The sequence below is a fragment of the Pseudomonas sp. LBUM1649 genome (assembly GCF_059716155.1).
This window is the reverse complement of the sequence record NZ_CP166807.1, coordinates 4,617,347-4,674,310: the sequence shown is the minus strand read 5'-3', so window position 1 is coordinate 4,674,310 and position 56,964 is coordinate 4,617,347. Positions and strand designations below refer to the sequence as shown.

Annotated in this window: 50 protein-coding genes and 5 pseudogenes (2 of these 55 only partly in view); 31 read left to right on the top strand and 24 right to left on the bottom strand. The window is 58.5% G+C overall.

Going from position 1 to position 56,964, the window contains the following annotated elements; all coding sequences use genetic code 11:
* Window positions 1–561 carry the 5' portion of a LysR substrate-binding domain-containing protein gene (locus ACA058_RS21685; protein WP_497635833.1) on the bottom strand. 348 nt of this gene lie to the left of the window's left edge, so 561 of the gene's 909 nt are visible here — the first part of the coding sequence; it begins with the start codon at window positions 559–561; the stop codon falls past the left edge of the window.
* 104 nt (window positions 562–665) lie between these two features.
* Between ACA058_RS21685 and ACA058_RS21680 the strand changes: the two genes are divergently transcribed.
* The 6 genes and pseudogenes from ACA058_RS21680 (at window position 666) to ACA058_RS21655 (ending at window position 6,524) form a co-directional block, all read left to right on the top strand.
* Complete coding sequence (locus tag ACA058_RS21680) at window positions 666–1,532, top strand: pirin family protein (RefSeq protein WP_497635832.1); 867 nt, start codon at window positions 666–668, stop codon at window positions 1,530–1,532.
* Window positions 1,533–1,636: 104 nt separating this feature from the next.
* The gene (gene ycaC / locus ACA058_RS21675) at window positions 1,637–2,257 is read left to right on the top strand and encodes an isochorismate family cysteine hydrolase YcaC (protein ID WP_497635831.1); all 621 of its coding nucleotides are present in this window, start codon (window positions 1,637–1,639) and stop codon (window positions 2,255–2,257) included.
* A 31-nt stretch (window positions 2,258–2,288) separates the two neighbouring features.
* Window positions 2,289–2,381, top strand: a pseudogene (locus ACA058_RS21670) (outer membrane lipoprotein carrier protein LolA); the annotation flags it as partial.
* Between the two features lie 76 nt (window positions 2,382–2,457).
* Entirely contained in the window at window positions 2,458–3,900 is a 1,443-nt protein-coding gene (locus ACA058_RS21665; protein ID WP_497635830.1) for a mechanosensitive ion channel domain-containing protein, read from the top strand.
* Between the two features lie 117 nt (window positions 3,901–4,017).
* The gene (locus ACA058_RS21660) at window positions 4,018–4,458 is read left to right on the top strand and encodes a carboxymuconolactone decarboxylase family protein (RefSeq protein WP_497635829.1); all 441 of its coding nucleotides are present in this window, start codon (window positions 4,018–4,020) and stop codon (window positions 4,456–4,458) included.
* Window positions 4,459–4,658: 200 nt separating this feature from the next.
* Window positions 4,659–6,524: a DUF3857 domain-containing protein gene (locus ACA058_RS21655; protein ID WP_497635828.1), complete on the top strand. Its 1,866-nt coding sequence runs from the start codon at window positions 4,659–4,661 to the stop codon at window positions 6,522–6,524.
* Between the two features lie 44 nt (window positions 6,525–6,568).
* Here ACA058_RS21655 and ACA058_RS21650 read toward each other — a convergent pair whose 3' ends face one another.
* The 3 genes from ACA058_RS21650 to ACA058_RS21640 form a co-directional block, all read right to left on the bottom strand.
* A complete protein-coding gene (locus tag ACA058_RS21650; RefSeq protein ID WP_497635827.1) occupies window positions 6,569–8,161 on the bottom strand; it encodes a DHA2 family efflux MFS transporter permease subunit in 1,593 nt (530 codons plus the stop codon).
* Window positions 8,158–9,276 (bottom strand): HlyD family secretion protein, encoded by a 1,119-nt coding sequence (locus ACA058_RS21645; protein WP_497635826.1) that lies wholly within the window; start codon window positions 9,274–9,276, stop codon window positions 8,158–8,160. Before ACA058_RS21645 ends, ACA058_RS21650 begins: the two co-directional genes overlap by 4 nt.
* A 96-nt stretch (window positions 9,277–9,372) precedes the next feature.
* Window positions 9,373–10,137 carry an AraC family transcriptional regulator gene (locus ACA058_RS21640; RefSeq protein WP_497635825.1) on the bottom strand — a complete coding sequence of 255 codons (765 nt, stop codon included), beginning with the start codon at window positions 10,135–10,137 and terminating at the stop codon, window positions 9,373–9,375.
* Window positions 10,138–10,236: 99 nt separating this feature from the next.
* Here ACA058_RS21640 and ACA058_RS21635 point away from each other — a divergent pair, with 99 nt between their 5' ends.
* Window positions 10,237–11,415, top strand: coding sequence for an MFS transporter (locus ACA058_RS21635; protein WP_497635824.1), 1,179 nt, complete (start codon window positions 10,237–10,239; stop codon window positions 11,413–11,415).
* 77 nt (window positions 11,416–11,492) lie between these two features.
* Here ACA058_RS21635 and ACA058_RS21630 read toward each other — a convergent pair whose 3' ends face one another.
* Entirely contained in the window at window positions 11,493–11,747 is a 255-nt protein-coding gene (locus tag ACA058_RS21630; protein ID WP_497635823.1) for a hypothetical protein, read from the bottom strand.
* Window positions 11,748–11,788: 41 nt separating this feature from the next.
* Entirely contained in the window at window positions 11,789–12,166 is a 378-nt protein-coding gene (locus tag ACA058_RS21625; RefSeq protein ID WP_497635822.1) for a DUF6124 family protein, read from the bottom strand.
* A gap of 420 nt (window positions 12,167–12,586) precedes the next feature.
* On the opposite strand from ACA058_RS21625, the gene ACA058_RS21620 reads away from it, so the two are divergent.
* Both ACA058_RS21620 and ACA058_RS21615 read left to right on the top strand, forming a co-directional pair.
* Window positions 12,587–13,183: a helix-turn-helix domain-containing protein gene (locus ACA058_RS21620; protein ID WP_497635821.1), complete on the top strand. Its 597-nt coding sequence runs from the start codon at window positions 12,587–12,589 to the stop codon at window positions 13,181–13,183.
* Window positions 13,176–14,048 (top strand): queuosine precursor transporter, encoded by an 873-nt coding sequence (locus tag ACA058_RS21615; protein ID WP_497635820.1) that lies wholly within the window; start codon window positions 13,176–13,178, stop codon window positions 14,046–14,048. Before ACA058_RS21620 ends, ACA058_RS21615 begins: the two co-directional genes overlap by 8 nt.
* 54 nt (window positions 14,049–14,102) lie before the next feature.
* Here the strand turns inward: ACA058_RS21615 and queC are convergent, their stop codons facing one another.
* The 3 genes from queC to ACA058_RS21600 form a co-directional block, all read right to left on the bottom strand.
* Window positions 14,103–14,801, bottom strand: coding sequence for a 7-cyano-7-deazaguanine synthase QueC (gene queC / locus ACA058_RS21610; protein WP_497635819.1), 699 nt, complete (start codon window positions 14,799–14,801; stop codon window positions 14,103–14,105).
* A gap of 325 nt (window positions 14,802–15,126) precedes the next feature.
* The gene (locus ACA058_RS21605) at window positions 15,127–16,308 is read right to left on the bottom strand and encodes an acetyl-CoA C-acyltransferase family protein (RefSeq protein ID WP_497635818.1); all 1,182 of its coding nucleotides are present in this window, start codon (window positions 16,306–16,308) and stop codon (window positions 15,127–15,129) included.
* Window positions 16,305–17,087 (bottom strand): enoyl-CoA hydratase-related protein, encoded by a 783-nt coding sequence (locus ACA058_RS21600; RefSeq protein WP_497635817.1) that lies wholly within the window; start codon window positions 17,085–17,087, stop codon window positions 16,305–16,307. The genes ACA058_RS21605 and ACA058_RS21600 overlap by 4 nt, the downstream gene beginning before the upstream one ends.
* A 217-nt stretch (window positions 17,088–17,304) precedes the next feature.
* On the opposite strand from ACA058_RS21600, the gene ACA058_RS21595 reads away from it, so the two are divergent.
* The 3 genes from ACA058_RS21595 to ACA058_RS21585 are packed head-to-tail and all read left to right on the top strand — an operon-like array spanning window position 17,305 to window position 20,774.
* Window positions 17,305–18,411 carry a polyamine ABC transporter substrate-binding protein gene (locus ACA058_RS21595; protein WP_497635816.1) on the top strand — a complete coding sequence of 369 codons (1,107 nt, stop codon included), beginning with the start codon at window positions 17,305–17,307 and terminating at the stop codon, window positions 18,409–18,411.
* Between the two features lie 39 nt (window positions 18,412–18,450).
* Window positions 18,451–19,869: an aminotransferase gene (locus ACA058_RS21590; protein WP_497635815.1), complete on the top strand. Its 1,419-nt coding sequence runs from the start codon at window positions 18,451–18,453 to the stop codon at window positions 19,867–19,869.
* Entirely contained in the window at window positions 19,866–20,774 is a 909-nt protein-coding gene (locus tag ACA058_RS21585) for a helix-turn-helix domain-containing protein (protein WP_497635814.1), read from the top strand. Before ACA058_RS21590 ends, ACA058_RS21585 begins: the two co-directional genes overlap by 4 nt.
* A gap of 132 nt (window positions 20,775–20,906) precedes the next feature.
* On the opposite strand, the gene ACA058_RS21580 is transcribed toward ACA058_RS21585, so the two are convergent.
* Window positions 20,907–21,221, bottom strand: a complete 315-nt coding sequence (locus tag ACA058_RS21580; protein WP_497635813.1) for a hypothetical protein — start codon at window positions 21,219–21,221, stop codon at window positions 20,907–20,909.
* 680 nt (window positions 21,222–21,901) lie between these two features.
* Window positions 21,902–22,042, bottom strand: a pseudogene (locus ACA058_RS21575) (helix-turn-helix domain-containing transcriptional regulator); the annotation flags it as partial.
* 211 nt (window positions 22,043–22,253) lie between these two features.
* Here ACA058_RS21575 and ACA058_RS21570 point away from each other — a divergent pair.
* A pseudogene (locus tag ACA058_RS21570) lies at window positions 22,254–22,835 on the top strand (PaaX family transcriptional regulator); the annotation flags it as partial.
* An 85-nt stretch (window positions 22,836–22,920) separates the two neighbouring features.
* Window positions 22,921–23,836: pseudogene (gene feaR / locus ACA058_RS21565) on the top strand (transcriptional regulator FeaR).
* Window positions 23,837–23,987: 151 nt separating this feature from the next.
* Here feaR and tynA read toward each other — a convergent pair.
* Window positions 23,988–26,276, bottom strand: a complete 2,289-nt coding sequence (gene tynA, locus ACA058_RS21560) for a primary-amine oxidase (RefSeq protein WP_497635812.1) — start codon at window positions 26,274–26,276, stop codon at window positions 23,988–23,990.
* Window positions 26,277–26,504: 228 nt separating this feature from the next.
* Between tynA and ACA058_RS21555 the strand changes: the two genes are divergently transcribed.
* The 3 genes from ACA058_RS21555 (at window position 26,505) to ACA058_RS21545 (ending at window position 30,551) form a co-directional block, all read left to right on the top strand.
* Window positions 26,505–27,005 carry a sigma-70 family RNA polymerase sigma factor gene (locus tag ACA058_RS21555; protein ID WP_497635811.1) on the top strand — a complete coding sequence of 167 codons (501 nt, stop codon included), beginning with the start codon at window positions 26,505–26,507 and terminating at the stop codon, window positions 27,003–27,005.
* A 40-nt stretch (window positions 27,006–27,045) separates the two neighbouring features.
* Window positions 27,046–28,029, top strand: coding sequence for a FecR family protein (locus ACA058_RS21550; protein WP_497635810.1), 984 nt, complete (start codon window positions 27,046–27,048; stop codon window positions 28,027–28,029).
* A 98-nt stretch (window positions 28,030–28,127) separates the two neighbouring features.
* Window positions 28,128–30,551: a TonB-dependent siderophore receptor gene (locus ACA058_RS21545; protein WP_497635809.1), complete on the top strand. Its 2,424-nt coding sequence runs from the start codon at window positions 28,128–28,130 to the stop codon at window positions 30,549–30,551.
* A 68-nt stretch (window positions 30,552–30,619) separates the two neighbouring features.
* On the opposite strand, the gene ACA058_RS21540 is transcribed toward ACA058_RS21545, so the two are convergent.
* Window positions 30,620–31,771, bottom strand: coding sequence for an MFS transporter (locus ACA058_RS21540; protein ID WP_497635808.1), 1,152 nt, complete (start codon window positions 31,769–31,771; stop codon window positions 30,620–30,622).
* 169 nt (window positions 31,772–31,940) lie between these two features.
* Here ACA058_RS21540 and ACA058_RS21535 point away from each other — a divergent pair, with 169 nt between their 5' ends.
* On the top strand, window positions 31,941–32,933 hold the full coding sequence (locus ACA058_RS21535) for a diaminopimelate epimerase (RefSeq protein ID WP_497635807.1): 993 nt from the start codon (window positions 31,941–31,943) through the stop codon (window positions 32,931–32,933).
* A gap of 95 nt (window positions 32,934–33,028) precedes the next feature.
* On the opposite strand, the gene codA is transcribed toward ACA058_RS21535, so the two are convergent.
* From codA to ACA058_RS21510, 5 genes and pseudogenes are all read right to left on the bottom strand, one after another.
* Complete coding sequence (codA, locus tag ACA058_RS21530) at window positions 33,029–34,276, bottom strand: cytosine deaminase (RefSeq protein WP_497635806.1); 1,248 nt, start codon at window positions 34,274–34,276, stop codon at window positions 33,029–33,031.
* 482 nt (window positions 34,277–34,758) lie between these two features.
* A pseudogene (locus ACA058_RS21525) lies at window positions 34,759–34,977 on the bottom strand (alpha/beta fold hydrolase); the annotation flags it as partial.
* 104 nt (window positions 34,978–35,081) lie between these two features.
* The gene (gene queD, locus ACA058_RS21520; RefSeq protein ID WP_008056290.1) at window positions 35,082–35,438 is read right to left on the bottom strand and encodes a 6-carboxytetrahydropterin synthase QueD; all 357 of its coding nucleotides are present in this window, start codon (window positions 35,436–35,438) and stop codon (window positions 35,082–35,084) included.
* 75 nt (window positions 35,439–35,513) lie between these two features.
* Complete coding sequence (locus ACA058_RS21515) at window positions 35,514–36,593, bottom strand: patatin-like phospholipase family protein (protein ID WP_497635805.1); 1,080 nt, start codon at window positions 36,591–36,593, stop codon at window positions 35,514–35,516.
* 104 nt (window positions 36,594–36,697) lie between these two features.
* Complete coding sequence (locus ACA058_RS21510) at window positions 36,698–37,399, bottom strand: murein L,D-transpeptidase catalytic domain family protein (RefSeq protein WP_497635804.1); 702 nt, start codon at window positions 37,397–37,399, stop codon at window positions 36,698–36,700.
* A gap of 82 nt (window positions 37,400–37,481) precedes the next feature.
* Between ACA058_RS21510 and ACA058_RS21505 the strand changes: the two genes are divergently transcribed.
* Complete coding sequence (locus tag ACA058_RS21505; RefSeq protein WP_497635803.1) at window positions 37,482–39,236, top strand: L,D-transpeptidase family protein; 1,755 nt, start codon at window positions 37,482–37,484, stop codon at window positions 39,234–39,236.
* A gap of 294 nt (window positions 39,237–39,530) precedes the next feature.
* Window positions 39,531–40,190, top strand: coding sequence for a ribonuclease T2 family protein (locus ACA058_RS21500; RefSeq protein WP_497635802.1), 660 nt, complete (start codon window positions 39,531–39,533; stop codon window positions 40,188–40,190).
* A gap of 38 nt (window positions 40,191–40,228) precedes the next feature.
* Here the strand turns inward: ACA058_RS21500 and ACA058_RS21495 are convergent, their stop codons facing one another.
* Window positions 40,229–40,702: a hypothetical protein gene (locus ACA058_RS21495; RefSeq protein ID WP_497635801.1), complete on the bottom strand. Its 474-nt coding sequence runs from the start codon at window positions 40,700–40,702 to the stop codon at window positions 40,229–40,231.
* Between the two features lie 211 nt (window positions 40,703–40,913).
* On the opposite strand from ACA058_RS21495, the gene ACA058_RS21490 reads away from it, so the two are divergent.
* On the top strand, window positions 40,914–42,485 hold the full coding sequence (locus ACA058_RS21490; protein WP_497635800.1) for a sensor domain-containing diguanylate cyclase: 1,572 nt from the start codon (window positions 40,914–40,916) through the stop codon (window positions 42,483–42,485).
* A 311-nt stretch (window positions 42,486–42,796) separates the two neighbouring features.
* Window positions 42,797–43,129 (top strand): hypothetical protein, encoded by a 333-nt coding sequence (locus ACA058_RS21485; protein WP_497635799.1) that lies wholly within the window; start codon window positions 42,797–42,799, stop codon window positions 43,127–43,129.
* Here the strand turns inward: ACA058_RS21485 and ACA058_RS21480 are convergent.
* Complete coding sequence (locus tag ACA058_RS21480; protein WP_497635798.1) at window positions 43,113–44,372, bottom strand: IS256 family transposase; 1,260 nt, start codon at window positions 44,370–44,372, stop codon at window positions 43,113–43,115. The two genes, ACA058_RS21485 and ACA058_RS21480, sit on opposite strands and share 17 nt — an antisense overlap.
* A gap of 188 nt (window positions 44,373–44,560) precedes the next feature.
* Window positions 44,561–44,863, bottom strand: a complete 303-nt coding sequence (locus ACA058_RS21475) for a hypothetical protein (RefSeq protein WP_497635797.1) — start codon at window positions 44,861–44,863, stop codon at window positions 44,561–44,563.
* A gap of 160 nt (window positions 44,864–45,023) precedes the next feature.
* On the opposite strand from ACA058_RS21475, the gene ACA058_RS21470 reads away from it, so the two are divergent.
* Window positions 45,024–45,818 carry an exodeoxyribonuclease III gene (locus ACA058_RS21470; protein ID WP_497635796.1) on the top strand — a complete coding sequence of 265 codons (795 nt, stop codon included), beginning with the start codon at window positions 45,024–45,026 and terminating at the stop codon, window positions 45,816–45,818.
* 96 nt (window positions 45,819–45,914) lie between these two features.
* Entirely contained in the window at window positions 45,915–46,742 is an 828-nt protein-coding gene (locus ACA058_RS21465; protein ID WP_497635795.1) for an arylamine N-acetyltransferase family protein, read from the top strand.
* Between the two features lie 63 nt (window positions 46,743–46,805).
* Here the strand turns inward: ACA058_RS21465 and ACA058_RS21460 are convergent, their stop codons facing one another.
* Both ACA058_RS21460 and ACA058_RS21455 read right to left on the bottom strand, forming a co-directional pair.
* A complete protein-coding gene (locus ACA058_RS21460) occupies window positions 46,806–47,129 on the bottom strand; it encodes a BrnA antitoxin family protein (protein ID WP_497635794.1) in 324 nt (107 codons plus the stop codon).
* Between the two features lie 3 nt (window positions 47,130–47,132).
* Entirely contained in the window at window positions 47,133–47,414 is a 282-nt protein-coding gene (locus tag ACA058_RS21455; RefSeq protein ID WP_497635793.1) for a BrnT family toxin, read from the bottom strand.
* A 255-nt stretch (window positions 47,415–47,669) separates the two neighbouring features.
* Here ACA058_RS21455 and ACA058_RS21450 point away from each other — a divergent pair, with 255 nt between their 5' ends.
* On the top strand, window positions 47,670–49,187 hold the full coding sequence (locus tag ACA058_RS21450) for a nucleobase:cation symporter-2 family protein (RefSeq protein WP_497635792.1): 1,518 nt from the start codon (window positions 47,670–47,672) through the stop codon (window positions 49,185–49,187).
* 131 nt (window positions 49,188–49,318) lie between these two features.
* On the opposite strand, the gene ACA058_RS21445 is transcribed toward ACA058_RS21450, so the two are convergent.
* Window positions 49,319–50,068, bottom strand: a complete 750-nt coding sequence (locus ACA058_RS21445) for an NADPH-dependent F420 reductase (RefSeq protein WP_497635791.1) — start codon at window positions 50,066–50,068, stop codon at window positions 49,319–49,321.
* A 101-nt stretch (window positions 50,069–50,169) separates the two neighbouring features.
* Here ACA058_RS21445 and ACA058_RS21440 point away from each other — a divergent pair, with 101 nt between their 5' ends.
* The 6 genes from ACA058_RS21440 to ACA058_RS21415 all read left to right on the top strand — a co-directional run.
* Complete coding sequence (locus ACA058_RS21440) at window positions 50,170–50,547, top strand: winged helix-turn-helix transcriptional regulator (protein ID WP_497635790.1); 378 nt, start codon at window positions 50,170–50,172, stop codon at window positions 50,545–50,547.
* Window positions 50,548–50,786: 239 nt separating this feature from the next.
* Window positions 50,787–51,407: a TetR/AcrR family transcriptional regulator gene (locus tag ACA058_RS21435; protein WP_497635789.1), complete on the top strand. Its 621-nt coding sequence runs from the start codon at window positions 50,787–50,789 to the stop codon at window positions 51,405–51,407.
* 178 nt (window positions 51,408–51,585) lie between these two features.
* A complete protein-coding gene (locus ACA058_RS21430) occupies window positions 51,586–52,707 on the top strand; it encodes an efflux RND transporter periplasmic adaptor subunit (RefSeq protein WP_497635788.1) in 1,122 nt (373 codons plus the stop codon).
* Window positions 52,704–55,790 carry an efflux RND transporter permease subunit gene (locus tag ACA058_RS21425; RefSeq protein ID WP_497635787.1) on the top strand — a complete coding sequence of 1,029 codons (3,087 nt, stop codon included), beginning with the start codon at window positions 52,704–52,706 and terminating at the stop codon, window positions 55,788–55,790. The genes ACA058_RS21430 and ACA058_RS21425 overlap by 4 nt, the downstream gene beginning before the upstream one ends.
* Before the next feature lie 151 nt (window positions 55,791–55,941).
* A complete protein-coding gene (locus ACA058_RS21420) occupies window positions 55,942–56,517 on the top strand; it encodes a TetR/AcrR family transcriptional regulator (protein ID WP_497635786.1) in 576 nt (191 codons plus the stop codon).
* Between the two features lie 230 nt (window positions 56,518–56,747).
* Window positions 56,748–56,964: the start of an OsmC family protein gene (locus ACA058_RS21415; RefSeq protein ID WP_497635785.1), read on the top strand. It continues 338 nt past the right edge of the window; 217 of the gene's 555 nt are visible here — the first part of the coding sequence; its start codon is at window positions 56,748–56,750; its stop codon lies beyond the right edge, outside the window.

Here is a 56,964-nt window from a genome sequence, read left to right as displayed (position 1 = left end):
CAGATCAGCGGGAGAGGGCGGTGAAGACAGACGTTCGGCGAACGCCGGGCTACCCACCACGCACTGGGTACTGTTACCCAGCACCTTCATCACCATGTCGGTGTTTTCCAGCGGCGGAAAACGCACGCGCAGGGCGATGTCGAAACCCTCGTGGATCAAGTCGACTCGGCGGTTGGTGCTCTCGATGAACAACTCCACCAGCGGATATTTGAGCATGTAGCGGGTCAGCATCGGCCCGACCCAGGAGTTCAGTAACGCCGTCGGGCAACTGATACGCACCAGGCCCTGGGGTTCGGAGCGGTTACGTTCGATCAGTTCGGCGGCGCTTTCCGCCTCTACCCGCATCGCCAGGCAGCGCTGGTAATAAGCCTGGCCGATTTCAGTCAGCGAACAATGGCGACTGCTGCGATGCAGCAATCGTACACCGAGGCGTTCTTCAAGTTCGGCAATACGTCGGCTTAACTTGGACTTGGGCATGTCCAGGGCCCGCCCGGCGGCTGCGAAACCCTGATGTTCCACCACTTGGGTGAAGTAGTAGAGGGTGTTGAGGTCTTCCACCATCGTTCTCCAGATAGAACGCTAAAGCTGATTTTTGCAGTCTAGCGCAGTAAAGGTCGCGGTTTTAAGCTCTGTCCATGGCTTCACCCACCTCATCAGGAGACACCATGAAAAACATCATCGGTATCTACACCAGCCCACGGACCCATTGGGTCGGCGACGGGTTCCCGGTGCGCACACTGTTTTCCTACGACAACCTGGGCAAACACATCAGCCCGTTTTTGCTGCTGGATCACGCCGGCCCCGCTGAATTCACCCCGACCACCGAGCGACGGGGTGTGGGTCAGCATCCGCACCGTGGGTTCGAAACCGTGACTATTGTTTACAAGGGCGAACTGGAACACCGCGACTCCACCGGCAGTGGCGGAAAGATCGGCCCCGGCGACGTGCAATGGATGACCGCGGCTTCGGGGATTCTCCATGAAGAGTTTCACTCCGAAGGCTTCGCCAAAAGCGGCGGCACTCTGGAAATGGTCCAGTTGTGGGTCAACTTGCCGGCCAAGGACAAAATGGCCGACGCCGGTTACCAGACCATTCTCGACAGCGACATCCCCAGCATCGCCTTGAAGAACGACGCGGGCAGCCTGCGCTTGATCGCCGGTGAATTCGATGGTCACAGCGGACCGGCGCGCACCTTTACCCCGGTTGATGTCTGGGACATCCGCCTGAAGGCCGGCAAGTTGCTCACGCTTGATCTGCATGAAGGGCGCAACACTGCGCTGGTGGTGTTGCGTGGCTCGGTTCAAGTCAATGGCCTGGAGCCGGTGCGCGAAGGGCAGTTGGCCCTGTTCGAACGCAATGGCAACCAGCTGAGCCTGGAAGCCAGCAACGACGCGGTGGTGCTGTTGCTTAGCGGCGAGCCGATTGACGAACCGATCGTTGGGCACGGTCCGTTCGTGATGAACACCGAGCAAGAAATTCACCAGGCGTTCACCGACTTCCAGTCCGGCCACTTCGGCCAGATGCACGGCTGACTTAATCGTTGTAACGCTGTGGCGTGCCAGGCTTGGGTGACTACGCTTGTCTGGCCGCGTATTGGCGACACCCAGTTTTACCCCAACCCCCGAGGACTACTGCAATGACTACTTCTTACAAGCGTCTCGACAAGGACAACGCCGCCGTTCTGTTGGTGGATCATCAGGCAGGCCTGCTGTCACTGGTGCGCGACATCGACCCGGACCGGTTCAAGAACAACGTGCTGGCCCTGGCCGACCTGGCCAAGTACTTCAAGCTGCCGACCATTCTCACCACCAGTTTCGAAACAGGCCCCAACGGCCCACTGGTGCCCGAGCTCAAGGCGATGTTTGCGGATGCTCCGTACATCGCTCGCCCTGGTCAGATCAACGCCTGGGACAACGAAGATTTCGTCAAGGCGATCAAGGCCACCGGCAAGAAGCAATTGATCATTGCCGGCGTGGTCACTGAAGTGTGCGTGGCGTTCCCGGCGCTGTCGGCCCTGGCCGAAGGCTTTGACGTATTCGTGGTGACTGACGCATCCGGCACCTTCAACGAACTGACCCGTCAATCCGCCTGGGATCGCATGTCATCTTCCGGTGCGCAATTGATGACCTGGTTCGGCCTGGCCTGTGAGCTGCACCGCGACTGGCGCAACGACGTCGAAGGCCTGGGCACGCTGTTTTCCAACCACATCCCGGACTACCGCAACCTGATGACCAGCTACAGCACCCTGACCAAGTAACCAGGAAGAATCGCCCCCTGTAGGAGCGAGCATGCTCGCGATGGAGGTCAACGATGACGCGGGGAGCCTGACGCCCCGTGGTGCTCTCAGGTTTTTCGCGAGCATGCTCGCTCCTACAGTGTTCTGAAAGCATCAATTGCTCCTACACTCTGGCCAATGTGTGCGATCTTCTGCACATTGTCCCGCGCCGGAGCTGCTCGATGCTGTCCCTACTTGCCGAACACCCGCTGATTTGCGCCTTGGTCCTGATCCTGACCGATCTGGTGTTGTGGCGCTTGATCGGTACCCGGGGCCACAACGTGAAACTGCTGGTGCGGGTGGTGATTTTCTCGCTGTTCAGCCTGGTGCTGTTCAACGAAGGCATGAACCCGCTGGAACCTGCGCCCTGGGTCGACAACGTGCCGTTGCATCTGGCGGCCACCGGGTTGCAGATCGGCTGGTGGCTGTTCGCTGCGCGCACCCTGACCGTGCTGATCGGTGCGGGAATGATGCAGCGGGTGGGACACACCGGGCGACTGCTGCAGGACCTGCTGGGTGCCGTGATTTTCCTGGTCGCGGTCATCGCAGCCCTGGCTTACGTGCTCAATCTGCCGGTCAAAGGCGTACTGGCCACGTCCGGCGCCTTGGCGATCATCGTCGGCCTGGCCTTGCAAAGCACCCTCAGCGACGTATTTTCCGGGATCGTCCTGAACACCACCAAACCCTATCAACTGGATGACTGGATCGCCATCGACGGCACCGAAGGCCGGGTCATCGATATCGATTGGCGGGCCACGCGGTTGCAGACCTCCCAGGGCAGCATGATCGTGATTCCCAACTCGCTGGCGGGCAAGGCCAAGATCACCAACTTCAGCCGACCCAGCGATATGTTCGGCGTTTCGATCAGCCTGCAGGTCAGCCCCCATGTCCGTCCGCAGGCCGTGATCGATGCCCTTGAGCGAGCGATGCAGGGCTGCCGAACCTTGTTGACTTCACCTGGCGCCAAAGTAGCGCTCAAAAGCTCCAGCGCTGCCGGCAACGAATATGAAATCAGCGGGTTTGTCGCCTCGATGAGCGAAAAGCGCTCGGTACGCAATCAACTGTTTGACCTGGCGTACCGGCATTTGCGGGCATCCGGGGTGAATTTGCTGTCGAGCGTCGAACCTAACCCGTCGAGCGACCTCACACGGCCACGGGCGCTGCTCGATAGCTCGCCGCTGTTCTCCACCCTGCGCCACGATGAGAAAGAAACCTTCAGCCAGAACATGTCCCTGCAAACCTTCCGCACCGGCGAGACGATACTGGATGCGGGGGAGGTCAGCGATCACTTGTTCATCATCGAGTCCGGGGTGGTTTCGGTCACGCTGAACCGTCACGGTACGCCAATCGAATCCGGACGCATGGGGCCGGGGGAGGTGATCGGCGAGGCCGGTATCCTGACCGAGAGCTCGTTGCCCGCCCAATTCGCCGCGAAAACCCCTTGCACGCTTTATCGCATCGAAAAGCAGTACCTCAAGCCCTGCCTGGATGCCCGCCAGGACATCAACGATGCGATGAAAACCCTGTTGGATTTCCGCCTGAACAAGGCACAGTCGTTGATCGCGGATGTACCCGTCGTTGTGCAGAAGAAAGGGTTTTTGCAGTGGTTGCGCAGTCGGGTGTGAGGGGGGATGGCCGCTGCGCAGGTCATTGGCCTCCTGGACTTCTGCCGGATTGGCTATTTGTGTGCGCCGCCCCGGGGGCTAACTTAGTGACACACCCACTTGCCCAGAAGCATGCCAATGCAACCGCGTATCGATTTCTACACCGCTTCCCCTGACGCCCTCAAAGCCATGATTGCCCTGGAAACCGCCGTTTCCAAACTGCCGCTGGAAAAGACCCTGATCGAACTGGTCAAGCTGCGCTCTTCGCAAATCAACGGCTGCGCCTTCTGCATCGACATGCACACCGCCGACGCGATCAAGGGCGGCGAAACCCCGCGTCGCCTGTTCGCCTTGACGGCCTGGCGCGAGGCGCCATTCTTCACCGAGCGCGAACGCGCTGCACTGCTCTGGACCGAATCGCTGACCCAACTCAGCCTGACCCACGCCCCGGACGAAGACTACGAAGTGGTCAGCGCCCAGTTCACGCCCAAGGAAATGGTCGACCTGACCGTTGCGATCAACACCATCAACGGCTGGAACCGTCTGGCGGTGGGCTTTCGCAAGACGCCACAGGCCTGATCTTGAGCACGGGTGCCGAGCGTCAATGCGCATCGGCACTCGGCGCAGTGATGCTGAAGCAATTGGCGATCATCTGAGGACGTTTCTGTAGGACGTTGTAAGAGTGTTCTGAATCTTCTTTTAGCGCCGGACAGGCGCACTAAATGATGTAATGCCGCTGTATATTGCGAACACATCTCACTTATACGGTGTGTTCATGTATGCGAATCCCAGTATTCCTTTCTTTGCGAGTATTTCGCTTCATTGTCTGCTGTCTCATGGTGGTATTGAATACAGCATTCGCCACCGTAGATGGCAATGACACCTCGATCACAATCGAAAAAGATATTCGACATCATGTCATCAACGCAGACGGTAGCTTTATAGCCACCAACGACCTCGTGATATTGATTAACGAAGAACGTGCCGTTAACGTTTATGCACAACGTTACTTGAGCTATAACCGCACGCTTGAAAGTCTGGAGGTCGTTGAGGCCTTCACGCAAAAGCCGGATGGTCGAAAAGTGTTGGTCAGGCCAGACCAGATCAAAGAGCAACAAGAGCGCGAATCATCGGACGCGCCAATGTTCCAGGACAGTCTCGTCAAGGTTGTCATCTTTCCTGAAGTCGCTGTTGGCGATCGCCTGATTATCCAATTCAAAACGTACCGCAACACTGCGTTGTTCCCGCAGCACTTCGAATCCTTATCACATCCGGCGTTTCATCCTACCGAGCAATACACGCTTGTTTATGACTTGCCGCAAAGCATACCGTTGTATGCCGATGCCCGTGGATTCAAGGCTAGCGACACTGTGGTTGCGGCGGGGCGAAAAATTTATCGTTGGGACAATATCCCGGATAAAAAAGATCGTATTGAAAATGGCTCTGTCTCCTATCAGGACTATGGCCAGTATCTGGCAGTTTCAACATTTCCTGACTTCAAGGCTTTTGCCCAGGCTTACGATGCTCGTGCGAGGGTTCATGTAACAACTGAAGTGAGCCAGTTGGCAAAAACGATAACCGCCAACCTGATTTCCCCTCGGGACAAAGCGATCGCGCTGAATGACTGGGTACGAAAAAACATCCGCTATGTGGCTGTATACGTGGGGGCGGGGGGCGTCGTTCCTCATCCTGTGGAAACGATTCTGGCCAATCGTTATGGAGATTGTAAGGATCACGTGGCGCTTTTGGAGGCATTGCTCGCTGCTGTGGGTATAGAAAGCACGCCGGCGCTGATCAACTCGGATAATGCCTATACCTTGCCCAAGGTTCCTACTCTTGGTGTGCTCAATCATCTAATCACGTATATCCCAAGCCTGGACCTGTTTCTGGATGCGACAGCAGAAGGCATTGCGGGCGGCTATTTGCCGATTTTTGACCTCGATAAGCCCGTAGTATTCATCAAGTCAGGCACATTTGGACGTACACCTGCCACACAAGAGGGAACGGTTCAGAGTCATACAGTGTTTCAGGTTGATGCGAGCGGTGACATAGACTTTACTCACTCATCCCGAATCATTGGTTGGGCCGCAGAGTTCAATCGTTACGCCGTTAACGCCATGAGCCCTGTTGATCGAAATCAGTTTGTGCAGAACGTTCTGGCCAGCTACGGACAGACGGGTAAAGGAAAGTTCAGTGTGGCCGATCTTGAGGCTACCGATAACGAATTATCATTGAAAATGGTCGGTCGTTCGCAGAAGCAGGTCAGCTTTCCTGGGCCTACGGGCGTTTCCACTATAAGCAGCATCGTTGGAGGTATTGCACAAAACGTTTTTTCTTTCGCAGCGGAGAGCGATCGTGTGCAGGTCTTTACCTGCATTTCGGGAGTGACTGAAGAACAGGCGCGTTTTGAGTTTTCAAAAGAGGTCAGTGTTATCGCTGTGCCTAAGTCAGTAACGTTGCGCGATGATAAATTTGAATACACCTCTAGCTATTCAACAGAGCCTGGTGCAGTCGTAGTTCGTCGCCATTTAAAGTTTTACAACCCAAGTGCATTGTGTACTCCTGATGATTTCAAAGGCATGAGTTCAGTGATTGGCTCAATGGTCAGTGATTTGAAGTCACAGATCGTCGTTCAACTTCTTTAGCTGATAAAAAGTTGAAGGGCTATCGCCTAGGCCCCGAGCATTTCTCAATGCGCATCCGCACTCGGCGCAGCCGGTGGTTGCACCTTGCGCATTAAGGGTACCATCGCTGTGGCGATGATGAAGCAGACCATGATCATCAGGAACGCGTCGCCGTAGGTTTGTGTCTGCGCTTCGCGGTAGGTCAGCAGCCAGAGCTGACGCAGGCTGGCGGTGACACCCATGTCGCCGCTCTGGCCGAGGGCGGCGAAGTTGTTGCCGACCTGGGACAGCCACTGGTTGAGCGCTTCGTTGGTGCTGTTGAGGTTCTCCGCCAACCTTGTGAAATGCAGGTTGGTGCGGTCATTGAGGATGGTCGCGCACGCGGCGATGCCGATGGCGCCGCCCAGGTTGCGCATCAGGTTGAACAACCCCGAAGCATGTTTCAGTCGTGCCGGCGCCAGGCCGCCGAGGGTCAATGTCACCGCAGGCGGCACCGCCAGTTGCTGGGCAATCCCGCGCAGTGCTTGTGGCAGCATCAATTCCTTGGCCCCCCAGTCATGGGTGATCGGGCTGAAATCCCACATCGACAAGGCAAACAGACCCAGGCCGGTCATCATGATCCAGCGCAGGTCGACGCGGTTGGCCAGAAAGGCGTACAGCGGAATCGCCATGATCTGGAACACGCCGGTGGAGAAAACCGCCAGACCAATGTCCAGCGCGCCATAGCCACGTACCCTGCCGAGGAACAGCGGTGTCAGGTAAATGGTCGCGAACAGGCCGATGCCCGTGACGAAGGAGAAGAAACAGCCGAGGGCGAAGTTGCGGTCTTTCAAGGCACGCAGGTCGACGATCGGGTTGGCCACGTGCAGGGTGCGGCCAATAAATGCCAGGCCGGCCAGGCCGCTGATCCACGCCGTGGTCAGGATCGTGCTGTCGCTGAACCAGTTCCAGCGCGGACCTTCTTCGAGGGTGTATTCCAGGCAGCCGAGGAACAGCGCCAGAAACACCATGCTTATATAGTCGGCGCCCTTGAGCAGCGACAGTTCCGGCTGGTCGATCTTCACCAGCATCGGCACGGCCACGGCCACAAAAATCCCCGGCACCAGGTTGATGTAGAACAGCCAGTGCCAGGACGAAATGTCGGTGATCCAGCCACCGATCACCGGCCCCAGGGTAGGGGCCAGGGACGCCACCGCGCCGATGGTTGCAGCGGCGATCACCCGTTGCTTGCCGGTGAAGAAAACGAAGGCCGTAGTGAATACCAGCGGGATCATCGAGCCGCCGAGAAACCCTTGCAGGGCGCGGAAGGCGATCATGCTCTGGATGTTCCAGGCCGCGCCGCAGAGCAGGCTGGTCAAGGTAAATCCCACGGCGGATGCGCAGAACAGCCAGCGTGTGGAAAACACCCGGGACAACCAGCCGGAGAGGGGGATCACGATGATTTCGGCTATCAGGTAACTGGTTTGCACCCAGGCGGTTTCATCGGTGCCGGCGGAGAGCCCGCCGCCGATGTCACGCAGCGACGCTGAGACGATCTGGATATCCAGCAGCGCGATGAACATGCCGATGCACATGCTGGCGAAGGCGAAGACCTTGGTCGCCGTGGCCATGTTCGCGGCATTGAACGGTAGTGCCGGGGCGGCGAGGGCGCGGCTCATGGCGCGCTGGCCACGGCTGGCGTTTCAGGCTCCTTGCGCGTGTCCACTTCGGCGGTGACCGACAGGCCGGGGCGCAGGTGGCCAAGCACGCTGTCAGCCGGGTCGAGATGGATGCGCACCGGTACCCGCTGGACGATCTTGGTGAAGTTGCCGGTGGCGTTTTCCGGTGGCAGCACGCTGAACTGTGAACCGCTGGCCGGTGCGAGGCTGTCGAGATGACCGTGGAACACCTGCCCCGAGAGCACGTCGGCGTGAATGATTACCCGCTGCCCCGGCACCATGCGTGCTAGTTGATCCTCTTTGAAATTGGCATCGACCCACAAGCCGCTGGACGGTACGACCGACAGCAGTTGCGAGCCGGCCTGGGCGTAAGCGCCAACCCGTGCCCGTCGATTACCGATCACCCCATCCACCGGCGCGCGAAGTTCGGTGTAGCCGACGTTCAACTGCGCCAGATCGCGCTCGGCACGAGCCTGAATCAGGGCAGCGCGGGCTTGTTGTTTCTGCGTGGCGATCACGTTCAACTGCCGTTGCGCCGCCAACAGCTCAGCCTGCGCGCGGTTACTTTGGGCCTGGGCGGTCTTGAAGGTGGCGTTGGCCCGTTGCGCGCTTTCCACCGAGACGGCGTTGCTGCTTACCAGTTTTTTGTAGCGTGCATCGTCATCGCGCGAACGGGCGGTTTCGGCACCGGCGGCATCGATGCCGGCGCGGGCCTGGCCGATAACGGCCTGTTGCAGTTGTTCGGTGGCGTCGAGGTTGGCGAGCAGGGCTTCTTCAGCCGCCACCGCACCGTCGGCCTTGGCCAGATTGGCGCGATAGTCGCGCGAATCGAGGCGGATAAGCACAGCGCCGGCCTTGACCTTCTGATTGTCGGTCACCAGCACTTCATCGATGTAACCCGCCACCTTCGGCCCGATCACTGTCACGTCGCCACCGATATAAGCGTCGTCGGTTTCCTCGATGAACCGGCCGCTGGTCCACCAGTGCGCAGCGTACACACCGGCCAGTACCAACGCGGCGATGCCCAGTGTCGGCAGGAGCAGGCGTTTGAGCAGAGGCTTGGGAGTGTTCACCGGGACAGCAAGGTCGGGCTCAACGGTGGGCATGCTGGTCATGGAGGATACCTGTGGGGGAAATCATTTAATTACGCACGTAATATGACGTATGTCATATTTAGTCGCAAATGATTTTTGCTGCCGGCTGTCCGCTGCTCATTTCAACCACGCCCCAGGGGTGATGCCGGTCATGTCCTTGAAGAACGCGATAAACGCACTGTCACTGGCAAAGCCGAGTTCGAACGCGCTGTAGCCGATGTTGCGACCGGTCGAAAGCAGTTCGATGGCGCGCATCAACCGCCATTGTTGGCGCCATTGCTGATAGCTCATGCCGGTTTCCCGCTGGAAGATCCGCCCGATGGTGCGGCCACTGGCGCCGATCTGTTGCTGCAGCATCTGCAGGGGCGGCGGCAGTTGCTCGACAGTGGCGAGCAGCGGCGCCAGGCGTTTGTCCCAAGGTAGCGGCAACAGCATGGGGTGCTGCACGGCGTCGCGAATTTCGCTCAGGCACAGCCCCAGCAAATGCTCGAATTTGCCCTGCCGCCAGTCGGTGTCGAAGTCGGCGTGGGCTATCGACTCCAGCACCGCCCGCAACAACGGGCTGACATCAATCACGCAGACCTGTTGCGGCAGGTCCGCACATAACGCGGGTATCAGGTAAACCGAACGGTAGTCGACGCTCTGTTGCATCACGGCGCGGTGGGCAACGCCCGGCGGAATCCATGCGGCGCGGGAGGGCGGCAGCAGGCACAACTGCTGCGCGAGGGTAATTCGGGTGCAGCCCTGTCGGGTGAACAACAGTTGCCCGCGCTGATGTCGATGAATGCCCGAATCGTGATCGCCAAGGTTCGCGGCGATACCTATGACCGGTGCCGGGTAGCTGTCGGGATTGAATCGCGCGTGGGCATCGAGCCAGGCCATGTTTGTCCGATTTCATCGATTAGTTGTCCTGGTTTCGATAATACGTCAATCACGGTTTTTTAAGCTGTTCACTGGTTTTTCCTGAAGAGTGAAGTCGTGATGAATACCAGAAACCTGTTGGTGTTGGCCGTCGCCTTGTTGATGTTTCCGCAAATCGCCCAAACCCTCTACAGCCCGGCGCTGGCGGACATCGGCCGGGTGTTTGCCGTCGGACCGCAGCAAGTGGCGCAAACCTTGTCGGTGTATTTCCTGGCCTTCGCGTTCGGTGTGGTGGTGTGGGGCCGGATGTGCGACCGGATCGGTCGTCGACCTTCGATGCTTGCCGGAATGGCGTTGTACGCCGGGGCTTCGGTGCTGGCGCTCAGTGTCAGCAGCTTCAATGCCCTGTTGATGGCCCAGGCGCTGGCTGCATTGGGGGCGGCGGTGGGCTCGGTCGTGACGCAAACTGTACTGCGTGACCGTTTCAAGGGCGCAGAGTTGGCGCAGGTGTTTTCGGTGATGGGCATCGCGCTGGCGGCCAGCCCGGCAATTGGCTTGTTCACCGGGGCGAGTCTGGTGCAAGTCTTCGGTTATCGGGGCGTGTTGGGATGCCTGTTGCTGTTGTCCCTGGGCCTGTTGTTGTGGTGCCAGCGAAGCCTGCCCGAAACCCGGCCGCAGTCGTTAACGACACCGGCTATGCTCGAGACGCTGTGGCAAATGTTGCGCGATCGCGACATCTGGCGTTCGACGCTGTTGGTAGCGGCATTCAACATTGCGCTGTTCAGCTACTACAGCCTCGGCCCCTTCGTGTTCCAGCGACTGGACTTGAGTGCGCATTGGTTCGGCTATAGCGGCGTTATCCTGGCACTGGGCTCCGGCCTTGGCGCCTGGCTCAACAAACGACTGTTGCAACGAGGACTGAGCGGCCCACAACTGATACAGGTGGCCGCAGCCGTGATGTTGCTGGGCGCGAGCGGCGTATTGCTGCTGGAGCAAAGCGCCCTGTTTGTCCTGCCGATGCTGTTGGTGGTGCTGGCGTTCGGCATGGCGATCCCGAACATCCTCGGCTTGGCCCTGGTCCGCTATGGTGATCGACTGGGCACGGCGGGAGCGTTGTTTGGATTGCTGTATTACCTGTTGATCGGTGGCGGGTTGCTGCTTGCAGTCTGGGGTCAGGCATTGGGTCAGACACTGTTGCTGTGCGCCGTATTGGCGCTGATGCTGTCCGTCATCAAGCAGAAGGATGCGCGCGCGACTAGCCGCGAGGGTGGTGGTTCAGTCGAAAAGGATGTTGCCTGACATACCGCTGTTTCGTACCTGTTTATCAAAGGGCGCCAAAAAGGCGCCCTTCCTCGGTTCTGGCTGCACCGCTGTTCCTAAGCCGAACGCTGCATCTGCAATCGTCGTCCAACGACATCCAACAAATCACAGCCGTCGCGCAACGAGGTCACCAGTACCCGCGCTAAATCGCTGTGAACGCCTTCGCTGAGCGCAAAGCTTTCCAGCAGTTGAGTCGCGGTGCGGATGCAGTAGGCCGCAATCTCGTGCAGCACGTCCAGTGGTGCTTCGGTATCGATCAGCAACGATGGGACAGCACAGTCGATGCCGGTGACAGGCATGTATCGATCCATGACAAAAAACCTCCTTTGGGTAATAGAACGTGACCACTCAGCTAGTTGTTTGGCGGTGCCTCAGGAAAACCGCCCGGTGGGTCAAGGTTGTCCAGCGCTCGATTGACCAGTAGCTCCCCCAGCACGGCCAGTTGCTGAATGGCCAGCATGACATTGCGGCGCGAGCCTTCCAGTTCACACGCGAGGTCGGTGGCCATGACATTCAAGGACGCGAGCGTTTCACACGCGTGGCAGAGCAAGGACTCGGTGTCGATGTTCGGCATGATTGTGAAAACATGGCTGACAGGGTCTGGGCGATTTGGATTGCGCAGGCGTGCGCTGACCAGGGGTTCGGTGATTTCGGAGAGCTTGGAGATATCGATAGGCTCGAAGGCCGACGGGTCGGGCGATTGCGGGGAATTGGGGGCGGTTTTTTTCATGTCGGAGTTCCTTGCAAAGTTGAAGTGCCAGACTCATGCCGTCAATCAGGATTGAGTAGCAGCACTGCGTGAGTTGGCGGGCCGCTAAAATTATTACCAGAAAATACCATTTAATTAATCAAAAAAATGAACATCTATGTAATTAAATGATTCGTGTTTAGTTGTCTTGCTAGTTGCTTCAGTTTTTCTGTAGGTTTGGTCGCTAGATGATTTCTTGTTTCTGTAAGAAACTTCCTAGATGTAAGTGGGGCAGGGCTGTAGGAATTGACGCTGAATATGATGGTGTGAAACATTATTTGACGGGTGTTAAGTGTGGTTGCAGTATTGTTTTGTTGCCCGGAGGGTAGGGTGCAGACGCCGGTCTTGAACAAAAATACCTGTGTAGCTATTTTGATAGATAACTAAAGTGGTAGATATTTAATGTACAAGAAAGAAAAAACAGAAAAGTTGAAGAGTAATATTAAGTATCTAATCAAGAGTCGTGGAGAGACACGGTTGTCGTTGTGCAATTCAAGTGGTTTGACCAGAACAACGATCTATAACATTCTGGAAGGGAAAGTCGTCAATGTTCAGCAATCCACTATTCGTAAGATTTCTGACTTTTTTGGCGTGTCTTACAAGGAAATTGAGACCGTTGATTTTGAAGAGAAGGAGATTATAGAAAGTAGTGTTTCTCTGCAGGGGAACATGAATCCGGCTGCAGTACCTATCATCAAAGAAAGCTTGCTGTTTCAAAGCCTTGATAAGCGGATCGGCGAGCTGGCTGCAACTCATCCTCTTACTTATTATTTTGGAACCGCTTGCAATCTGATTGGTGTGCTCTTGGAGACGGAAATCAGTGGCGTGAACGAGCCCGGAGATCTATTGATAGTAAAAAAAGGAACGCCGAGTGGTGATAAGGATAAGCTTGTCTATGACAAAACAGCGAAAAAATTGTTTGTGACGCGTGAGCCAATTATTGATTCTGATGTTGTCGGTGTCGTGGGAGAGATAATAGAGGAAAGATTTAATGGGTAGGGAACTGGAAAATAGCAGGTATAGGCTGCTTGGGTTTGAAAAGAGCAATAATTTTGCTGTGGTTATGATTGTATCCACAGGGAAGGTTATCAAGATCAAGCTCGGTGAGTTGATGAAGAGCGAGGTGATGGATAACTTAAATAAGGTTGAAGTAAAAGATGTTTACAGAAAGTTTTATTCTGGTGGCTTGGCGTTGACGGCATATGAGGTAACTGATCGTCATGAGAGGTCGTGGATGATTTATGTTGCTCTCAACCTAATGCTGTTCGCTCTTTATATTTTCACAAATGTTGCTGCAGTCAAGCTTGTTTATTTAGAGTATTTCGATATTGTTGTGACTCCTGGCGTTTTTCTCTATCCGTTGACCTTTTTAATAGTTGATCTTTTGAATGAGTCTTACGGGCTTAGACTTGCAAGGAGAGCGATATTTTTTGCCTTCGCAAGCAATGCCTTTATTCTGGCACTACTAACTGCTACTAGTTATCTTCCTGGTTTGCCTACTTGGCAGCTTGATGAGTCCTGTAGTGAGGTTATCTCTCATGTCTCGTCTGTGTTAGTAGCCTCATCTGTATCTTTTCTTTTTTCTGAGTATATAAACTCGTACTTGTTGTGTAGAATTAAAGAGCTTACAAGCTCAAGGTTTCTATTTTTGCGGGTTTTCTTTAGTACCTTTTTTGCAGTAATAATAGACAGTTTTATTTTCTGCTTTATTGCATTTTACGGTACTATGGAAAATGACAAAATCCTGAATATAGTTTATGTTCAGATAGTCATAAAAATGTGCTTTGCTGTGTTCAATGTGTTGCCCGCCTATGGTGCAAGGTCGTTGTTCAAGAAATATGTGGTTGGAGGTCAGGCGGCATAAGCCATGGGGGTATAAATTAATGATCTGGAATTTATACGCCCGATAACGTCCTTGCTATTTCAGGTTCATTTTGTTCTTCAGGCTTTTCATGGTTTCCTCATTGTTTTCCAGAAAATTATTAAGCCCTTTCGCGCGAAGATTACAGGCGTCGCAATTGCTACAGCCGCTGCCTTTTATTCCGTTATAACAAGTCAATGTGTGGTCGCGGATCAAGTCCAGATTTTTATGGTAATCGGCCAGCGCCCACGTTTCTGCTTTGTTTAACCACATTAACGGGGTTTCAAGGTGTAGTTTGTAATCCATTCCTAGCGCGATGGCGTTGTTCAGCGCCTTGACGAATTCATGCCGGCAATCAGGATAGCCAGAGTAATCGGTTTCACAAACACCGGTGATAACGGTATGGGCTTGCACTTGATAGGCGTAAATAGACGCCAAGGTTAAAAACAGAATATTTCTACCGGGTACGAAGGTGCTCGGCAGATTGTCCCCTGCGTTACTTGTGCTTGGTACGGGAATGTTATCTCGCGTCAAGCTACTGATGGCCAGCTCATTAAGCAATGAAGTGTCTAACACTTTGTGCACTTTCACGCCAAGCTTCCTGGAAAGTTGTTGCGCGACCTCAATTTCCGCGCGATGGCGCTGTCCATAGTCGAAGGTAATACAGTGAATTTCATCAAAGAGCGGTAGCGCATGGATCAAGCAGGTTGTTGAGTCTTGTCCGCCACTGAAAACGATAACTGCCTTTTTAGTCATGCTTTTTTCTTCCTTGGAGGGAATCCAACGTGTGTTGGGCGCATTGACACTACCGGGAGGATCGGTTTGTGGCTGTGGGACGTTTCCGAGATGACTGTCGGCGCTTTCCGAATCTGTCATTTGTTGGCGGGCATTAACCGCCACGTCGACGGAAGAAGGCAGTCGTGGGAGTTCATGATGACTTGCGGTGGCCTGGCGCCGTGGGCCGGCGTCAGGGGATCTGTAGGCGCTGTAGCAGGGTGCGATCTTTTGACCTTGATTGTTCAGATCAAAAGATCGCAGCCTCGTTTCACTCGACAGCTCCTACAGGTCCTGCAGGGTAGGGTCAGGCGCGCTCGAAAATCGCCGCAATCCCCTGGCCACCGCCGATGCACATGGTCACCAGCGCGTAACGGCCATTGATGCGGTGCAGTTCGTGGATGGCCTTGGTGGCGATGATGGCGCCGGTAGCGCCCACCGGGTGACCCAGGGCGATGCCCGAGCCGTTCGGGTTGACCTTGGCCGGATCAAGATCCAGTTCCTGGCTGACCGCACAGGCTTGCGCGGCGAAAGCGATGTTGGCTTCGACCACGTCCATGTCAGCGACGGTCAGGCCGGCGCGCTTGAGCGCCAGGCGCGTGGCCGGGATTGGGCCCAGGCCCATCAGTTCCGGTTCGACGCCGGCGTGGGCATAGCTGACCAGGCGGGCGAGTGGGCGCAGGTTGTTGACCTGTACCGCAGCGCCGGTGGCCATGACCAGTGCGGCAGCACCGTCGTTCAAGCCAGAGGCGTTGCCGGCGGTGACCGAGCCGTCCTTCTTGAACGCCGGCTTCATCGCCGCCAACTGTTCCAGGGACGTGGCGCGTGGATGCTCGTCGACGTTGAACAGCTTGGTGCCCTTGCGATCCAGGATTTCCACAGTCGCGATCTGATCAACGAAGTAGCCATTGGCAATCGCATGGGCTGCGCGTTTCTGGTCTTCCAGGGCCAGGGCATCCTGCATTTCCCGGGTGATGCCGTTGCGTTCGGCGACGTTCTCTGCGGTGATGCCCATGTGGATGTTGTGGAACGGGTCATGCAGGATGCCCAGCATGTAGTCGACGGCCTGGACATTTCCCATGCGCGCGCCCCAACGGGCGGATGGCAGCAGGTACGGCCCGCGGCTCATGGACTCGGCACCGGCGCCGATGGCGATGTCGGCGTCGCCCAGCAGCAGGGTCTGCGCCGCGCTGATGATCGCTTGCAGACCCGAACCGCACAGGCGGTTGACGTTGTAGGCCGGGGTTTCCTTCGGGATGCCGGCGTTCATTGCGGCGACCCGGGAGATGTAGGCGTCGCGGGTGTCGGTCGGGATCACGTGGCCCATCACCAGATGGCCGACCAGGGCCGGGTCCACGGCGGCCCGTTGCAGGGCGGCTTTCACGGCGGTGGTCGCGAGGTCGGCCGGTGGCACGTCCTTGAGTGAACCGCCGAAGGTGCCAATGGCGGTACGGGCGGCGCTGACGACGAAAATTTCCGGGGTATTCATGGCTGTGTTCCTTTCGCTGGATGCTTATCTGTACTGCGATTGAGCAGGGCGTTCAAGGCCGTTTTCGCCTCGATGCTGTTAAGGCGCTGGATGAACAGCAGGTTTTCTTCACGCAGGGTAGCTTGCAATTCGGCCATGCCGGCGTGCGTCATCAGTTGCCGGGACTGGCGCAAGGCTTGCTGGGGCATCGCCAGAAAGCGCTGGGCGATTCTGGTTGCCGCGGCCAGGCATTGCTCGCCGTCATCAAAGGCTTCGTTGGCTAAGCCCCAGGCCACCGCCTCGCTGCCATCGAGGCTGTCTCCCAACAGTAGCAGGCGCGCTGCTCGGGCCTGACCCAGCCGGCGTGGCAACAGCAGGCTGGCGCCGAACTCGGGGCACAGGCCCAGATTGACGAACGGCATGCGCAGCTTGGCATTACGGGTAACCAGCACCTGATCGCAATGCAGCAGCAGTGTGGTACCGATGCCGATTGCTGCCCCGCACACCGCCGCAATCAATGGCTTTTGCAGGTGGGTCACGGCGCGCATCAGGCGGAATGCCGGGCTGTCCAGGTGGGTCGGCGGGTCTTGCAGAAAGTCCACCAGGTCGTTGCCACTGGTAAAACAGTTCGGGCCACCGGTCACGATGACCACCCCGATTTCGTCGTTTTCGTCAGCCGCAAACAACAGGTCTGCCAAGCGCGTGTACATGCCGTTGGTCAGTGCGTTGAGCTTGTCGGGGCGATCGATGGTCAGTGTCAGCATGCCATCGCGCAGTTCTTGTTTGATCAGGTCGGTCATGGATGGCTCTGGCAGAGTCGGTTCAGCGGACACTTTAAGCGTCAGGCAATCCCCGCAGCTATGACAAAACGGGTCAACCGACCTGATATTTTTTGCCATATCGCGCCGTCAAAACGACCACACACCCATTCGGGGTATGGTGCGGTCCGGCGAATCCACCAATAGTAGGGTCATCCGCTCATCCAGAGCCGAACTCGCTTGATAAGGTGCATTTGCTATGGGCAAGACCCTGCTTAAGGTGATTTCCAGTCTGTTTGTTGTACCGCTGACCCTGAGTGCCCACGCTGGCGAGGTGAACGACAGCAATACGCTGCGGCTATACAACTGGGCGGACTACATCGGTGAGAAAACCCTGGCCGATTTTGAAAAGGCCACCGGTATCAAGGTGATCTACGACACCTTCGATGCCTATGAAACGGTGCAGGCCAAGTTGCTCACCGGCCACTCCGGTTACGACCTGATCGTGCTGAATGCGTCCCTCGCGCCGCCGCTGATCCAGGCCAAAGTGTTCCAGCCACTGGACAAGAACCTGCTGCCGGGCTGGAGCAACCTGGACCCGAAAGTCTTGCACGACCTGCAGGGGTACGATCCGGGCCCGACCTACTCGGCGCCTTATACCTGGGGCAGCAACGGCATCACCTACAACGTCGACAAGATCAAGGAGCGCATGCCGGATGCGCCGATCGGTTCGCTGGCGATGATTTTCGATCCGAAGATCGTCTCGCGCTTCGCCGACTGTGGAGTGACCCTGGTCGATGCGCCCACCGAAGTGATCCCCCTGGCGCTCAAGTACCTCGGCCGCGATCCACGAAGCGCCAAGCCGGAGGATCTTAAGGCGGCGCAGGAATTGTTGTTGTCCGTACGGCCGTACATCCGCAAGTTCGATTCGGTCAATTACCTGACCAGCCTGCCCAACGGCGATGTGTGCATGGCCATGACCTGGTCCGGCGATTACGCGACGGCCATGGCCCGCGCTGAAGAAGCCAAGTTGAACATCAACCTGTCGTACTTCATTCCCAAGGAAGGCTCGTTGATCTGGTTCGACAATATGTACATCCCGGCCGACGCGCCCCATGTCGCCAATGCGCACAAGTTTCTTGAATACCTGATGCAGCCGCAGGTGATGGCGGACGTCACCGACTATATCCACTACGCCAACAGCAACGCGGCAGCCACGCCGCTGTTGAATGCCGATGTGCGCAACAACCCGGCGATTTACCCCGATGAAGCAACCCGCGAGCGCCTGTTCCCGCAGAAAACCCAGGACGCCAAGGACATGCGGGCCATGACCCGGGTCTGGAGCACGGTGAAAAGCGGCATCTGATTCGTTCGATCGTTAGTCAATCCGGTTAGAGGTTTATTTATGGCGACGCCAACACGCACCGTTTTTTCCCCAGCGGACGAGTCCCGGCTGGTCAAGGCCGACAAGGCCCACCATATGCACGGCTATCACGTGTTCGACGAGCACGCCGAACAAGGTTCCCTGAACATCGTCGCAGGCGACGGCGCCTATATCTACGACACCCAGGGCAACCGCTTTCTCGATGCCGTGGGCGGCATGTGGTGCACCAATATCGGCCTGGGCCGTGAGGAAATGGCCGAAGCGATTGCCGATCAGGTGCGGCAACTGGCCTATTCCAACCCGTTTTCCGACATGTCCAATAACGTGGCCATCGAGTTGTGCGAAAAACTCGCCAGCCTGGCGCCCGGTGACCTCGACCACGTGTTCCTCACCACCGGCGGCTCAACCGCCGTGGACACCGCGTACCGGCTGATCCAGTACTACCAGAACTGCCGCGGCCTGCCTGAAAAGAAGCATGTCATCGCCCGTTTCAACGCTTACCACGGCTCCACCACCCTGACCATGTTGATCGGCAACAAGGCGGCCGACCGGGTGCCGGAGTTCGATTACGCCAACCCGCTGATTCACCACGTGTCCAACCCCAATCCATACCGCGCGCCGGATGGCATGGACGAGGCGCAGTTCCTCGAATTCCTGGTCAAGGAGTTCGAAGACAAGGTCCTGTCGATCGGCGCGGATAAGGTCGCAGGCTTTTTCGCCGAGCCGGTGATGGGCTCGGGCGGAGTGATTGTTCCGCCCAAGGGCTACCTCAAGCGCATGTGGGAAGTCTGCCAGCGCTACGACATCCTGTTCGTCGCCGACGAGGTGGTGACGTCGTTCGGGCGCCTGGGCAAGTTCTTCGCATCAAAGGATGTGTTCGACGTGCAGCCCGACATCATCACCACCGCCAAGGGCCTGACCTCAGCCTATCTGCCGCTGGGGGCGTGCATCTTTTCCGACCGGATCTGGAAAGTCATCGCCGAGCCGGGCAAGGGTCGTTGCTTTACCCATGGCTTCACCTACAGCGGCCATCCGGTGTGCTGCACGGCAGCGCTGAAGAACATCGAAATCATCGAACGGGAAAACCTGCTGGCCCACGTCGACGATGTCGGCGGCTACCTGGAGCAGCGCCTGGCCACGTTGCGCGATCTGCCCCTGGTGGGTGATGTGCGTTGCCTGAAATTGATGGCGTGCGTGGAGTTCGTCGCCGACAAACGCACCAAGGCGCTGTTCGCCGACGAGATCAACATCGGCGAGAAAATCCATGTGCGGGCACAGGCGAGGGGGCTGCTGGTGCGGCCGATCATGCATCTGAACGTGATGTCGCCGCCGCTGATTCTCACCTATGCCCAAGTCGATGAAATCGTCGAGATCCTGCGGGTGTGCATTCTCGAAGTGGCGGCCGAGCTTGAGGCGAGCGGACAGTACGCCGGCCAATGATTTCGTCAGTCAGGCTGTTACCAAGGGCTTGCCCAGCCGCTAGACTGCGGGGCATGAGCAAACCAAACGACGATACGCTGATCGCAATGCCCTTCGGGGCGTTGCACAAATGGCATGGGGGAATGCGCGAGGCATTCGCCCATATCGATGAGCCTGACGCACTGCAATACCTGGTGGCTGCGTTGGGGCAACTGGTGTCCATCGAGTCGGTGATGATCAGCCTGGAGCGCAAGGACCGCGCACCGCAGTTGCTGCATCAGCGCGGTATTGCGCAGGAATATCAGGTCTCGATTCTTGAACGCTATTTTTCTGGGGGGTATCTGCTCGATCCGTTCTGTCTGGCGGTTGAGCAAGGACTGGCGCAGGGGTTCTATCACCTGGAGGAGATTGCGCCGGACAACTTCTTCGACAGTGACTATTACAAGGCTTATTACCTGAAGGCGGGCTGTTCGGAAGATAGCTACTACATCGTCGATACGGGCGATGACACGAAGATTTCGGTCAGCCTCTATCAAGGTTTCGGCGGTGAATGCCTGCGGGTTGATCAATTGAATCTGCTGCGCGCCGTCGAACCGCTGGTGCGTGAATTCATCAGCGGATTCAGCCGCCGCGGCCTGCTGCGCAGTAGCGAGATCCAGGGCAATGACGATCAAGGCCTGCGTGATGATCTCAAACATCGGGTGCAATCGGCGTTCGAGCATTTCGGCAGTGATTTGCTTACCGAGCGTGAGCGGGAGGTGGCGCACATGGTGCTTAGGGGGCACTCGGTAAAGTCCACGGCCAGCCAGATGAACATCTCACCGGAAACCGTGCGCATGCACCGCAAGAATCTGTATCTGAAGTTGGAGGTGGGGTCGCAGTCGGAGTTGTTTGCGCTGTTTATCGAGTGGTTGCGCAAGCACTGATCAATCTGCAATCAGCCGAGAACATTGTGGGAGCGAGCCTGCTCGCGAAGAACGCCCAGACGGCGCGTTCATTCAGACAGCCCGCGTTATCGTTGACCTCCATCGCGAGCAGGCTCGCTCCCACAGGGCTTGTCAGCGCGCCCGCAACCGTCGCCCGACCACATCCAGCACATCACAGCCATCGCGCAACGGGATGGCGCAGATCAATGAAAAATCGCTGAGGATGAAGGATTCGCATTCAATCGAGCCACGCATGGACAGGTTTTCCAGTACCTGGGTGACGGCGCGGATGCGGTAGTTGGCGGCGTCCATCAGGATGTTGAGTGGTGCGTGAGTGTCGACGAAGAGGGTGGGCATGTCGGTGCAGTTGCTGGTCAATGCCATGAAGCGGTTGTCGGGGTGAGGGGTTGGTTTTTCGTAGGGTGGATCGGGATGAATGGTTTTCATAATTTCTAACTCGGGAAGAGAATAAGGAGCTGCCGAAAGCCTTCCTACGGGCTAGGGTGGCAGCCATGTACGGGGTAGGAATATCGAGTCCCGAGAACCTCGACCACGCCGAAGCGTGCCCGTACATAGCCGCCGCAGCTGATCTTACGGACGCATTTGAACGGCCGCAAACCAAGTGACTGGCGTCAACATAGTTATCGAGAATCTGGAGGTTCCTACACCCCACCACTGAATTTCAGTGACCACCAAAGACTATCGATTGAGCACCTTCCAAACCAGTTCACGCGAGTCGCCACAATTCGAAGGAAATCTCCGAAGACCTTGACCGGAAATTTCCTAGGACCTGCGCAATTTATATTCGCAAAACGGGGGTGGTGGGTTGTGGGTAGGGCACAACGGGCATGACCGAAGCCTGGGAAAAACAGAAACGTCCTACATCAATTGACGCCTCCATCACCTCAATTCCACAGGGGATAGGCGGTTGAACACAACAATTGTGAGCACCAAAAAAACTGTAGGAGCAAAGCTTGCTCGCGAAAGCGGGTGTCAGCCAACGATGATGTCGACTGGCACTCCGTTATCGCGAGCAAGCTTTGCTCCTACAGGGGGTTGCTCGTTGACCAAAAGATCTGTGATCAACCAGAAGGCTTGATCAGTCTTAGCGTTTCACCATCATCGTCGCGGGCCTTTACCACGTGCCCGACGGCACGAAGAAATTCCTCATTGTCACCCTCGGCCAGCACTTGGGACAGGTATTCGTTGATGGCCTCATCGCTGTCGAGCAGGGGCGCGATATCGAAAGTCGTCAAAGTCTGGCTCATGGTTAAACATTCTTTGCCATTTGCGTGCATTGCGCGACTGTATCCAAATGGATACGACCAGGCAGTCAGACGCTTCTTGGATTACGGATGGTTTTTCCGCGAAATGAGTGGGGCTGTGGTGTACGGCGTGGATCTTTTGTGGGAGCGAGCCTGCCGCGATGAGGCCATTGCATCCGACAGCGATGCCGGATGAGGATCAGTCTTCGCGCTTCTGGTGATGCTGTCGCAACTGACCCAGGACAAGCGCAAACAAGTGCGCGAAGAGCTGGAATGGCAAGGTTTTGGTGCGATTTCGCCGGTGGTACTGGCCTGTCCGCGCAGCGACCGCACTGATGTCAACGCGACGCTGCTCGACCTCGGTGCCCAGGAAGAAACCATCGTCTTCGAAACCACCGCCCAGAATGTGCTGGCTTCCAAGGCCCTGCGCCTGCAGGTGCGCGAGAGCTGGAACATCGAGGAACTGGCGACGCATTACAGCGAATTCATCCAGCTGTTCCGACCACTGTGGCAAGCACTGCGCGAGCAGGAAAACCTGCAGCCGTCCGACTGCTTCCTGGCGCGGATCCTGCTTATTCACGAGTACCGCAAGCTGCTGCTGCGCGACCCGCAACTGCCGGACGAGTTGTTGCCCGGCGACTGGGAAGGGCGAGCAGCCCGACAGTTGTGCCGCAACATTTACCGTTTGATCTACGCCAAGGCCGAGGTATGGCTGAACAGTGCACTGGAAACCGCCGACGGACCGTTACCGGATGTGGGCGAGAGTTTTTATCGACGCTTTGGCGGGTTGAATTAACCCGTCGACGGTCCGGGAGAGTCGCTGTTCAGGAGAACCTGTTAATTGACGTAGACAATAAAAATAAGCCTGCGTGAGGCCTGACATGATTTCTACAACCGCACAGCGCCAGGATGGGTTCGATCAGTGGATCCATCAGATCAACCAGATCTGTGGCGCCTTCAACGCACAACCCCTGGGCACCGGCTTTGCCGGCCAGATCCGCGAATACCGCAGCGATGCCCTCAAGCTCAGCTTCGTTGACGCCTGCCAGGCGCGGCTGTATCGCACGCCGCGGGAAGTCGCGGCGGGCGAGGGTGGCAAGTATTTTGCCGTATTCCAGCTCGATGGCACCGCGGGCATGGCCCAGGGCGACGACAGGGTCCTGCTGTCCGCTGGGGACATCACGTTGATCGATGCTGCGCGGCCCAGCGACTTCACCTACAGCGAAAACTCCCGACAATTGTCGCTGATCCTGCCGTATCAACTGGTCGAGCAGACCCTGCGCTTCAACCAGGTCAAGTGCGGCCACCGGATAGCCGCGACATCGCCCATCGCCATGCTCTCGCACCGCTTGATTCTCGATGCCACGCGCCAGCAGAACCTCAGCCGTCAGGAAAGCGAAGCGACCCTGGAGGCGATTGTCAGCCTGCTGCGCCCGGCAATCAGCCAGAGCGACGATTGCACGGATCTGCACGAGCGCACCTTCCGCAAGACCCTGAGCGTCATCGACCAGCACATCCGCTGCGAAGAGCTGTGCCCGGAATGGCTGGCGCGGGAAGTCGGCATGTCGACCCGTGGCCTGTACCGGATGTTCGCCAAGAAAGGCCTGGTGGTGGCGCGCTACATCAAGAACCGCCGGCTGGACCTGTGCGCCGAATCCCTGCGTCAATCGGGCAAGGAACAGAAGTTGTCGGTGCTGGGGTATTCGTGGGGTTTTTCCGATTCGAGCTACTTTTCCACGGCGTTCAAATCGCGCTTCGGCGTTGCGCCGGGGGGAATATCGCAAGCGGCATGCGTGAAGATCACATAACCCTGTAGCGAGCTGTGGCGAGGGGATTTATCCCCGTTGGGGCGCGAAGCGGCCCCTGAAAATGGGACTGCTACGCAGTCCAACGGGGATAAATCCCCTCGCCACAGCCTTGCTCCCACAGGCTTTTGTGTATTGCCTGATTATTTTGGTGAGTTGAGGTTCAGCGTCGGCGTTTCATCGAAGAAGTTCCACGGCTTCAACAGCACATGCACCCACTCGGTGGGCATGATCGGCCATTCTTCGGCCCGGGCGATGTGGGTGGTGCCGGTGGTCAGCCAGACCACATCGTCGGTGTTCTCGATGGAATGGTTATCCTGGGTGAATTGCCCCAGCCCCGAGTCTTTGTCCGAGCGGTTCGGGTACTTGCCTTCCGGGTACTTTTCCTCCGGGTTGTATTGCGTCACCCACAGCTGTTTGTCCATGAAGCTCAGGCGATGGTAAAGCCATTCGTCCGTGCCGAAGTTGGCGCCCTTGGCCACCGGGTGCGTACCACCGGCATAGGGAATCAATTGGTAGGACACCGGGTTGCCGACCTTGTTTTCCTTGCTGAAATTGGTCAGCAGGCGCACGGTCGATGGGTCGAACTTCTGCGCGGCCTGCTGTTCGGTGCTGACCACGCGGGTTTCGGTCTGCATGGTGCTGGTGCGCGGCCCGCCACGGTCGTTCGGCAGCACCACCGGGTTCACTTCCACCAGCGAGTTGCTTTCACCGTCCACGTCCATGTCCAGGCGGAAGTTATAGATGTGCTGGTGCGTGGTGCCGACGATGTTGTGGTCCAGCAGGGTGCCGTAGCGCGTGTCTTCCTTGGCGGTCTCTTCGTGCATGGTTTTGGACTTCACGCCCTTGACCGCTTCGATGCCGGTGGCGCCGGCGTCGATGCCGATGGTGCCGTTCTGCTGGAAGACCCAGTCGAAGATGTAGTCATAGTTGCCGACGGTGCTGATCCAGCGCACCACCAGTTCACGCCGTTCGGTGCTGAGGTTGGGCTGGCCCATTTCCTGGTGTTTGTATTCCGGGCCGGCGTAGCGCTCGAACACCGCCATGGCCCGTGGGATCGCGGTCGGTGCGCCGGTATAATCGGCGATTGTGGCGTCCAGCAGCACGGCATTTTCCGGGGCGTCTTTACCGCGGGCGATTGGCGAGGTCAGGGTGCCCATGCCGTAGTCGCCCGAGTCGAGGTAAGCCTTGAAGTACCAGCCGACATCCGGGTCGCCGTAAGGCACGATCATCCCGCCCAGGGAGCCTTCGTACATGATCTTGCGTTTCTTGCCCTTGTCGTCATAGGTGACGGTGGACAGGATCGGGCCGACCCGCGAATCGAGGCGTACGTGGAAGTCCCAGTTCTGCCAGTGAATGCTGTTGCCGGTGATGGTGTAATTCTTGCCTTCAGGTTCGATGATTTCCAGCGGCTTGACCGCCACGCCCTTGCGCCCGCGTCCGTCGTAGGGCGTCGATTTCATCGGCACCGGAATGAGCGCTTCGTCTTCGATCTTGATGAGTTTTTTCTGCTCCAGATCGACAATCGCCACCAGGCCCTCGATCGGGTGCGCCCAATAGTTGCCGTCATCGACATTGAGGTAGCTGACGATCTTCAGCAGGCGCTTGTCCTGGGCCAGCCCGTCCTTGCCGTCGAAGTACCCGACGGTCAGCGGCGTGGCGACGACCTTCTTCACATCGTTGATGCCGCGCTTGGCCAAGGCTTGCGCGTATTCGGGGCTGGTCTCGACAGCGGTTTGCACCGTGACGAAATCATCCAGCAGCACCATGCCGTGGGCGCCTTCGATCGGCTTCCAGGATTGCAGCGCCTTGCTGTCGAGATCCACCAGCGCTTCGATCACATGCTTGCCGTCCAGCACCACGATATTGGCCTGGCGCGGCTGGGTCACGTTTTGCCCGGTGTAGACGAAATTCCACACCTGATCCTTCGGTGGTTCCTTGACCGATACTTCGGTGAAGCGAAAACCTGGCTTGTAGTGTTCCGATTTCTTGACGATGTCCACCGCCGTGGTGATTTCGTTCGCACTCAGGGGGTTGAGCGGGTTAGGGCGGGTCTCGACGACGAAGGTCGTGTCCAGGCCGGACTGGAAGACCTGGTTGATGAAGTCCTTGGACATGAACGCCGTCTTGCCCTTGAACACCACGGGCACCGTCAGCTCCATGCGCTTGCCATTGACCATGGCCACTTTGTTGTCCGGCTTGACCTTGAGGTAGACCCCGTCCTTGGCAATGGTGAACAGGTTCGAGTAGTCGTCCCATTTGACGGTGGCACCAAACTCCTCGAGGCCCGCTTGCAAAGGCACCATTTCGGCGTGACCGCCGTGGGCCTGGGCATTGCTCATGCACAAAGGCAGGCCGAGCGCGCTCAGGGAGATGGCCAGGGCGAGCCGGGCAAGCGGTGATCTTTTTGGCGATGCTTTGGCGCTGGACATGTGTACGTTCCTGGGGAAAAGCCGTTGGCTGGCATGCTTGCACTTTGCTACAGCCCGTCGATGGTTGCATTGGGATTTCTGCCAGATTGCTTTGAGTGCCTGCCAAACCGTATGAACGTGATCGGTTGTCTCGCCGTGACTGACCGTTCTGACGCTCAGCCGCAAACCGTTGCCTTGGGTTAATAGGAAGCATTACTATTCACGCCCTCGCATCCACAGCACACCACAATGACCCCCAAGCTGCCCCGCAGACACGGCTTTTTCGAGCACTACGAAGAGTTGGTTGGCACCTGGACCCGTCGCCTGAGAAACCGTCAGCAGGCCGAGGACCTGGCCCACGATACGTTTGTGCGGGTGCTCGAGTCGGATTCGGCGGCGGTGCAGCAACCGCGGGCCTATCTGCATCAGACCGCGCGCAACATCGCGGTGGACGGTTATCGACGTGAGGATCGGCGGGGCGCCATGGAGTCAGAAGCGATCGACGAAAGTGTGTCGTCATCCGGCGACCCGGAGCATTACATGCAAGCGATCCAGTTGGCTGATTCCATCGAACGGGCGCTCACCGAGCTGCCGGTCAACTGCCGCAAGGTGTTTGTCTGGCAGAAAATCGAAGGCCTGACCCAGGCTGAAATCGCCGAACGCCTGGGACTGTCCAAGAACATGGTGGAAAAGTATATGATCCGCACGCTGCGGCATCTGCGCGACCGCCTTGAAGGACTGTACCCATGAGCGGCAGCGTTTACTCATCCCCAGCCAAACAGGAACTTCCATGATGGATACTCGTGATTGTGCGTGCGGGCAAACAACGGTTCGCGATGAGGCGGCGCAGTGGTTTGTGCGTTTGCAGGAACCCGCCGTCGATGTGGATGCGTATCGCCAATTCGAAAGCTGGCTGAACGAACATCCTCAACACCGCAACGAATTCGAATTGCTCCAGGGCCTGTGGAAAGCCGCTGACCTGCTGCCGGCGGCACGTCTGCAGGCGTTGTCCGAGCAAGCGCCGCGTCGCAGCAAGCGACGCCCGATGGTGCGCTATGCGGTGGCCGCCAGTGTGTTGGCGGTGGCAGTCGGCTTGGGCCTGTTCAACGGTTTGCAGCAACCGGCGCCTTACACGGCCGAGTTTTCCACGGCGCTGGGCGAGCGTCGCCAGGTGGCCTTGCCCGACGGTTCTGTGGTCGATCTCGATAGCCGCAGCCGCATTCAGGTGCGGTTTGAAAAAGATCGTCGCGCCATTGAACTGAGCGAAGGCGAAGCGATGTTCAGCGTCGAACACGACACCAGCCGGCCTTTCGTGGTTGAGGCGGGTAGCGGCAAGGTCACCGTCACCGGCACCCGCTTCGATGTACGCCGGGGCAGCGCCGAGACCCGGGTCGTGGTGGAGCAGGGCACGGTCAAGGTGCAGGGACGCGATGCCGCCGACAACGATTTCATCAGCCTGACCGCCGGCATGGGCACCCATGTCGATGCCGGGGGCAAGGTCGCTGTGGCCTACGCGGTCAATCCCGCCGAAATGACGGCCTGGCGCAACGGCAAACTGGTGTTCAACAACGCCAGCCTGGCCGATGTTGCCGAGCAGGTCTCGCGTTATCGAGAAAAGCCGCTCAAGGTCGGCAATGCCGCAGTGGGCAATCTGCGCCTGACCAGCGTGTTCAAGTCCGACAACACCGACGCGTTGCTCAAGGCCTTGCCAAGCATCCTTCCGGTGGCCGTGCGCACCCTCGATGACGGCAGCCAGGAAATAATTTCAAAATAAAATTCAGGTTTTTTTCGAGTTCATCGTCTTCCTGTTCAACTGCAACTGGTTTGCATTAACAAGCGCACACTCTTGCGATCTTCAGGACTACGTTCGACGTGAAAAAGACCATCGCCAAAAACAACAAATCCCCGTGGTTGCCGCTGGCCCTTGCACTGGCGGTCAACCTGGCGCTGCCTCAGGCATTCGCTGCCGACGCTATCCACATCCCGGCGCAACCCCTGGGGCAGGCCCTGAGTCAATTGGGCCAGCAAACCTCGCTACAGGTTTTTTTCAGTCCTGAACTGGTGGCCGGCAAACAGGCCCCGGCGGTGGAGGGCAATATCGACCCGGAAGAAGCGCTGCGCCAGTTGCTGCAAGGCAGCGGCCTGCAATACCAGATCAATGAGGGCTCGGTGACGCTGCTGCCGGCCCCGGCCTCTGCGGCAAACGGCCCGCTGGAACTTGGCGTTACGGACATCAAGGTGGTGGGCGACTGGCTCGGTGATGCCGATGCCGCGGTGGTGCAGAACCACCCCGGTGCCCGTACCGTGATTCGCCGCGAGGCCATGATCGAGCAAGGCGCGATGAACGTCGGCGACGTATTGAAGCGCGTGCCTGGTGTGCAAGTGCAAGAGGCCAACGGCACCGGTGGCAGTGATGTTTCGCTGAACGTCGGCGTTCGCGGGCTGACCTCGCGCCTGTCGCCACGCTCGACCGTGTTGATCGATGGCGTGCCGGCGGCCTTCGCCCCCTATGGCCAGCCGCAGTTGTCCATGGCGCCGATTTCCTCTGGCAACCTCGACAGCATCGACGTGGTGCGCGGCGCCGGCTCCGTGCGTTATGGGCCACAGAACGTCGGCGGGGTGATCAACTTCGTGACCCGTGCGATCCCGGAACAAGCCTCGGCTGAAATCGGCAGCACGCTGCAAACCTCCCAGCACGGTGGCTGGAAGCACATCGATACGGTATTCGCCGGCGGCACCGCAGACAACGGCATGGGCGTGGCGCTGTTGTATTCCGGGGTGAACGGCAACGGTTATCGCAAAAGCAACAATGGCAATGACATCGACGACGTGATCCTCAAGACTCACTGGGCGCCGACCGATGTGGATGATTTCAGCCTCAATTTCCACTATTACGACGCCAGCGCCGACATGCCCGGTGGCCTGACACAGGCGCAGTACGACGCCGACCCGTTCCAGTCCGACCGCAACAACGACAACTTCAGCGGCCGCCGCAAGGATGTGTCGTTCAAGTGGATTCGGCAAATCGATGACCGCACCCAAGCCGAAGTGCTGACCTATTACACCGACAGTTTTCGTGGCAGCAACATCGCCGCTCGCGATCAGAAAACCCTCGGCTCGTTCCCGCGCAGCTACTACACCTTCGGTATCGAACCACGGGTCTCCCATGTGTTCGATGTCGGCCCGAGCACCCAGGAAGTCAGCGTCGGTTATCGCTACCTGAAAGAAGCCATGCACGAAGAAGCCAGCCGTCTTGCGCTGGTCAACAACGAGCCGGTCGTGCGTCCGGGTTCGGACGGCCACGTGTATCAGGACCGTACCGGTGGCACTGAAGCCAACTCGGTGTACATCGACGACAAGATCGATGTCGGCAACTGGACCGTCACCCCGGGTATCCGTTTCGAACACATCAGCACCGATTGGCATGACCGTCCGGTGCTCGACACCGCCGGCAGGCCGGTGCCGGAGAAGCGCCGCAGTATCGAAAGCAACGAACCGCTGCCGGCACTGAGCGTGATGTACCACATCTCCGATGCCTGGAAACTGTTCGCCAACTACGAAACCTCGTTCGGCAGCCTGCAGTATTTCCAGCTCGGCCAGGGCGGGACGGGTGACGAACCCGCCAACGGCCTGGAGCCGGAAAAAGCCAAGACCTACGAGCTCGGTACGCGCTACAACGATGAAGTGTGGGGCGGTGAAGTGACGCTGTTCTACATCGACTTCGATAAAGAGCTGCAATACATCAGCAACGATGCGGGCTGGACCAACCTCGGCGCCACCACGCACCGGGGCATCGAGGCGTCGGTGCACTACGACATGGCGGCGCTGGACCCGCGCCTCGCTGGCCTGACCGCGAACGCCGGCTTCACCTACACCCGCGCTGTCTATGAAGGTGAGATTCCGGACTTCAAGGGCCGGGACCTGCCGTTCTACTCGCGCCAGGTGGCGACCGCCGGCCTGCGCTACGACATCAATCGCTGGACCTACAACCTGGATGCCTTCGCCCAGTCCAAACAACGCTCGCCGGGCGTGGCTGTGAACGCTGACGGCAGCTTCAGCAACAACTACATCACCGAAGGCACGGCGGATGGGCAGTACGGCGACATTCCGGGCTACGTCACCTGGAACGTGCGTGCCGGCTATGATTTCGGTCCTCAGGTGTCGAACCTGAAGCTCGGGGCCGGGGTGAAAAACATCTTCGACAAGCAGTACTTCACCCGCTCCAGCGACAACAATGCGGGCATGTATGTCGGCACACCGCGCACGTTCTTCGTGCAGGCAAGCGTCGGGTTTTAATAGCCGAAGATCAAAAGATCGCAGCCTGCGGCAGCTCCTACAGGTGAGCAGGCTGCGATCTTTTCGCGTTAAACCTTCAATACCTTCCCGCCAATCGCCACCGCCAGCAGCAACAGTGCCATCAACCCGAAAGCAAAACTCAAACTGGCGGCATGGGCGACAAATCCGATCACCGCAGGCCCTGCGAGTATCCCCGCGTAACCCAGGGTGGTAATGGCCGGCACGGCGATGCTTTGCGGCATCACGGTCTGCTTGCCCACCGCGGTGTACAGCACCGGCACAATGTTCGAACATCCGGCTCCCAGCAGTGCATAGCCCACCAGCGATGCTTCCCAGCTGGGGGCGAACGTGGCCAGGAACAGTCCGGTCGCAGCCATCACCCCTCCGAAGACAATGACCCGCGTCGCGCCCAGGCGACGCACGATTGAATCACCGGTCAATCGACCCACCGTCATGGTCAGTGCAAACGCCGCGTAACCCAGTCCGGCATAGGCCTTGTCGATGCCTCGTTCCTGGGCCAGGAACACCGCGCTCCAGTCCAGCGCGGCACCTTCGGCGAGGAACACAATGAAGCACATCCCGCCGATAAACAGCACGATGCCGTGGGGAACAGCGAACGCCGGCCCCGAACTTTCGCTGCCATAGGGCAGCATGTGCGGTGCAGCCTTGAGCAGTGCAACCAGCAGCAACACAATGACCACCAGCATCGCGCCCAGCGGCGCAAGCCCCAGGCCGAGCAGCGCACTGACGCCCGCCGCGCCGACGATTCCGCCGAGGCTGAACAACCCGTGAAACCCCGACATCATGTTTTTGCCGCTGGCGCGTTCGACGATCACCGCCTGCAGGTTCACCGTCGAATCCACGGTGCCCAGGCCCGCGCCGAACATGAACAATGCGCCCATCAAGGCCGGAATCGACGATACCGTGGCCAGTAGCGGCAGCGCCGCACAGATCAGCAAGGTGCCACCGGTCGCCACCTTGCGGCAACCGAAACGCGTGGCCAGGATACCGGCCACGGGCATTGCCAGTATCGAGCCCACGCCGAGGCACAACAGCAACAAACCCAGGGTGCCTTCATCCAGCCCGGCCCGCGCCTTGGCATACGGCACCAGCGGCGCCCACGCGGCGATGCCGAACCCGGCGATGAAAAAGGCGATGCGCGTGGACATTTGTTCCAGGCGCCCTGGCACGAATGAGGTCCGGGTGTTGAGGTTGGTCATATCAATCCTTGGCAAAAAACGTCGCGTCTCCAAGGGACAGTGATCTGGCCCCGAGGGTTCGGTCAGCGTCCGCGAGATCTTGCGCGCCGACAGGCTGACATCCTTGCACAGCCAGACGGTGTTTCGCGATATGTTGTACCAGACCCACATTTCCAGCAGGGAGGGCGCTATGGCGCGGATGTACGATGCACGGGGCAATATCTATGGTGTGGTGGCGCCAGAGGTGCTGCGCCATCAGGGCATCGACGTGCCCGATCAGGCCGGCCGCGCCGTGCAGACCCGCGAGGCCTGGGCGCTGGCGGCCATCGAAGTGTGCTGTGCCTGGGCGCCCGGCACGCAACCGCCGGGCAGCAAGGATCACTGCAGTGACGGTTTGCTGGTGGGTCCCTTTCAGTCATCGCCTCCCTTTGACCTGTTGATCGTCAACACCGACGGCACCCTGGCCGAGCGCAGCGGCAACGGGTTGACGATTTTTTCCCAGGCGTTGAGCGATCAGGGACTATTTCCGAGCGATGAAGCCTGTGTACTCAGGGTGCATCACGACAAATCCGACACGCCTTCACCGGGGCAGACATCGGTGAAAGCCGCACAAGTCGAGGGCGTGCAGGGTTTCTGGCTCGACCTGGGCCGGCCTGGATTCGGGCCGACAGCGGTCAGTGCCGTTGGCGTTGAAACTGCGCAGTTGAACGGGCGTGAGCTCAGTCACGTGCGACAATTGTCGGCACTCAATGGCGCTTGGTCGCGCAGTCAGTTTGCCCGGGTCGGCAATCCGCATTGTGTGACGCTGGTGGACAGCGCCGAGGCCTTGCCGAGCAATGAGCAGATGCGCGAGCCAGCGTTGAGCGAAGGATTGACGCGTATCGCTTTCGCCATGCCCACGGGGGCCGGGCAGCCTTGTGCGGCGGGCATCAATTTGCAATGGGCGATGCGCGTGTCCGAAGGGCACATCGCCGCGCGGGTGTTCGAGCGCGGCGAAGGTCCGACGGCGTCCTCTGGGACGAGTGCGACGGCGGTGGCGTGTGCGGCGTGGCGGGTAGGTTGGGTCGGCACCGGCAAGGTGAAGGTGACGATGCCCGGTGGCACGGCGCCGATTTTGCTGGAGGAAGAGCAGGGGGAGCTGAGTCGGGTCAGTCTGTTTGGTACGGCGCGATTGGTGAGGTAAATTTGAAATTGCCTTCGCGAGCAGGCTCGCTCCCACAGTGGTCCATTGTGGGAGCGAGCCTGCTCGCGAAGGGGCCAATCCAGTCACCGCAACCTTCAGATCTGTTCGCCGGAGAACTCCACCACCGGCATCGTCCGCTTCATCAACACCTTGCCGCCGCGTACCGAATACAGCGGCAAGCCCTGGCTGCGGATCACCTCGTAATCGCTTTCCGCCGACAGGATCAACAAATTCGCCGGCCGTCCGGGTTCAAGCCCGTAGCGCTCACCCAATGCCATGGCCTTGGCGCTGTTGACGGTGACCAGGTCCAGGGCGTTTTGCAGGTTGCGATAACCGAGCATGTGACAGATGTGCAGGCCGGCTTCGAGTACCCGCAGAATGTTGCCGTTGCCCAGCGGGTACCAGGGGTCGACGATCGAGTCCTGGCCGAAACACACGTTCATGCCGGCTTCCAGCAGCTCGTTGACCCGGGTCACGCCCCGGCGTTTCGGGAAATTGTCGAAACGCCCTTGCAGGTGAATACTTTCGGTGGGGCAGGAGACAAAGCTGATCCCGGAGTGCCCGAGCAGGCGAAACAGCTTGGCGCAGTAGGCATTGTCGTACGAGCCCATGGCCGTGGTGTGGCTGGCGGTGACCCGCGAGCCCATGTCGCGGCTGCGGGCTTCTTCGGCCAACACTTCCAGGAAGCGTGACTGCGGGTCGTCGGTTTCATCGCAATGCACGTCCACCAGGCAACCGGTGCGCTCGGCCAGGTCCATGAGGAATTTCACCGAGCTGACACCCTGATCGCGGGTGTACTCGAAATGCGGAATGCCGCCCACCACATCGGCACCCATGCGGATGGCTTCTTCCATCAGCTCGCGACCATTGCGGTATGACTCGATGCCTTCCTGGGGAAATGCGACGATCTGCATGTCGACCAGATGCCGGCTTTCTTCGCGCACCTCGAGCATGGCCTTGAGCGCCGTGAGCTGCGGGTCGGTGACGTCGACGTGGGTGCGCACGTGCTGGATGCCATGGGCGGCGAGGGCCTGGAGGGTTTTCCTGGCGCGGACCCTGGTGTCTTCTTCGGTGATGGTGACCTTGCGCTCCCCCCAGCATTCGATGCCTTCGAACAGCGTGCCGCTCATGTTCCAGCGCGGCTCGCCAGCGGTCAGGGTGGCGTCGAGGTGGATGTGCGGTTCGACGAAGGGCGGCACTACCAGGTTGCCACCGGCGTCCAGATCGTCGGGGCCCAGGGTGGGGGCTTCGGTCTGCCGGGCGATGTTGCTGATCAGGCCGTTTTCCAGGTGCAGCTCATGCAGGCCTTCCTGGTTGCGCAGCCGGGCGTTGATGATGTGCATCGGGCAGATCCTTTCAGAGAACCGTTTGGACAATATCTCTACGTTATCTCGGCAGCGGTAAATGCCGCCAGCGGTGTTTGCAGATATCGTCTTGAGGTGTACATATCCATTGCTGCGGTTACGGCCATCTATGGTTTCGCCCTTATGCGAGTCACTTGGAAGAGCTTGTAGGAGCGAGCTTGCTCCGGGCGGCGTTCCGACGATGGAGATCAACGATGACGCGGGGAGCCTGACACCCCGCGGTGCTCTCAGGTTTTTCGTGAGCAAGCTCGCTCCTACAGGGCCCGCCGCGATCGGCCATCCATGGCCCGTGCGCGGCTAACCCGGCATCCACGCCGGGTTGCCCACTGCGCAGAACCTGCGCTCGGGGAAAAGCCAAAGCGAGGCAGCCTACCGGCCGGCCTGATCGGGAGCCGTACGCATTTCCCCCTGTAGGAGCCGGCTTGCTGACGATGGCGCCCGAAAGACCAACGCAATGCTCAAGGCCTGTCCCGCTTGATCGCCCCGCGAATGTAAGCCGGCACGATGGCCCGCTGAATGTAGTCAGGCACGCCGCTGAAAGCGGCTTCGTGCTGACGCACATGCTGCACGAACGGCGAACCCCAGGGCGTCAGCGCCACCGGATCGATCAGTGTCAGGCTGCGGTAATCCTTGCCGTTCAGCAAATGGCTGCGCAGGGCGGTCGCCCCGCCTATGAAATGCCCATTGGCCAGTCAGTCATTTGCGTGTCCTCTTGGCGGATGCGAGCGCAAAAGAATAGGCATAAAAAAACCACCGGTCTCGGTGGTTTTTTTGATCGATTGGCTCACTCGCCGCGATAGATGCACCCGCTGGTGCATGTCTCGTGAATCCGGATTGCGCTCAATTCCGGCAACAGCGGCTTGAGTTCAGCCCAGATGAATTTGGCCAGCACTTCGCTGGTCGGATTCTCCAGACCAGGAATATCGTTCAGATAGTTGTGGTCCAGACGCTCATACAGCGGCTTGAAGATCGCCTTGATTTCCGAGAAGTCACGAATCCAGCCGGTGTGCGGATCGAGGTCGCCACTGAGGTGAATCGCCACTTTGAACGAGTGACCGTGCAGGCGGCCGCACTTGTGGCCGTCCGGGACGTGGGGCAGGCGGTGGGCGGATTCGAAGGTAAATTCTTTGAAGATTTCCACAGTGGTTTCAGCTCTGTTCAGGTGGCGATCGCCGCGGCGATGTGGGCAGGTGGCGAGTTTAACAGCTTGTCCTGACTAAAGGGTCAGCAAGCGTTCGGCGAGACGACCGTTGGCCGTCAGTTCGAGAAACTCGTCGCCCAGGCGACGGCTTTCATCCATCGTCGTGCGCCAGTATTTCTGGCGGCTCGGGGCGTCGCCCATGAAGCGCTTGAAGTCATTCCGATCTGGCAATTTGCCATAGGGCAGGCGCGTCAGGTATTCCTTCGATGGCGCCAGCAGCACGACATCCTGCAAGCGCGCAGGGCAGGCGCGGCGCCACGGCAAGGTCTTGTCGAACCAGCCGGGAATCACCCGGTCGGTGAAGTGCGGATAGAGCACGATGTCGTTGCCGCTGTAGGGCAGATCCAGGTGATAGTCCAGCAGGCCGCCATCGCGGAACGTGCCCGCGCCAGCGCCGGGCAGGTCGCGCACGCCTTCCATCACCATCGGGATCGAACCCGAGGCCAGCAGGGCCTGGCGTAGATTGGCGGTGTCCAGCGCGACGAAGCGCGACGGGAAGTCGTTCAGCGCGTTGACCGGCGGTGCCAGGCGCGGGTCGTGGATGATCAGCCGTTCGAAGTGCCGGGCCAGCCGCGCACGACCGCGCAGGTTGTCGGCGATCACCGACGACAGGCCCAATCCCAAGCGGCCACGATGGTCGTCCGCGAGCAAGCCGTGGCTTTTGACCACCATGATGTTCAAGCGGTAGTGGGGGTTGTCGAGCACGGCCGTGTCACGGCCATCGAGCAAATCATCTAGCATGCGCCGCGAGCTTTGGCTGATCTGCGCCATGGTCACGCCTTTGGCGAAGTTCTGTTCGGTATAGAGGCGGCCGAGGCGCCGCAGGCCTTCGGCGGCATCCGGCAGGCAGGCGCTGGCAAAACGCCAAGAGCCCACCGAGGCGCCGATCAACGAGCGCTCGCGCGGCGCCGCCGGCAGCCATTCGCCGAACAGTGCCAGGTCCAGCCCCTGGATCCCCAGGGCTTTAGGGCCGCCAGCGGCACCGGGTAGCGTGCCGACATCGGCGGCGCTCAAGCCACTCTCGCGAATGCGTGCCAACGCCCGGGCGCCGGCCTTGAGGGTAAGGGAGGGGAACTTGATATGGATAGCGGTCATACCGGTCTCGAATGCGGGCGAACGAGCGGATTATAAGCGTGTGTGAGACGCAATTTCCCTGATGTCGTGCCTGTCTTTTGACGATGACCGCTTGAGTGGGCGGTTTACTGGCGTGAAGTGACCTTGTCCGACGAGGCCACCGTGCCGCCGCCGCAATTGATGTACGAAGAGGATTTCAGCCAGCGCTGGTCCGGATAGTAGGAAAACAACAGCTGCCCATCTTTCATCGAGTCAATCAGGCGGTGTGCGATGGCCGGCCTGACGGCCGGGCAGCCGAGGCTCCTGCCGATCCGGCCGTTGGCGCGCGCCAGAACCGGGCTGACATAGGGCGCGCCGTGAATGACGATTGCCCGGTCGAAGGCATTATCGTTGAAGCCAGGCTCCAGGCCTTCCATGCGCAAGGAATAGCCGTTCTGGCCGACGTAACTCTGTTGGGTACGGTACAAGCCAAGGCTGGTGGCGAAGCTTTCATTCTGGTTGGAAAACCGGGTAGTCATGTTTTCACCGCTGTTGCGGCCATGGGCGACCAGTTCGTGGAACAGCAGCTTGCGTTTTTTCAGGTCGAACACCCACAGGCGCTGTTCGGTCGAAGGCAGGGAATAATCGATCACTGCTAGTCTCTGTGCCGGGGCTGCGCCTTGGGTGCGGGTACACTGTGTTGCGCGAACCGCCAGGGCAATGACCTTGGCATTGGCCTTTGGAGCAGCTTTGGCCAGCGCGACTTCGAGCGAATCGGCGTAGGCTGATGGGAGGAAAGCCGACGTCAGCAAGAGGGCTGTCAGCAAGCCAAAGCGATGTAGCGCCATAAAAATGTCTCATCAGGAATATGTCGAGTCTAGCAGTGAGTTGAACGCTAGCCCTTTGATTACAGGCGATTAAGGATTATCCATGGGTCAATTAACAAGGTTATTCGTCATAAGCCGCGTATTTTTTATGGTCTTTCTGATCAGCGGCACTGCGATGGGTGAAACTTCGCCGATCGTGCCGGTATCTCCGCCGCCAGTGAGTGTGCTCGGTGCCGCACCCGATGATGGGGTCGGCCAGGCAATCCAGGCCGAGCTTGAACCCCTGCAATCGGCATTTCCTCCGCTGCTGACCTCGCGTAAACATCAACGGCTGGATGTGGGTCGAGTGGTTCTGGATTTCTATTCGCATCGCAATTTTCGCGCCGCCTGGACGAACGGGCGAGATATCAGCCAATTGCTCAAGGGCCTGGATGACACCCACGCCGATGGTCTGGTCCCCGAGGATTACCGGGCTGGCGAACTGGCCCAGGCGCAACTGGCGTTGCAGGCAATGGCGCCGACACCGGCGCAATGGGCGGCTTTCGATATCGCGGCAACCCGCACGTACATCACGGCGCTGCTGCAGTTGCGGCGGGGCAAGGTTGATCCGGCACGCTTGGATTTTCATTGGAACTTCGATCCCGAGGGCGTTGATCCCCGCGAGGACATGAACACCTTCTTTACCGCCCTGGATGATCACGACGTGGCTCGTGCGTTCGCTCAAGCGCCGCCCCAGGAGGCGGTTTATCGCAGCCTGCGCGAGAGCCTCGCGCACTTGCGCAAGGTTCGCGACGCAGGCGGTTGGCCGAAAGTCGCTGAAGGGCAGTCGCTCAAGCCCGGCATGGACAATGCTGCGGTCAAGCAATTGCGCGCACGCCTGGCGGCGGCCGGGTACCTGGACCCGCGCAAGCCCAAGCGTACCGATTACGACGACAGTGTCATTGCTGCGGTGAAGAAGTATCAGCTCGAACAATACCTCGGCGCCGATGGCGTGGCGGGGGCGGGGACGCTGGCGGCACTGAACGTGCCGGTCGAGGCGCGAATCGACCAGGTCCGGGTGAACATGGAGCGGGCGCGCTGGTTGCTCTACAAGCTGCAGGGCACTTTTGTCATCGTCGATATTGCCGGCTACAAGGTCGCCCTGTACCGCGACGGTCAGCCGATCTGGCGTTCCCGGGTGCAGGTCGGCAAACCCTTTCGCAGCACGCCGGTGTTCCAGTCCGAAATCACCTACGTCACATTCAACCCCACCTGGACCGTTCCGCCGACGATTCTCGTCAAGGATATGTTGCCCAAGATCCAGCAGAATCCGGGCTACCTCGCGGCCAACCGGATTCGCGCCCTGGACCGGGAAGGCAACGTGCTCGATCCCTCGACCGTCGACTGGTCCAATGCGCGCGGCATCACCCTGCGTCAGGACGCCGGCGCGGAAAACTCGCTTGGGCAGGTGGTCATCCGGTTCCCCAACGACTATGCGATTTACCTTCACGACACCCCTCATCGCGAGTTGTTCGCCAAATCCATGCGTGCCACCAGCTCCGGCTGCATCCGGGTGGAGAATCCGTTGCAGTTGGTCGAGCTGCTGTTCAACGACCCTGTGCGCTGGAACGCGGCGGGTATTCAAAAGCAACTGGCCAATGGCAAAACCGAAAACATCAAGCTTCCCGTCAAGGTGCCCGTGCTGCTGGCCTATTGGACGGTGGACCTGAATACCGACGGACGGGTAACGTTCAAACCCGACGTGTACGGCTACGATTCCCCGGTGCTGCGACTCTTGGACCAACCTTCCAGGTTGCCCGCCCTGGAGTTGCAGCGTGCAGAACCGCCACTGGTAGTATCAGGCCAAGACAAGTTGTAGCCATGGCGCCTTGGCGAGAGGCCACCGAGGGTTCACTTGTTGAAACTGTCGACATGGAAATGGGTCACAGCTAATCAATTAACAGGGGTCATTGACGATGGATGTTGCCGACAAAAAAATGACCCTCATCACAGGTCCTTTCGGCTGACAAATCGTTCGTTTGCACGACATTAATCATTTCGAATCACTCTCGTGGTGCGAAAGCGTTCGTGGCTATGCCAAAGTACCGGCTTTTGATCGGCCCATCGTCGGTCGATGATATTTCCGGTCAAGCCACCCCGCAGGAGCGTGCCGATGAATAGACTTTACGCCGTGGTCGCGCTGATCGTATTGACGTTCGCCAGCGTGGGCCCGAGCAGCGCCCGGGATTCGGGAAGCGGCAGACCGGAATCCGTAGCGGGGGTGTTCGATTACTACCTGTTGGCGCTGTCCTGGTCACCCACCTACTGCCTGACCCATCGTGACGACTCGCAATGTTCCGGCAAAGGCTATGGCTTTGTGCTCCACGGCCTCTGGCCGCAATACACCCGGGGTGGTTGGCCAAAGTCCTGCGCGCCGAGGGTAAGACTATCGCCGCAGGAGCGGGCGAAGGGCTTGATGCTGTTCCCGTCCGAAAAGCTGCTCGAGCACGAATGGGCCAAACACGGCACTTGCAGCGGCCTCGGCGCCATCGGTTATCTGGAAGCCTCCGACAAGGCCTTGGGCGCGGTCAGGATTCCTGAGCAACTGCAACCGTTGAGTAGCACGCATTATTTTTCAGCCCGGGACATTGCGCAGATGTTCCGCCAGAGCAATCCGCAGATCCCGGCGGATGGCGTTGTGGTGATCTGCAACGGGCCGCAGTTGTCGGAGGTTCGGGTCTGCATGGACAAGGACCTGGCGTTTGCCTCTTGCGGCAAAGGCGTGAAGACACAATGCCGTGCCGGGGACATCCGGGTTCCGCCTTTGCGGTGATCAATCGGTCGGCGCCAGGTCGATGGCGGCCAATCGCTTCAACCGAGCGCCAGTCCTGCCTGTACCACCGACAGCAGATTGTTTTCAGTCAGCGCCACCGCATCCGGTCGCGTTGCGGCTTGCTCGATCACTTGTAGCCACCAATGTGTTGCGCCGTGTTCGTCCACGGTGCGCAACAGGGCATGTTCGTTGTCTCTGGAGTGAATTTCGACACGCCCTTCGCCATCCGCCGTGAAGCGCGCAACAGGATCGAATGTGATGCTGTGGTGATTGCCGGTGATCACCAATTGGTCGATGGCATAGTCGAAAGTGTCTCCCTGCGGATGGCTCTCGAACACATGAGTGGGGTTGCGCCGCAGGACCAGGCCGGCCTCGGTCAAGGGCTGCAACCAGGCCTCGACCCGGTGATACAGCTCGTTGACCTGGTCCGGCCAGCTGTCGATCGCCTGATCAATAATGCTGGTCGGGCGGGTCTGTTTCAGTTTTACGGCCAGATCGTCTGCCTTGCTCATTTCAAATCCCTATGGTGGTGTAAGACTCATCGTAGCTCCTTGACGGTGATGTGGCGGTTGTCCTGCGTCATGTCGCTGACGGTTTCCAGGCGGGCCGGGTAACCATTTGGCATCTGCTGCCCTTTTCCCGTTGCTAACACCGTAGACTTGGCGCCCCAAAACCAGGGGGCATGGGGTATCGCTCGTGCCTTGTCCTTTCAGGGAGCGCTTTTTGCCAACACGCCTTGATGACCTGTACCACGCCCCCGGCGTTGCCTTGAAACGCATACCGCTGCGCAAGGCCGCGGTGTTGTTTATCGGCACGGTGTGTCTGTGCCTGTGCGCTTTGCTCTGCTTGCAACTGGAGCAATCCCGGCGCCACGACCTGAGCCAGGCCCAGGTCGCTTCGTCGAACCTGACGCGGGCCATGGCACAGCAGGCCGAAGACACCTTCATGCAAGCCGATCTGGTGCTGACCAGTCTGGTGGACTGGATTCAGGCCGACGGAAACGGTTTGGCCCAGCGTCCTCGGTTGCAGAAAACCTTCGCCCGGCGGGTGCAGGCGCTGGAGCAATTGCACGGCATCCTGCTGTTCGACCAAAAGGGCCAGTGGGTCGTCACCTCGTTTGAAGCACTGCCTCGCGGCAACGGCGTGGCAGATCGCGAATACTTCAAATTTCACCAGCAGAACGTCTCAACCGTTGCGCACATCGGCCCGGCCATCCGCAGTCGGGAAAATGGCGAATGGATCATTCCGATCTCCAGGCGGGTCAATGACCGGAATGGCCAGTTCCAGGGAGTGCTGCTGGCCGGGATCAAGATGTCGTACTTCGAGCAGTTCTTCAAAAGCTTTAGTATCGACGACAATGGCGCGATGTTTCTGGCGTTGACCGATGGCACGGTGCTGGCTCGCCGACCCTATGTGCAGGCGCAGATCGGTACATCTTTGGCCAAGGGTGAAATCTTTCAGAACCTGTTGCCCCGGGCGACTTCCGGCAACGCCATGTTCGCCTCCGAGATGGACGCGATTGTCCGCCTGCATGGCTATCGGCAGCTGGAGGCATACCCGTTGGTGGTCTCGGCGGCATCGTCCCGGGACTCGATTCTGGCGGGCTGGTACGACACGGCGTTTCGCTCCAGCGCCATCGTCTTGCTGGTCATGCTGGGCATCGGACTGATCGGCTGGGTGTTCATTCGTCAGGTGCGTGTGGGTGAACAGGTCGAGGCGGATTTGCGCCAGGCTCAGCAAGCGCTGGAGCTGATTGCCACCCACGACAGCCTGACCGGCCTGGCCAATCGCCGATTGTTCGAGCGGGCCCTGGATATCGAATTCGGTCGCGGCGCCCGGCAACACAGCCCGCTGAGCCTGATCATGCTCGATATCGATTTCTTCAAGCGCTACAACGACACCTACGGTCACGTGGTGGGCGATCACTGTCTGGCCGAAGTGGCGCGTGCGGTGAAAAGTTGCTGCCATCGCAAAGCCGATCTGGCGGTGCGTTACGGTGGTGAAGAGTTTGCGGTGTTGCTGCCTGACACCGATATCCATGGTGCCATGACCCTTGCCGAACAGATTCGCCGCAGCGTCATGGGCAAGAACATCAGTCATACGGGCTCGCCCAGCGGATACGTGACCGTCAGTCTCGGTTGCTATTCGTTCGTGCCGACGGGGCGTGACAGCATGGAAGTGTTCATCCAGCGCGCGGATGCTGCGCTGTATCAGGCCAAGCATTCGGGCAGGAACCGTTCGGCGGTGCTGTCGATGGAGGGCGGGGTCGAGGCACTGATGCGTTCGGATCGTTGACGCAAGTCTGTGACTGCCCGATGGCCGATGGTCTGCCTGTCAGAACTTGTTCAATTGATCGTCTAGAGTTCCGATAGCTCGGACCGTTCAACCTGCCCATGGGCTTGTACGGTCCGAAGGCCGAGGCGTTGAACGGCAAGTGGAATCCGCCGGCGGTCAAGCAGATGTAGGCGCAGGTAATCTCTCCCAACAAATGCATTCGAGTGTATTGAAGAGCTGTATTTTATGATCTGCGGTTTAAGTGGTTCGTTTGTTGCGGGTGTATTGCTGATGCGCGTGACAGGGATGTTTTATTTAAAGGAATAAGTAGTATGAAACGTATGCAGTTTTACATTAGCAAAACAAGGACAGACCGCAGGGACGGAAATATTCTCGCTGTTTTTGCCTGTGGTAAAGACGAACACCAATGGTGTTGGGTTCCTGTGGGGTTTGTGGTGCAGTTGATCCATCAGGGTGTGCCGTTCAACACACTGTTGAAGCAAAGCGAGAATGATTATGTAAAGGGGGCCAGGGTCGAAGTCTTTGACGAGATTTTTTTACGAACAGTCGCCAATAACACGCCAGGCGAGAGTGTCAGATTTTTTGTGTGCGGGCCGGTAACAGCCTGCCGTAAGGCAGGCCTTCATTTCACCAAGTTGGCCTGATGAATCGATCTCCGTACAAAACCGCGAACTGATTCATTGCGTTCTTCCAGTCATGGGCCGGACTGCCCCAATTGGCGGTGATATTTTGCAGTGCCAGCCAGATCAGCTTTGTCGCCGCATCATCGGTTGGAAAATGTCCTCTTGTCTTGATGATCTTGCGCAACTGAGCATTGATGCTCTCGATGGCGTTGGTGGTGTAGATCACTTTTCGTATGGCTGGCGGGAAGATGAAAAACGGGATGACTCGGTCCCAGGCACGCCTCCAGGCAGCAGCCACCGTTGGATATTGTTTACCCCAAGGTCCAGATTCGAAGGCATCTAAAGCCTGCTCGGCAACTTCAGCGTTGAGTGCTTGATAAATCGGCTTCAGGGCTTTGGCCAGTTCGCGACGTTTATCCCAGGCCGCGTAATCAAGGCTGTTACGGATCAAGTGGACGATGCAGGTCTGCAGCGTCGTCTGAGGGAACACCGCACTCAAGGCTTCTGGCATGCCTTTGAGTCCGTCAGTGACAGCGATCAAAACGTCTTCGACGCCTCGAGTCTTGAGGTCATTGAAAACCTTCATCCAGAACTTGGCACCCTCGGTCGTTTCAATCCAGATGCCCAGAATATCTCGTGTACCGTCCGGCAATACGCCCAGGGCTAAGTAAATGGCCTTGTTGCGAACCACCCCCTCGTCACGGATTTTGACCCGCAGAGCATCGAAGAAAATGACTGGGTACATGGGTTCAAGTGGTCGCTGCTGCCAAGCACTGACCTCTTCCAGAACTGCATCGGTGACTGAGCTGATGAAGTCATGGGAGACATCTGTGCCGTATTGCTCCGATAGAAATGCACGAATCTCGCGCACGCTCATGCCGTGTGCATACATGGCAATAATCTTGTCATCGAAGCCGGTAAAGCGGCGCTCGTGCTTGGGGATCAGAATCGGAGCAAAGCTGCCATCGCGGTCTCTGGGGATGTCCAGGCGAAGCGGGCCGTCATCGGTCAGCACGGTCTTGCCGCTCTTACCATTACGCTGGTTGCTCGACTCCTCAGGGCGCTGCGCGCCCTGAGGGTAGCCAAGGTGGTGGCCGAGTTCGGCTCCCAAGGCTCGTTCAATCAGCGCCTTTTTGAACGCCATCGAAGCGTCCTGAATGGCTTCGGCACTCATCGGACCGTTCACGAACTGGTCGATCAGCTCTTTTGGAATGGATGGAAGGTCACGCTGGGCCTCGCGGGCCGGTTTCTTTTTGGTCGGCATACATGCACCTCTTCAACATGTTATGCCCGAACACAAAATTTATGACAGTCCCCGCCAGGCGATAATCTGGACAGTCTACCGACAAGCGTCGAATAAATTTAATGCACTGATGTCATATCTCAGACATCGATAAATCCCCAGTATTGCAAACAGCCGACGATGGATCATCATCGGCTGCCTTTACGCGTTCAGCTGCCCGTCCCACCGCCAGCCCCGCCGGTCCCGCCGCCGCCCGACCCGGTGCCCCCTCCGGCACCCGAGCCGCTGTTGCCGCCCGCACTTCCACTTGAAGAACCGGTTGCGCCACCGTCACCGGCGTTGCCGCCCGAGGGCGAGCTCGGCGTGTTGTCCGGCGGCATGACAGGGCCGCTGGTTGAACCGGATTTGGTGCCCGTCGCATCAGCATCATCGCCGGACGCTGCGAAGGTGGCCAAGGGGGCCGAGCAGAGCAATCCAGCGAGAACCAGCGAAGTGATTCTGGTGTTCATCATGGTTCGTCTCCAAAAGATGAGTCGTTACCTGAAGTTGGTGTGAAGGGCAGGGCGGTTGGTGCCAGCTGGATGACGAGTGGCACAAGCTGTGGTGGACAGAACACCTTGCAGGCGCCGCGGTCACACCCAAGAGGCTCAGACAAACGGGACGACGGTGGTCATGAAAAAGCTGCGAATCGCGACGTTCAACGTCAACGGCATGCGCGCTCGCCTGCCGAATCTGTTGGCCTGGCTTGAGCGCGAGCAGCCGGACATCGCCTGTCTGCAGGAACTCAAGTCGGTCGACAGTGCGTTTCCTGCCGCGCAGCTTGAGGCCATCGGCTACGGCGCGATCTGGCAGGGACAAGCGTCGTGGAACGGGGTGGCGATTCTGGCGCGGGATGCGCAGCCGCTGGAAAGCCGCCGAGGTCTGCCGGGCGATGATGACGATAGTCACAGCCGGTATCTGGAAGCCGCCGTACACGGGGTTCTGGTGGGTTGCCTGTACCTGCCCAACGGCAACCCGCAACCGGGGCCGAAGTTCGATTACAAACTGGCCTGGTTCGAGCGCCTGATACGCTACGCGCAGACGCTGCAGGGCAGTGAGCATCCGGTGGTGCTGGCGGGTGACTACAATGTGGTTCCCACCGACCTCGATATCTATAACCCGCGTTCCTGGCTCAAGGATGCCTTGCTGCAACCCGAGAGTCGCGAGTGTTATAAGCGTCTGCTGGATCAGGGCTGGACCGATGCCGTGCGTCATCTGTATCCGCACGATCGGGTCTACACCTTCTGGGACTATTTTCGCCAGCACTGGCAGAAGAACTCCGGGTTACGCATCGATCACCTGTTGCTCAATCCGGCCTTGAGTCCTTACCTGGAGGAGGCCGGTGTCGATGCCTGGGTGCGCAACGAACCCCATGCCAGCGACCATGCGCCCACCTGGATTCAGTTGGGCTCGCGCAAGCGCCGTTGATTTTTCTTGCCGGTCGATTGGCTAAATCAATTGTCGGCCGTACCCGTTCATCCCTTATACATAGCGTCCACAGCTTGCGTGCATAAGGATCAAGCGATGAGCGAGCCACGTCTGACAAACCCTGCCTCATACCTGCAACGTCTGGGATTCGAAGCTCCCCCGGCGCCGACCCTTGAAACCCTGCGCCTGCTTCAATTGCGTCACACCGGTGCTTTTGCGTTTGAAAACCTCACCACGCTGGCGGGCGAGCCGGTGCGCATCGACCTGTCGTCGATCGAGCAAAAGGTCCTGCAGGATGGACGCGGCGGTTACTGCTACGAACTCAACTATCTGTTTCTGGCCTTGCTCCAGGCGCTTGGCTTCGACGCGCGGGGCATCAGCGGGCGCGTGGTCATGGGTCAGCCGGACGGCGCCTGGCCAGCGCGTACGCACCGCTTGAGCCTGGTGACGCTCGATGGCGTGCGCTACATCACCGATGTCGGCTTTGGCGGCATGGTGCCCACCGCACCGCTGTTGCTCGACAGCCTTGATGAGCAATTGACTCCCCACGAGCCGTATCGCATCGAACAGCACGCCGACGGCTACACCCTTCGCGCCAAGGTCGCGAATGAATGGCGCCCAATGTACATCTTCGACCTGCAGCGCCAAGAGGACATCGATTACACCGTCGGCAACTGGTACGTCTCGACCCACCCCGAATCTTCGTTCGCCAAGCAACTGATGGTGGCCCGAACCGGGGAAGGGTGGCGACGTACCCTTAATAACGGCAGCTTTGCGATCCATCGCATGGGGCAGGACAGCGAACGCCGGCAAGTGGCCGATGTACAGGAGTTGATCGGCGTGCTGGAAAGCGAGTTCGAGATTCGGGTGCCCACGCATGGGACGTTGATGCGCACACTTGAGCGATTGATAGCGCCGCAATAGGCGGATCATCGTGCACACAAAAAATGGGCGGATTGGATCAGCATGCCCCTTTTTCGTGCTTGATCATGGCCGGGCTTCGGGCTCCATCACCCGCTGAATTTCGCTGAGGGCTTGCGCGAGCTTTTTTTCCAGGCTTTTCAGCTCAGAGGCGGTGATCCCCTTTTTCAGGTGCCTGGCAGTACTGGTCTCTGCTTTGTCATGCTCGGTCAGCAATGCCCGACGCAGCGTGTTGTTGATCGCGGTCTGGTAGCCATATCCTTCGCTCTCTGCGAGCGCGCGTGCCGCCTCGATGACGACGTCATCGAGCATGATGGTGATGCGGGTCTTGCCTTTGCTGGGGGCAACTGCCCCACGCCTGGCATGGCTGAAGTCGTACTCGTCTTTCATTGGTCAAGCCTCCAGATACTGGCGGCGCTCGTTTTTGCTGGCGAGGCGCGCGGAAATGATTCGAACGAAATTCGGATCACGGTAGGTGTACGCCACGACCAGCAAACGACCCTTGCCGTCCAGCCCCATGATGATCCAGCGCTGTTCATCATGGTGATCGTCCTGAAGGGTCAGGGCATGTTCATCATGGAAGACAGGCTCCGTCTCTGCGAGGCTGATGCCCAGGTGCTTGAGTTTATTGGCTGCGTTCTTCGCCTTGTGATACTGAATTTCGAATGGCTTCATTATGCATACTTTATATGTATATGGAAGAGGGCGATCTCTGCCGATGGTCGCCAGGAATTCAAAAGACTAGTGGGCGCTGGAGAATGGACCGGACGGATGTATTTCAAGGTTTTTTGCGATGTGGAGCGCGGTGGCACACAGTCTGCATGAACGACCGTTCATAATTTGACTGGAAAGTTGTATACAACTCTATAGACATTTGTCCGGGATCTTGAATACAGTGTGCGCATAACAAAAACCAGGGAACCCCCTAACATGAAAACGCCCCATGTTTCACACCAACGACCTGAAGATGAAAATCTCGGGATCGGCGCGAATATGGCTTACGGCCTGCAACATGTTCTGACCATGTACGGTGGCATCGTCGCGGTGCCTTTGATCATTGGTCAGGCGGCCGGGCTGTCGCCGGCGGACATCGGTTTGTTGATTGCTGCCTCATTGTTTGCGGGGGGGCTGGCCACGTTGCTGCAAACCCTGGGTCTACCGTTTTTCGGTTGTCAGTTGCCGCTGGTACAGGGCGTGTCGTTTTCCGGCGTCGCGACCATGGTGGCGATTGTCAGCAGTGGTGGTGAAGGCGGGTTCCAGTCGATCCTGGGGGCGGTGATAGCCGCGTCCCTGATCGGGTTGCTGATCACGCCGGTATTCTCGCGAATTACCAAGTTCTTCCCGCCGCTGGTCACGGGCATTGTAATCACCACCATCGGCCTGACGCTGATGCCGGTGGCGGCACGCTGGGCCATGGGTGGCAACAGTCACGCCCCTGACTTTGGCAGCATGGCCAACATCGGCCTGGCAGCGGTGACGCTGATGCTGGTGCTGTTGTTGAGCAAGATCGGCAGCGCCACTATCTCCCGGTTGTCGATCCTGTTGGCGATGGTCATCGGTACGATCATCGCGGTGTTCCTCGGCATGGCGGATTTCTCGTCCGTCAGCCAGGGGCCGATGTTCGGTTTCCCGACACCCTTCCACTTCGGTATGCCGACCTTCCACTTCGCGGCGATCCTGTCGATGTGCATCGTGGTCATGGTGACCTTGGTGGAGACTTCGGCCGATATCCTGGCCGTTGGTGAAATCATCGAGACCAAGGTCGATTCCAAACGCCTGGGCAATGGTCTGCGCGCGGACATGCTGTCGAGCATGATCGCGCCCATCTTCGGCTCCTTCACCCAAAGCGCCTTCGCCCAGAACGTCGGGCTGGTGGCGGTAACCGGCATCAAGAGCCGTTATGTGGTGGCCACCGGGGGCCTGTTCCTGGTTATCCTCGGCCTGCTGCCGTTCATGGGGCGCGTCATCGCCGCCGTGCCGACCTCTGTCCTCGGTGGGGCCGGTATCGTGCTGTTCGGCACCGTCGCGGCCAGCGGCATTCGGACGCTGTCCAAGGTCGACTACCGCAACAACGTCAACCTGATCATTGTCGCGACCTCCATCGGTTTCGGCATGATCCCGATTGCCGCGCCGAACTTCTACGATCACTTCCCAAGCTGGTTCGCCACGATCTTCCATTCGGGCATCAGCTCCTCCGCAATCATGGCCATCGTGCTCAACCTGACCTTCAACCACCTCACGGCCGGTAACTCCGACCAGCAGTCGGTGTTTGCGGCCGGTACCGAGCGGGTGTTGCGCTATCAGGACCTGGCGGCGTTGCGCGAAGGGGATTACTTCAGCGACGGCAAGTTGCACGACTGTGATGGCAAGGAGATTCCAGTGGTGGAGTCGGCGCACGGGGCCGTGGACCCGCGGCCGGTGCTGGCTAAAAGCAGCGAGCATGTCTGACCTGCATCGCGGATGAAAAAAAGCCGATCTGTTGAATAGACAGATCGGCTTTTTCTTTGCAGATCAAAAGATCGCAGTCTTTTGCGCAATTCCATACACCATGGCTTACGAATGGATCGGTGACGAGGCACTCAGTTGACCGCGTTGAAGTTCCGGTTAAATGCCACCACGTCGGCGTGGGAAGGATTCTTGGCGAATAGCTCAGGTAAACGCGCATTAAACTCCTCTCGTTTCTGCGCGGCGGTTCCCTTGACTGCGGCGGCCAGCGCCGGACGCATTTGATCAGCGGTGTAATCGCAGCAGTACGCTGGGGTGCATGGCTGTTGCCGCCACGAATTCTCGAGGCTTGCGCTGTCGACCGGATCGAAGCCAACGTCATCGACGAGCTTCATCACGAGAGTTTTCTGACTGACATCGTCGCCAGCGACGGCGACGCCAAGACGGCCTTTCGCCCCTTTCGGTTGACCAAGATTCTCCAGCGAGTAAGCCAGGAGATTGTTGAATGCCTTGATGACCGGTCGGCCGAGCTGCTCGCTGACCCAGACGCTCTCCGTTTGATCAGATTCCAATGCGGGGATCTGCGCGTCTCTCAGGCCTGGGTAGTAGTTGCTGGTGTCGACCACCGGAACCGAGGAGGGTAGTTCGGCCAGCAGACCTTCTGGAAGCGTTACCATTGCTGGCAGTGGGATGGCAAGTATCACAGCATCGGCGCCGTCTATCGCATCTTTGAGGTCGGCAGGGGTGACGCCGGCCTCTTTAGCAAAGCTGCTCACAGCAGCTTTTCCGCGGGAGTTGGCCACGCGGACCTCATGGCCAGCAGTGGCGAGCCGACGGGCAAGGTTCCCACCGATAGATCCGATTCCAACGATAGCGATTTTCATAGTCCCTCCAAGGATTCAAAGTCCGGACACGGTATTATCGATGCTGTAAAATTCGCAAGAACCGACGTTTTTGTCTGTAACGCACCAAAAGGTAAGTATTGATGGATCGTGAGTGGGAATGTGAGAACCCATTACGGCGGCAGGCCTGGTCTGCTGCCATCAACGCCACGCTTCGCGTGCTGGAGGGGAAGTGGAAGATCGTCATCATCAATGAGCTGATGGCCGCCAAAGGCCGGCCGCTTAGGTTCTCCGAACTGGAGAAGCTCATTCCCGACGTCACGCAGAAGATGCTTATCCAGCAGTTGAAGGGGCTGCAACAAGACGACATCGTTCACCGAACCGTTTACCCAGAAGTGCCTCCGCGGGTGGAGTACGCCCTGACAGAGCTGGGTCATGCACTTGCCCCTACAATGACCGCGCTTATCGGCTGGGCCGAACTCCGTCACCTGCACCATGCAAAGCGTGTCGAAACCACTTAACGACGATAAATCCTCGGGCTCGCTAATTCGCGAGCCTGATCGGAGAAATGCTCGGGCAATTCCACACTGGGTTCTGAGTAGTCGGGGCCCGCTGCGCAACCTGCAACCATACCCAAACACAGTAAGACGGCGAAACGAGGAGGAGGGTGGATGCGATACCTGCGAAAGGGTCGATTTGTGACGGTATTACAATTTGGTCACAAGTTGTCAACCAGCTTTGGGATGAGTAAGCTGCTCGCATGAATCAGCCATCAGTTTCTTCGCCCAGCGCCCGTGGCCCAGCCGATCACGACATTCGAGACCAGATTGTCGCGGCGGCCAACGAGCATTTCAGTCAGTACGGTTATGGCAAAACAACGGTTTCTGACCTAGCCAAGGCTATCGGCTTTTCCAAGGCTTACATCTACAAATTCTTTGACTCCAAGCAGGCGATTGGTGAAGCAATCTGTACAAATTGCCTGACTGAAATCGTTGTGGCAGTAGAGCAGGCCATCAATGTAGACAGCATCTCGCCGACTGAACGTTTTCGGCGCCTGGTCAAAACCTTAATCGCTACAGGTGTGAGCCTGTTCTTTAACGACCGTAAACTCTACGACATCGCAGCGTTCGCCGCGTCGGAGCGCTGGCCCAGCTCACAAGTCTATGACGCTCAGATCAAGAGCTTCGTGTTGCAAATCGTGCGTGAGGGGCGAGAGCTCGGCGAGTTTGAACGCAAGACACCGCTGGACGAGACGGTAGAGGCGATTCATCTCACTCTGCGGCCCTTCATCAATCCTCTGCTATTGCAGTACAACCTCGATTTTGTTGAAGAAGCCCCTTCTCTCATCTCCAATCTTGTTCTGCGCAGCCTGATGCCTTAAACCTGTGCTGACGGATGCGCTGCGCATCCGTATCAGCGTGTGCGACTGAAAAAACCAGATATCAAGCCTCTTTGCTTTGCTCTGATCAAGTGGGCGATGTCCATTCATCTCGGTAGTGACTATTGACATAATTGGTCACTTGAATAAGCATGATGCATCCGCTACCGGGGAGGTCTTTATGATCCAGCGCCACCGTATGTCACTCATTTTCATTGTCTTGTTGCCGTTTGCCCTGGCGGCCTGCAACGAGGCCGCGCCTGCCGATCCTCGCCTTCAAGTGCCCTTGGTGCGCATCGGCGTGGTTCAACCCTCCGCGCCTGAGGCACGGGTATTCACCGGTATTGTCGCGGCTCGAGTTCAGAGCGATCTCGGTTTTCGGGTGCCTGGGAAAGTCTTGGAGCGCCTGGTGGACTCTGGGCAGAGTGTCAAACGTGGGCAGCCACTCATGCGCATCGATGCCAACGACCTGACGCTGACCGCGAGGGCGCAGCAGGAAGCGGTGCTGGCCGCTACGGCCCGAGCCCGGCAGGCCTCCGATGATGAGCGTCGCTACCGTGATCTGGTGTCCGTCGGAGCGGTATCTGCTTCAGCTTACGCAGGGTTCAAAGCGGCTGCCGACTCGGCGAAGGCCCAACTCAACGCTACCCAAGCCCAGGCTGATGTGGCGAAAAACGCGACCGGTTACTCGACGTTATTGGCTGATGCTGATGGGGTTGTGGTGGACACCTTGGCCGAGCCGGGGCAGGTGATTGGCGCCGGTCAGGTGGTGGTGCGTGTTGCCCACTCAGGGCAGCGCGAGGCCGTGATCCAGTTACCCGAGACGCTACGTCCTGCGCTGGGCTCGGCGGCGACGGTTGAGCTCTACGGGCAGAACCAGCGTGCAGGCAGCGCCCGTTTACGTCAGCTGTCCGACTCTGCCGACCGACAGACCCGAACGTTTGAAGCGCGTTATGTACTGGAGGGTGCGCTCTCCAACGCCACCCTGGGTTCGACGATCTCAGTGGTTATCGCTGACACGGATGTTGCTGATGCCAAGGAATTGCAGGTGCCCATGGGGGCCCTCTACGACGCGGGTAAAGGCCCGGGTGTCTGGGTGGTTGAGGGAGATCCGGAGCAGGTGGTATGGCGCCCCATCAAGGTTCTCAGTCTGAATAACGAGGCCAGCATGCGCGTAACGGGTGATCTCCAGGTGGGTGATCGTGTCGTCGCAATGGGTGCGCACTTATTGAATGAGGGAGAGAAGGTCAGGACTGAACTTGCCGGTGCCACGCAAAAAACGCTGGTTGAGGTGAGTCGATGAGCGGCTTCAATCTTTCGGCGCTGGCAGTACGCGAGCGCTCAATCACCCTGTTTTTGATCCTGCTGATTTCTGTGGGTGGGTTGTACGCCTTCTTCAAACTGGGGCGTGCGGAAGACCCCGCATTCACCATTAAACAAATGACGGTGGTCACCGCCTGGCCTGGTGCGACGGCCCAGGAGATCCAAGACCAGGTGGTAGAAAAGCTGGAAAAACGCATGCAGGAACTGCGTTGGTACGACCGGACCGAGACCTTTACCCGGCCCGGCTTGGCATTCACCACGGTTTTTCTGCTCGATAGCACGCCGCCCTCAGCCGTCCAGGAGGAGTTTTACCAGGCGCGCAAGAAAATCCTGGATGAGCAAAAGGGGTTGCCGTCCGGGGTGATCGGCCCGATGGTCAATGATGAGTATTCCGATGTCACCTTCGCGCTCTATGCGCTCAAGGCCAAGGGCGAGCCGCAACGTCTGTTGGTGCGCGAAGCCGAGAGCTTGCGCCAGCGTCTGCTGCATGTGGCGGGTGTGAAGAAGGTCAACATCATCGGTGAACAGGCCGAGCGCATTTTTGTCGAGCTGTCCTACGAGCGTCTGGCGACACTGGGCATTTCCGCACGAGACATCTTCAGTGCGTTGAACACGCAGAACATGATAACGCCGGCCGGCTCAGTTGAAGCGAAGGGGCCACAGGTTTTCATCCGCCTGGATGGCGCGTTTGATGACCTGCAGAAGATTCGCAATACCCCACTGACGGTGCAGGGCAGAACCCTCAAATTGTCCGATGTGGCTGAGGTCAAGCGCGGTTACGAGGACCCTGCGACGTTCCTGGTACGCAACAATGGCGAGCCCGCATTGTTGCTCGGCGTGGTCATGCGCGATGGCTGGAACGGTCTGGATCTGGGGAAGTCGCTGGAGGCCGAGGCGACAGCGATCAACGAGCAGATGCCTTTGGGCATGAGCCTGACCAAGATCACGGATCAGGCGGTGAATATTGGCGCATCCGTCAACGAGTTCATGGTGAAGTTTTTTGCTGCCTTGGGCGTGGTGCTGCTGGTGTGTTTTCTCAGCATGGGCTGGCGTGTCGGCGTTGTGGTTGCCGCAGCGGTGCCGCTGACCCTGGCCGCAGTGTTCATTGTCATGGCGGCCACGGGCAAGGACTTCGATCGAATTACCCTGGGCTCGTTGATTCTGGCGCTGGGACTGCTGGTGGACGATGCAATCATTGCCATTGAAATGATGGTGGTGAAGATGGAGGAGGGCTACGACCGAATCAAGGCCTGCGCTTATGCCTGGAGCCACACGGCCGCGCCGATGTTATCGGGTACGTTGGTGACGGCGATCGGCTTTATGCCCAACGGTTTTGCCAAGTCGACCGCTGGTGAGTACACCGCGAACATGTTCTGGATCGTTGGTATTGCGCTGATCACTTCCTGGGTGGTGGCTGTGGTGTTTACACCTTACCTGGGCGTCAAACTGCTGCCGCAGATCAAGGTGCCTGAAGGCGGGCATACCGCGATTTACGGCACACCGAACTACCAGCGTTTCAGGCGCCTGCTGGGCAGTGTGATTCGCCGCAAAGGCCTGGTGGCGACATCCGTCGTGGGCTTGTTTGTTGTTGCGATTCTGGGCATGGGCGTGGTCAAGAAGCAGTTCTTTCCAACATCCGACCGACCTGAGGTGCTGGTTGAGGTGCAGATGCCTTACGGCACCTCTATCGAACAGACTGATGTGGCGGCGGCCAAGGTCGAGGCGTGGTTGGCTCGGCAGCCGGAAGCCAAGATCGTCACCGCCTACATTGGCCAGGGCGCGCCGCGCTTCTATTTGGCGATGGCCCCTGAGCTACCCGATCCATCCTTCGCAAAAATCGTCGTCCTGACCGCGAGCCAGCAAGAGCGCGAGGCGCTCAAGCTCCGCCTCAGGCAAGCCGCAGCCGATGGCTTGGCGCCTGAAGCCCGGGTGCGGGTGACGCAGTTGGTATTTGGTCCTTACTCACCGTATCCCGTGGCCTTTCGGGTGATGGGCGCCGACGCTGCGGTGTTGCGAGATATCGCCGCGCAGGTGCGTGAGGTCATGACCGCCAGCCCCATGATGAGGACCGTCAACACCGATTTGGGCGAGCGCACACCAGCGCTTCATCTCGCGCTGGATCAGGATCGCCTGCAAGCATTCGGCTTGACCTCGACCGATGTCGCGCAACAGTTGCAATTCCTGCTCACGGGAGTGCCTGTCACCGAGGTGCGCGAGGACATTCGTTCGGTTCAAGTGGTCGCTCGCTCGGCGGGAGAGACGCGTCTGGATCCGTCGAAAATTGCCGCCTTCACGCTGACCGGCGCCCAAGGGCAGCGCGTGTCGCTGTCCCAGGTAGGGGTGGTGGATGTGCGCATGGAGGAGCCCATTCTGCGACGTCGTGATCGTACGCCGACGATGACTGTGCGCGGTGACGTGGCTGAAGGTCTTCAGCCTCCCGATGTCTCCAACGCCTTGATAACGCAGTTGCAGCCCACCATCGAAAAACTGCCGGCGGGCTACCGGATTGAGTTTGCCGGCTCGATCGAGGAGTCGGGTAAAGCGAACAAGGCATTGCTACCGTTGTTCCCGATCATGATCGCGCTGATGTTGCTGACCATCATCATTCAGGTGCGCTCGATGTCGGCCATGATGATGGTGTTCGCCACCGCGCCGTTGGGCCTGATTGGTGTGGTGCCAATTCTGCTGCTGTTCCAGCAACCGTTCGGGATCAACGCCTTGGTGGGACTGATTGCCTTGTCAGGGATTCTGATGCGCAACACGCTGATCCTCATTGGCCAGATTCACTCCAATGAGCAAGCCGGCCTGTCGCCTTACAACGCCGTGGTCGAAGCCACTGTGCAGCGCGCGAGGCCCGTGATTCTCACGGCGTTGGCGGCGATGCTGGCGTTCATTCCGCTGACCCATTCGGTGTTCTGGGGAACGCTGGCCTACACCCTGATTGGCGGTACGTTTGCCGGCACCGTGCTGACCCTGGTGTTCCTGCCAGCGATGTATGCCCTCTGGTTCAAGATCAAGCCTGAGCCCGCGCATGAGCTTGCAGCGAGCACTCATGTTGCTTGATACCTGCGCCGGATTTACCGCCATTCAAGGCCGCGCAGGTCTCATTTACAGGCCGATTCCAGTGGGTGGTTCATAGGTGCGCAACCTGAGCGCTGTCTTGTGAAGAAGTACTAATTTATGATGCCGCATTGATAAATTTGGAAACGGCATCATGAGTACACGTTCCGACCTACTGACAAGCGCTGAGATTCTGTTGCGTACCAAGGGCTACGCAGCCTTCAGCTATGCCGATCTGGCGGAAGACATCGGTATCAGGAAGGCGAGTATTCACCACCACTTTCCCACCAAAGAAAGTCTGGCGATTGCCATCGTTGAGAGTTATCTGTTCCGGTTCAAGAATCAGTTGGAATGCATCAATGATGAAAATACCGGCATTATCGATCGGCTCAATGCCTTCGCCTTGATGTTCGCACAAAGCAGTAAAAACGCGATGCTTCCGCTTTGCGGCGCCTTGGCGGCGGAGTTGCTGGCTTTGCCTGAAAGCCTAAAGGAAATGACGCGGGATTTTTTCGAAATCCATCTCAATTGGCTTCAGGCCAATATCGTACTGGGCCAAGCGGCAGGGGAACTCAAAGCTGAGCTGGACGGCGGGAAGGTTGCCAGGTTCATCTTGAATACGTTGGAAGGTGGCAGCTTTGTATCTTGGGCGCTGAACGACAATTACGAACAGTCTTCTGGAATTGATTTCATTTTAGATGGACTTCGGGTTACTGAAACGCATCACTGAGCTTCGATCAGCTTTTTTCTGCATCATAGAACGACCGATTCTGCCACTGCTGGCTCGGTCCGTTTTCCCGCCTCGTAAGTGGTTCCCCTTAGCTCACACTCTCTGATTTCTTTTTGGCGCGCACTCAATCTGACTTGCGTACATCTATTTTCTTGATTGCCAACCTACTAGTAGGTAGCCTGTTTCTCTTCCGGGCCAAACGCCCGGCCCATCCGAAGAGGAACGAACACATGAGCAACAACCTGAATGGTATCGATGTCGCCGCACTCCAGCAGTTTGCCCAAGGCGTTGCCGAGGATGCGACCAAGCGCCACGCGAGCTTCAACGTCAAGACTCAGTGGAAAGGCCAGACTCGCTCTGTGGCCAAAGTCAACCGCTACAGCCTGGCCGGTGAAACCTTCTCGCGGGATTTCGAAATCGTCACCGATGAGCCTAATGAATTGCTGG

Coding starts and splice junctions, on each gene's coding strand:
- ACA058_RS21425 (WP_497635787.1), top strand. CDS start 52,704: ATGAGCGGCTTCAATCTTTCGGCGCTGGCAGTACGCGAGCGCTCAATC.
- ACA058_RS21435 (WP_497635789.1), top strand. CDS start 50,787: ATGAATCAGCCATCAGTTTCTTCGCCCAGCGCCCGTGGCCCAGCCGAT.
- ycaC (WP_497635831.1), top strand. CDS start 1,637: ATGACTACTTCTTACAAGCGTCTCGACAAGGACAACGCCGCCGTTCTG.
- ACA058_RS21645 (WP_497635826.1), bottom strand. CDS start 9,276: ATGACCAGCATGCCCACCGTTGAGCCCGACCTTGCTGTCCCGGTGAAC.
- ACA058_RS21535 (WP_497635807.1), top strand. CDS start 31,941: ATGGCGCGGATGTACGATGCACGGGGCAATATCTATGGTGTGGTGGCG.
- ACA058_RS21420 (WP_497635786.1), top strand. CDS start 55,942: ATGAGTACACGTTCCGACCTACTGACAAGCGCTGAGATTCTGTTGCGT.
- ACA058_RS21455 (WP_497635793.1), bottom strand. CDS start 47,414: ATGAAGCCATTCGAAATTCAGTATCACAAGGCGAAGAACGCAGCCAAT.
- ACA058_RS21445 (WP_497635791.1), bottom strand. CDS start 50,068: ATGAAAATCGCTATCGTTGGAATCGGATCTATCGGTGGGAACCTTGCC.
- ACA058_RS21665 (WP_497635830.1), top strand. CDS start 2,458: ATGCTGTCCCTACTTGCCGAACACCCGCTGATTTGCGCCTTGGTCCTG.
- ACA058_RS21615 (WP_497635820.1), top strand. CDS start 13,176: ATGGGTAGGGAACTGGAAAATAGCAGGTATAGGCTGCTTGGGTTTGAA.
- ACA058_RS21580 (WP_497635813.1), bottom strand. CDS start 21,221: ATGAAAACCATTCATCCCGATCCACCCTACGAAAAACCAACCCCTCAC.
- ACA058_RS21440 (WP_497635790.1), top strand. CDS start 50,170: ATGGATCGTGAGTGGGAATGTGAGAACCCATTACGGCGGCAGGCCTGG.
- ACA058_RS21660 (WP_497635829.1), top strand. CDS start 4,018: ATGCAACCGCGTATCGATTTCTACACCGCTTCCCCTGACGCCCTCAAA.
- ACA058_RS21620 (WP_497635821.1), top strand. CDS start 12,587: ATGTACAAGAAAGAAAAAACAGAAAAGTTGAAGAGTAATATTAAGTAT.
- ACA058_RS21605 (WP_497635818.1), bottom strand. CDS start 16,308: ATGAATACCCCGGAAATTTTCGTCGTCAGCGCCGCCCGTACCGCCATT.
- ACA058_RS21495 (WP_497635801.1), bottom strand. CDS start 40,702: ATGAGCAAGGCAGACGATCTGGCCGTAAAACTGAAACAGACCCGCCCG.
- ACA058_RS21470 (WP_497635796.1), top strand. CDS start 45,024: ATGAAAAAGCTGCGAATCGCGACGTTCAACGTCAACGGCATGCGCGCT.
- tynA (WP_497635812.1), bottom strand. CDS start 26,276: ATGTCCAGCGCCAAAGCATCGCCAAAAAGATCACCGCTTGCCCGGCTC.
- ACA058_RS21680 (WP_497635832.1), top strand. CDS start 666: ATGAAAAACATCATCGGTATCTACACCAGCCCACGGACCCATTGGGTC.
- ACA058_RS21585 (WP_497635814.1), top strand. CDS start 19,866: ATGATTTCGTCAGTCAGGCTGTTACCAAGGGCTTGCCCAGCCGCTAGA.
- ACA058_RS21450 (WP_497635792.1), top strand. CDS start 47,670: ATGAAAACGCCCCATGTTTCACACCAACGACCTGAAGATGAAAATCTC.
- ACA058_RS21600 (WP_497635817.1), bottom strand. CDS start 17,087: ATGACCGACCTGATCAAACAAGAACTGCGCGATGGCATGCTGACACTG.
- codA (WP_497635806.1), bottom strand. CDS start 34,276: ATGCACATCATCAACGCCCGGCTGCGCAACCAGGAAGGCCTGCATGAG.
- ACA058_RS21655 (WP_497635828.1), top strand. CDS start 4,659: ATGCGAATCCCAGTATTCCTTTCTTTGCGAGTATTTCGCTTCATTGTC.
- ACA058_RS21430 (WP_497635788.1), top strand. CDS start 51,586: ATGATCCAGCGCCACCGTATGTCACTCATTTTCATTGTCTTGTTGCCG.
- ACA058_RS21500 (WP_497635802.1), top strand. CDS start 39,531: ATGAATAGACTTTACGCCGTGGTCGCGCTGATCGTATTGACGTTCGCC.
- ACA058_RS21550 (WP_497635810.1), top strand. CDS start 27,046: ATGATGGATACTCGTGATTGTGCGTGCGGGCAAACAACGGTTCGCGAT.
- ACA058_RS21630 (WP_497635823.1), bottom strand. CDS start 11,747: ATGGATCGATACATGCCTGTCACCGGCATCGACTGTGCTGTCCCATCG.
- ACA058_RS21635 (WP_497635824.1), top strand. CDS start 10,237: ATGAATACCAGAAACCTGTTGGTGTTGGCCGTCGCCTTGTTGATGTTT.
- ACA058_RS21650 (WP_497635827.1), bottom strand. CDS start 8,161: ATGAGCCGCGCCCTCGCCGCCCCGGCACTACCGTTCAATGCCGCGAAC.
- ACA058_RS21540 (WP_497635808.1), bottom strand. CDS start 31,771: ATGACCAACCTCAACACCCGGACCTCATTCGTGCCAGGGCGCCTGGAA.
- ACA058_RS21465 (WP_497635795.1), top strand. CDS start 45,915: ATGAGCGAGCCACGTCTGACAAACCCTGCCTCATACCTGCAACGTCTG.
- ACA058_RS21625 (WP_497635822.1), bottom strand. CDS start 12,166: ATGAAAAAAACCGCCCCCAATTCCCCGCAATCGCCCGACCCGTCGGCC.
- ACA058_RS21460 (WP_497635794.1), bottom strand. CDS start 47,129: ATGAAAGACGAGTACGACTTCAGCCATGCCAGGCGTGGGGCAGTTGCC.
- ACA058_RS21510 (WP_497635804.1), bottom strand. CDS start 37,399: ATGGCGCTACATCGCTTTGGCTTGCTGACAGCCCTCTTGCTGACGTCG.
- ACA058_RS21590 (WP_497635815.1), top strand. CDS start 18,451: ATGGCGACGCCAACACGCACCGTTTTTTCCCCAGCGGACGAGTCCCGG.
- ACA058_RS21480 (WP_497635798.1), bottom strand. CDS start 44,372: ATGCCGACCAAAAAGAAACCGGCCCGCGAGGCCCAGCGTGACCTTCCA.
- ACA058_RS21485 (WP_497635799.1), top strand. CDS start 42,797: ATGAAACGTATGCAGTTTTACATTAGCAAAACAAGGACAGACCGCAGG.
- ACA058_RS21640 (WP_497635825.1), bottom strand. CDS start 10,137: ATGGCCTGGCTCGATGCCCACGCGCGATTCAATCCCGACAGCTACCCG.
- queC (WP_497635819.1), bottom strand. CDS start 14,801: ATGACTAAAAAGGCAGTTATCGTTTTCAGTGGCGGACAAGACTCAACA.
- ACA058_RS21515 (WP_497635805.1), bottom strand. CDS start 36,593: ATGACCGCTATCCATATCAAGTTCCCCTCCCTTACCCTCAAGGCCGGC.
- ACA058_RS21595 (WP_497635816.1), top strand. CDS start 17,305: ATGGGCAAGACCCTGCTTAAGGTGATTTCCAGTCTGTTTGTTGTACCG.
- ACA058_RS21505 (WP_497635803.1), top strand. CDS start 37,482: ATGGGTCAATTAACAAGGTTATTCGTCATAAGCCGCGTATTTTTTATG.
- ACA058_RS21475 (WP_497635797.1), bottom strand. CDS start 44,863: ATGATGAACACCAGAATCACTTCGCTGGTTCTCGCTGGATTGCTCTGC.
- ACA058_RS21555 (WP_497635811.1), top strand. CDS start 26,505: ATGACCCCCAAGCTGCCCCGCAGACACGGCTTTTTCGAGCACTACGAA.